Here is a 56155-nt window from a genome sequence, read left to right as displayed (position 1 = left end):
CGTGGACTATTTATTGTTACGGCGCTGTGATGTCTTGATACACAACGGAGCAAGCTTGGCTCGCACGGTACTACTCAGTGAGCCTGATATGGGTCATATCAATACTCACCGGCCAAATTGGAAAACGCGTATAGCCGGGATGTCTGTGACTCCCCGAGCATTGCGAAGGGCAATGCAAAAACTGCAAGAACGGCTAACACGTCGACGGAAAATACGCTTTCAACAGTGGCAAGCCTTTTTAAAAGAGAGTTAGTATTCACTCGCTTAATCAACCTAAATAGAGATCTCGCATAATATGAATCCCACTTTCGTTTACCTGGCACAAAATACGCAAAAAGACCCTCAATGGGGCAGAGACTCTCGTAGTATGTTGGAAATCAGCTTGGACAAACTGTACGAAAACTATAATCAAAAATTTCGCCAATCCATTATTATTTTTCACGAAGGTGATTTTAGTCATCAGGACCAGGTAGACATCGCCAAGGGACGACCTGAAATTTCATTTCAGGAAATCGAATTTAAGATCCCCGATTTCCTGGACAAGTCAAAAGTGCCTGACGTCTGGGTTTCATCAGCGGGAAAGGTCTATGGCGAATGGGGTTTGGGTCATCGCCACATGTGCCGTTTTTACACGCTCCAGGTTTTCGATATATTAAGCTCACAAGGATTCGATTGGGTATGCCGATTTGACGACGATTCCATTCTGCATTCTCCCATAGATTACGACCTATTCACCTACATGGAAGACAATGAGCTTGAGTACGGTTATCGCGTTGACTCACAAGAACCTCATAGATTAACAGAAGGGTTCAGTGAAGCGCTTCACTCATATATCAGCGAATTTAAGGTAACACCAACGTTTTTCGCAGACCATGTCTGGCCATCAAGTATGAAATATACTCTGCTGAATGGCTTTTACCAGTTGCTGTCCTATCGTTGGCCTCTAATGAAGAATAGCCTGCGCAAGGCAGGGACCTATGACAACTGGGGTTATTTCAACAATTTTTTCATTTCTAAAATTTCATTTTGGAAAAGTGAGCAAGTCCAGCATTTCTTGCATCACTTCGATCAAATGGGTGCTAATCATATCTATCGCTGGAACGATTTAATACTGCAGTCCGCTGCTGTACAAATATTTATGGATAAACAGAAAGTACACAAGTTTGAAGACTGGACATACGAACACGCTACGATTCTCAAAGGTAAATTAAAATATGGCGGTATATGGCGTGGTAATATGGATGAGAAAGCGACTGCTGTTAAAGCATTTGAACAGCGTTATGGCAAGGCGGTTTTTGACATTGATAAAACTTACTGAAACCACAGCATCGATTTTCATTCGTTCTAATTGAAGCTATTCCAGTCAGTATCATTGACTATTGGGAGCGCTTAAGTTGTGCGATTATTTTAATAATAAAAGTTCATTGCGCCACATAAATGCCAGGCACGGATAAAAGGTCCCACCGGGGTGCCCTGAATTTACAATATGATACAGAGCAATTACAGGTCAGGTATCCAGACTAAAAGGGGGGGCTCCCCCTATAAATTGCCATAACTCAACAAGATATCTCATCTGGTGCTTTGAACACTTCAATTTAACTCATTGTCATTGATACCCAAAATACAAACATTTCTGGTACTTGCTGCATTGGTTCTAACTTCCCCATGTAAACTTAGTAATTTAAAAGTATGATGGTTGCATATGTCGTCTTATAGTTACAAATGAACCATTAATAGCTATGCAATCGAAAGCTCCCAGATATCGACTGATAAAAAAAATACTAACAAAGCTAGGTTATTACGACGTTACAAAGCACGGAACCGCCAGCTCAAAAAACTCATTTCTTAGGAAGTTTTGGCATTTCTTGGGGGCCTACCCAAATCCATATACTTATCACTTTTATTTTGAATACGCTAACTCATTTATGGCTCCTAAGATGTACGAGTTTCAATACATGATGAAAAAAGTTGAACTGTGTAACGAGGATGTCGTCTTAGATATTGGCTGTGGAGAAGGCTCACTAACTTTCATGGTGGGACGCTATGTACAAAAAGTAGTAGGAGTAGATATCCTGCCAGATTTAATTGATGCCGCAGAATTAAAAAAGTCTGAACTGTCTCCAAAAATGAATGCAGAATTTCATTGCAACAGACTTGAAAACATAAATTTTAGAGAAGAAAGTTTTGACAAAATCGTAAGCTTTTCAGTAATAGAACATATCCCGAATTATCTGGAGATCTTTGCGCTTACTCATAAACTACTTAAAAAAGATGGAGAATTAATAGTATCGGTGGACAGTTTCAGCCATTTCGATAAGCGCTTGCGTGAAAAACATGAAAAAACCTTTGATGTGGCCAAGTACTTTGAAACTAAAGAATTGCACGATTTGTTGGTGCGTATAGGTTATCGCGAAGTCGTTATTGAACCCATTTTTATCAGTAAATTCTCTGAAAAATGGTTCAGAAGAGTTGTAGAGAATCCACGTGAAAATTTCGAGTTCCACAAACGACTGTATTCATTCTTTGTTTATTTCGTCATTAGTTTTCTGGAGAAAAAAGCCAAAAAACAAAAGCACGGCATATTTCTGGTAGCAAAATGCAAAAAGTAGTTTTCTGATCACATACAAAGTCAGGTGCCCGTGCGATTCTGACCGTTATGCTTGAAAAGCTAAGTGTAGTCAGAAGGAGTTGGCATATAACAATTATCAACCACAGGCATAACTGAGTTAAAAACCTCAATGGCATTCAAAAAGCGTTTAAATATAGAGTCACATTTTAATAAATGTGTCGAAAGGCTTTTTTAATTGAATCCTCATTGGTCCATTTGCAATTCAGCTGGGTACGTTAAGTCAATCACTTGTATCTCCGGATTAAAAAATACGGCCACTTCCCCAACATTCGACTGGCACTTAATCAGGAAGTCACATTTTGCCAACAACAGGCAATCAACCAAAACTTCTACTCCCGATCGATACCCTTTACCCGTGCGTTGAAAAACGCCTTGTTCATCTCTTGAACGATTGGCTGAGGTGAAGAGTACTCTATCTCCATATCGCTCTTTAAACTCCTCAAGAAACTGAGCTTGATCGGTGGCAACGAATATCAAACTATCTGGATATTCTGCCAAGTAGCGGTCTACCACAGGGAAATACTCCGAAGGTTGATTGATCACCAGAAAGATGGGGTCTGTATCATGAAATGTGCCGTCGTGCTTCACCAGCTTTTCCGTTCCCCGAAGGTGTACTCCTATGACCCTTTTCCCCTTCATGTGGCTAGAGTAAAATTGTTCCATTTCATCCAATATTTCAGGCCTGATTCTGACGTACTTTGCAGTTAACTCAGCCCCCATGCTGCGTTGTCGCTGCCACCAAAGCTGAGTTCTTTCATTAAATTCGGTTGGTATGTCATCACCTTCACCTAAATATAAGCTTTTCTGAAGTTCCGGATCTAAAAAGGTCACGCTCTTTGGATTATTGCTATGGAGCTCTTTTAACTCTTTGCTGCTTCGGTCTCCAATGGGCTCAAAATAGTTCTCCCAGAAGTTTATGTTTTTTTCCGTATCGAAGTAGTAATTGTGGCGATAGTCTACGTTGATAATCGGAATCAATCCGTGACATTCTGCAAATCTTAATTGTTGTAAAACCATGACATAAATAGCAAAAAAAGCAGATCCTGGATGGCAATCAAATCGAATCTCAAGATACTTTTGATGCTCATTTGTCGCTGAAAAGAAATCAGAGCCTATTCTTGAAGCAGCGTGTTTAGCCCGTTCTTTTATTTGAGTCCACGGAATTTCTTCGTTGCTTTTTTTTAAAAAATAGTAATCTTTTAATAACGGAAGCCAGCGTCTGAGAGAGTGCTTTGAGAAGCGCCCTTGTTCTATATAGCGAGATAGTTTTTTGTTCATAATTTAAAGCAGGACATCTTAATTACGAAGGTTGGATAGCAGAGCTACGAATTAGAGAGATGAGGTGATTTAAATTTATATCCACCAGCAATAAAACATGTAATCTAATTTCGCCACTTTATTCGAAACGACTAGATCATACAACTCCGGGCACAATACCTTGTATGCGCGCATGAATAACACCTTGCTTTTCTTTCGTTAATTAGAATAATGCCTCCCCGAAATGCTTTTAACTTTTTGTTTAGACTTGGCATCACATCATCAATGTAAAGAATAATAAAATGAATATTGGGATTATTGGACTTGGAAAACTCGGATTACCCTTAGCAATTGCTATAGAGAGCAAAGGGCACATTGTACGAGGCTATGACTCAGATCCAAACAAAATGAATGTAAAGCCTCGTAAAACAATAGAACGCGGTTTGGATAGCAAGTTAGATCTCAATGAGGACCTTAATAAATCGCAAATCAAATTTGTTCAACTAGATGATTTAGTTGAAAAATCAGAGATCATTTTTGTTGCTGTACAGACGCCTCACGAATCTATGTTTGAGGGAATTACACCGATTAAGGAAAGCCCGAGAGATTTTTCTTATGAATATCTAACAGAGGCTGTATCTCAAGTTTCAGCATCTATCAAAACACAAAAACTGATCGTTATCGTTTCAACAGTTCTGCCCGGAACTGTAGCCAGAATCGTTGAGCAGATAGAAAATCCGTTAATGCAAATTTGCTATAACCCTTCTTTTATCGCTATGGGTACTACCATTCGAGATTTCCTATTCCCTGAATTTGTTTTGATTGGCGGTGACGATGAAAGTGCGAAAAATAAGCTGGTGCAATTTTACCAAACAATTACTGACTCACCTGTTCGTAGTATGACTATTGAAAGCGCCGAATTAACCAAGGTGGCCTACAATACATTTATCGGCATGAAACTGGCGTTTACCAACACTCTGATGGAAATTTGCCACAAAGTCCCAAGTGCTGATGTTGATGAGGTAACTGAAACACTTAAGTTGGCGAACAATCGATTGATTAGCCCAGCTTATATGACTGCCGGTATGGGTGATGGAGGCGGCTGTCATCCACGAGATAATATTGCAATGTCTTGGTTATCCTCCGAGTTAGAACTAAGTTACGACCTTTTCAGCAGCATGACGCAAGCGCGGGAAAAACAAACCGCTTGGTTGGCTGATTTATTGTGTTCACATGATTTGCCCAAAGCGATTTTAGGTTATGCGTATAAACCTCAAACCAACATAACCACAGGTAGCGCGGCACTATTACTAAAATCGATTTTGGAAGATAGAGGTCACGAGGTGCAGCTTTATGATCACTATGTTGAAGAACGAAAAATAGATTTAACAAAATTAGAACCTCACGTTTTTCTTATTGGGTGCCGACACCCAGAATATGAGACGATAAGTTTTCCGAAAGGTTCTGTCGTTATTGATCCGTGGCGAATTATTGATGAAAACACGTCAGGTGTTAAAGTAGTTTCATTGGGTAGTAAAGACTAAAGCCTTTTTTGCGTCCCTGTATAAATCATTTTTAATCGTAAAACAGACATACAGGTCGAGTAGTTCAAAGTCACTCCTACCACAAAGATCAATTAGGGCATAAATAGAATATTAAAGTGAACACTGAATCCAATCCTGATAATAATTCCCTTTTAAACGCTGCTCTGTCTGAAAAGTACAAAGGGGTTTACGAGATTCAAATGCATTTGCAAGGGGCAGGATTTGGGGCAATGCTGCTGCAAACCCTAAACCAAATTCGCTACTGCGAACGCCATCAGCTATTGCCCATAGTCAATTATACAGCGCGCTGTAAAAGTCACTATTACGATGAGAATTACGGCACTAACATGTGGCATCAATTTTTTGAGCCCCTAATTCCTCCTTTTGACTCTGATTGTATTGCTGAAATAGGTAACGACCCAAATAGCTCATTTACATTAGAAGATTTATACAATCTAGAAGATACCGAAATGCTGCATATCTGCGAACATCACCCTGACAGCATTTATAGTTATACTTTCGCAGAATGGCGGGACAATCCGCCTAAGGATATTGAAAAATGGTATCGACAACAGCGAAAAAAAGGGCATGAGACCTATTCCCAATACATTAGAGTAAAAGCTCACGTAGAGAATAAAGTCGAACAATTTAAACTTCAGCACTTTAACGGACATCAAATCCTCGGCCTGCATATTCGAGGTACCGATTTAATGTACGCGCCCCCGGTTGCGCCGTCGGAGTATTTCTACCACGTAGATAAGTGGTTGAATGAGCAGTCAAATCCAATAATATTCGTAGCCACCGATCAAGCACAATTCTTAACTGTTTTTAAAGAGCGCTACGGTAGTCTGGTGGTCGCATACGACAGTGCCCGTTCAGATAATGATGTTGTACCGTTCAATTTGAAAGATGTCTCTCCATACAAAAAGGGCGAAGATGTTTTGATAGATCTATTGCTTTTGTCAAATAGCCATTTCTTAATCAAAGGCGCTTCCGCTGTCGGTGAATTGGCCTTATACATCAATCCAAAACTCCCCAGTTTGGACCTCGCCGTAAATAAACGTTTTGCTTTTGGGCAAGACTACGGAAAAGGCTGGAATGGCGGGCTAAACCACCAAACCAAACCCGCCTGGCAATTACTCAAGAACCGAAACTTATTGTCCGAAAATAGCAACAGGAACAGCCAAACACTTTTACAAAAGTTCCAATACGGGATGCGTCCCTACTACAGCCCTTTGGTGATGTTTATACAGCGTGCTATCAGGTACTTATTCAAAAAGCTAAAAGCCTGGTAAAGCAAGGAAAAATATTTAGTGCAATGCAGCCGTATGAGGGATAGTCGCGATAATAGTCGCCTCGGCATCTAATAATTCATCAAGGCGTTGCTCCACCACTCCTTTGGGGAAATACTCTAAAGCAAGTTCCACAAATAAGTCTTGATGATCCGCTTCAGACTCAGCGATGGCGTGGTAAAAGTTCTTCATCGGTCCTTTTGGCAACGCTTGCGACACCAAACCAAAGCGCTCACATCCCCGCGCTTCAATGATCCCGCCTATCAATAAGCGATCTAACATGTACTCACTCGTCCCCTTGCGAAAATGCTGGCGAAACTGATTTACATATTCATCTTTGGTATCGGAGCCTGGGTTTAAACCTCGCTCATACAAGATTTTGATAACCTGGCGAAAATGGGTCATTTCTTCAATGGACAAATTCACCATGGCTTTTACCAGTTTTTCTTTATCCGGATAATGAGACAGCATCGACATGGCCATTCCCGATGCTTTTTTTTCTGCCGCAGCATGATCAATAAGAAAGCTATCAAAATCGGCTAACACCGCTTCTGTCCAGGCAAAAGGCGTTTTGTATTTCAGTTCAAACATGTCAGCACGGACCCCAATTGAAAAAAGGGCGCAATTATACATGGTCAAAAAACAAAGCAAAAGTTACAGTAAGTAGCCTTGATAGTTAAAGTTTAAAAATCATGTCCCGTTGCGAAGAGCTCATTGCTAAATACGATTTAAAACCCCACCCAGAAGGTGGTTGGTACAAAGAAACTTATCGCTGTTCAACAACAGTCCCCTCACCTGTCAATGGACAAACTCGTAACAGCGTAACGCAAATCTACTTTTTATTGACCGAGGGTGATATCAGTCGCTTCCACAAAGTTGCCCACGATGAAATCTGGCACTTTTACGAAGGAGCACCATTGAGGTTGCTGGATTTACATAACAATCAATGTAATGAGATATTTTTAGGTCGAGATAATGGCCAGTATCACCATGTTATCCCCGGCGGTCACTATCAGGCAGCTGAATCCACGGGAGAGTTTACTCTGGTAGGCTGCACTGTCGCCCCGGGTTTTGACTTTAATGACTTTCAATTTTTACAAGACGACGAAGTGGTTTTACAAGCGTTTAGAGCACACTCGGAAAACTACCGCTGCTTTATTTAAGCTGCGCTAGTAATAGCGCAGCTCCGTTACCTTGCCGCGAAATACCCGATAGGAAAAGGCGGTATAGGCCAAAATGCAAGGCATAACAATCAGAGCGCCTATCAAAATAAAACGCAATGAATCAGGGGCACTGGCTGTTGCTTGAATCGTCATATTACCGGGCACAACATAGGGGTAAAAGCTAAAAGCCAGTCCAGCAAAGCAGGTTAAAAATAACAATACCACCAGCGCAAATGGTCTAATACAGTATTTATCCTCTAATACGCGACGGAAATTCAAAGCCCGCCCGAGCAATACCAAACTTAAAATGGCCAGGGTTGGAATAATTGCCAGCATAATCAGTCCAACGCCAGAAAACCACTTATGGAAAATAGCAGGGTTAGCTAAAGGATTCACCAGACATACTGTGAAAATGCCGGCCACGCAAATAAATAAAGTCTCTTTTGCCCATTCAAGCGACTCTTTTTGCAACTCATGTTCGGTACGCATAACTAACCAACAGGCACCTATCAGACGAAAGGCGGCAATAACACCCGCGGCACTTAATAGTGCAAAACCATAGGCAACCAGACTGTGTTCAAAGCCCATAACATAAAGGCCTAGCATAAAACCCTGTGTACCGGCAGCCAGGTAAGAGCCAAGTTTAAACAACTTATCCCATAACTCTTTTCGGCCTTGGCGCACCTTGGCTCGAAAATCGAAAGCCACACCACGTAATATCAGCCCAATTAACATCACAACTATGGGTAGATACAGCTCTCCCAATATCAGGCTGTGTGCTTGTGGAAAAGCGATGAGCAACAGTCCCACTGCCAATACTAACCAGGTTTCATTGGCATCCCAAAAAGGACCAATTGATGCAATCATGATATCGCGGTGGTGCTCATTTTTTGCCGGTAACAGCATACCCACCCCCAAATCGTAGCCATCTAGAATGGCATACATCACTATCGCCAGCGCCATTAGCCCGGCGAAAATGTCAGGTAATAAAGTATCCGCGATCATGATTTTGCTCCTGCCAATTGTTGTGTCCTTATTGTGAGGCGCTCCTCAGGCTGTATCTCCTCAATTTCCACGGAGCGACGCGACATTAAAAACAAAGTGCGTATATAGGCCACCAATAAAAATAAATAAACCATCAGATACAAACACAGTGACAAAAGTACATTGCCTGAGGGTATTTGAGTGGCCGCCTGTTGGGTGGTCAATACGCCAGATACCAGCCAAGGCTGTCGACCAATCTCGGTAACATACCAACCCGCCAGGGTGGCTATCCAGCCGGAAAACGTCATGGCTATGGCCAATTTTAAAAATATTGGAGAGGTCTCTTTTCTCTTCAAAATGAGATAACTCCCCACAACTGCCGTGAACAGCATCAATAATCCTATCCCTACCATAATTCTGAATCCATAAAATACGGGTTTCACTGGTGGATGCTCACCTTTAAATTCATCCAAACCCCGGATTTCCCCTTGCGGATCGTGAGTTAGAATCAAACTGGCTAAATTGGGAATAGCCACCTCAAAATGATTTTTACGCGCCTGTTCATCAGGAATAGCAAATAGCAAAAGGGGAGCACCTTTTTCTGTTTGCCAGACGCCTTCCATGGCCGCGACTTTTTGCGGTTGATGTTCAAAGGTGTTCAAGCCGTGCAAATCGCCTACAAAAATCTGTATCGGCGTTAAAAAGAGTGCGGCAACAATAGCCGTTTTGAAGGCAATTTTAGGCGCCAATTTGTTGTCTCCGCGAAAAATTCGATAGGCGGACAGACCAATAATAAGAAAGCTTGCCGTCAATGCAGACGCCAGTAATGTATGGAAAAAGCGATATGGGAAAGAAGGGTTAAAGACAATTGTCCACCAATCCGTAGCATGGGCTACGCCATCGCGCATTTCAAAGCCTACGGGGGTTTGCATCCAGCTGTTAAGCGCCAAGATCCAGAAAGCCGATAATGTGGTGCCTATAGCGACCATCAATGTGGACAGCGTATGTAACCATGGTGGCACTCGATGAATACCGAACAACATAATCCCAAGAAAAGTCGCTTCCAGAAAAAATGCTGTCATCACTTCATAACCCAGCAGTGGACCGGCTATATTGCCCACCGTTTCCATATAACCCGGCCAATTAGTACCAAACTGAAAGGACATGGTGATACCGCTAACAACACCTAATGCGAAAGTCAGTGCAAATACCTTCACCCAAAATCGATAGATGCGCATCCACACAGGATGGCCTGAAAGATCAAAGCGAACTTTGAAATACAGCAAGAACCAACAGAGCGCGATGGTGATTGTGGGGAACAGAATATGAAAACTGATATTTAATGCAAACTGGACACGAGAGAGTAAAACAACATCCAACATGACAGGCTCCACTTTTAAAAAACCTAACTACTTTTTTTCAAAACCTTTTCTTTGAAGTCCAAAACCTTGCCCACTCCCGACCCCAACTTCATCAGAGTATTGAGTTTCTCGGGATTCATACTTTGTAATTCCGCAGACCAGGTAGTCACGGTTTCCAGCAAGTCATGGATTTCGTGTAGCTTTTGCTGAGCGTATTCGTCCTGTTCGTTACCCGGCTTTTGCAGCAAGACACCCCGCAACATAGACAGGGTTGGATCCACTTCCCGCTTACGGCGCTCTTCGAAGACCTTCATGGCCATGTCCCAGATACTGCCTAATGCCTGGTAATACTCTTTGCGATCTCCGGGAATGTGTCGGGTGGATATCAGTTGCCACGACTGTAACTCTTTAATACCCATGGAGACATTGCCGCGAGATATATTGAGTTCTTCTGCAAGCTGATTTGCCGTAAGTGGGTCTTTACTTACAACCAGCAAAGCATACATTTGCCCAACGGTTCGATTAAACCCCCACTTACTCCCCATTTCACCAAAGTGCAAAACAAAAGACTCGACAACCGGCGTCATTTTAGAACCTTCTAAAGTTTCAATATTTTCTGAAAGTTTAAAACAATGCGTTTTTTTTGCAAGTACAATCTTTGAGCTTTGGCAAAGTCATAGTGCAAAGTAATGGGAACTTACTTTTGTTTGGTAAAGGGCAAAGACAGGACTATCTTTGTTTCAGGAAGCGGTTGATTTGGCTTACCTGTTCCACAGAGAAGCGCTGACGACTAAACATAAAATGGATAGGGTTTTGATACACAACCAGCTCTGTTGCAAATACCTGATCATACCCTTTGGCTTGAGAAATATAGTGGCCCGCCTCCTTGTCTTCCACCACAAAGTCGATGCGCCCCTTGTTGAGCATTAATAGCCGCTGCTCGGTTGAAGGCAGATAAACTATCTGCTCAGGATAGGCACGACTGAGCCTGATAAAATCCTCGCCAATGTAACTTCCGGCATTAACGGCAAAAGTACCGCCTTTCTCAAAAGCATCATCCACGCTTAACGCGTTAATCAGGCTATTTTTATGCGTAAACAACACCACAGTTTCATTTCGATAGGCCTCACTGAACCAGCCGTTTCTGGCGCGCTCATCACTGTAGCTCGCCGCCATCAACAAGTCTATTTGGCCCAGATTAAGTTGCTCCTGGGCACGCTTGGCTGAGGGCATATCAATAAAAAACAAACAATAATCCAGCGCGCCAAACACACTTCTGGACGCTTCAATATCAATACCCATTGGCTCCTGTTCGCTAAGGTAAGAATAGGGCGGCCAATTGAGATCCGCGCCCACATTCAATATCTCTTCACAAGCCATTGCTCCGGGTAAAAGGAAATAGAGCCAGCAATATCTCATTTCTGCAGCTGATGTTTAGGGATCTAACTTAATTTTAGAAGCTGCTTATATTTTCGCCAATCCAGACACATAGTCACAACAAGCTTTGATTTTACTTCGGAATGATTCACCATGAGCCACCTTGCAATGGGAACTAAAGGGAAGAATGACAATGAAAATGGGGCCAGGCTTTCTGATTGCAGCCGCTTTTATCGGTCCGGGTACGGTCACAACCGCCACGGTGGCGGGAGCGCAATTTGGCTATGCATTGTTGTGGGCGGTAATATTTTCAGTACTCGCCACCATCATTTTGCAGGAAATGGCGGCTCGACTCGGTGTAATCACCCATAAAGGTCTGGCGGAATTACTTAATCAGCAATTTGAGTCTCCGCTGCTTAAGTGGTTTGTAATTGGCTTGATTGTCGCAGCAATCGGGATTGGCAACGCAGCCTATGAAGCAGGAAACCTGACCGGTGCAGCAATGGGGTTGCACAACCTTTTAGGCGGCGAGTTACCCTTGTGGAGCCTCGCATTAGGTGCAATTGCAGCTCTGATTCTGGCCAATGGGAATACTAAAAGTCTGCAGACGGTGTTAACGATATTGGTAATGCTCATGAGCTTGGTGTTCATGGTAACCTTTATAATTGCCGATGTTGACTACGCTGAACTGTTTGGTGGTATGTTTGTTCCCCAACTGCCAGATGCGAGCATACTAACCACCATTGCACTCATTGGTACTACGGTTGTGCCCTACAACTTGTTCTTGCATGCCAGCCTCGCGGCGAAGCATAAGCCGGATAGCTCGCCACATGACAGGCTCAAGCACATTCAAAAAGACAGCGCCCTGGCCATTAGCATCGGAGGACTGGTCACCTTAGCGATTGTATCAACTTCAGCCGCCACCTGGTTTGGCTCTTCCATTGCACCACAAATGGACAGCATTGCTGAACAGCTCAGACCGCTATTGGGGGATTACGCCCCTGCATTTTTTGCCTTGGGCTTGTTTTGTGCAGGCCTTACCAGTGCCATCACTGCGCCTTTAGCCACCAGCTATGCCCTGTGTGGCGCCTTGGGCAAGCCCACCGACCCCGACAGCAAACTGTTTAAGTTTATCTGGTTAAGTATCATCCTGTTCGGCAGCGCGCTGTGTTTTCTGGCCATAAAACCGATTTCCATTATCATGTTAGCTCAAGCCGCAAACGGTTTGTTATTGCCATTGATTGCCGTTTGTTTGTTATGGTTTTGCAACCAAGCCAATCTTTTAGGACAATTCCGCAATAAAGTGTGGCACAACTTTTTAGGTACCGCAGTAGTGCTCACTGTTTCAGGGTTGGGCTTTTTTAAACTGATTTCTTTATTTTGAACTTTACACAATGGCATTGGTGGCACACTGCTCCGACCTTTAGCTATGTCACAAAAATAGGTATTATATGGCCTCGCCTCGCTGAGTGGATAAAAATGCATAATATAATTGGCTCAATATCGGTGCTGATTTATTTCGTGAACACCGTATTTTGGTTTATTCCCATCTTCGGATTGTCGTTCCTGAAGCTAATACCGATAAAACCATGGCAAACCTTTATTTCTTATATTCTTGATGGCTGTGCTTCCAATTGGATCAGTATCAACAATTTAAACCAGAATATTCTCAGCAATACCCAGTGGGATGTGAAAGGGATAGAGGATCTTGATCTAAAAGAATGGTATCTGGTGATCGCTAACCATCGCTCTTGGGTGGATATCTTGGTATTACAGCGAGTTTTCAATCGAAAAATCCCCTTCTTAAAATTTTTCCTGAAACAAGAGCTGATCTGGGTCCCTTTCCTGGGTCTTGCCTGGTGGGCACTGGATTTTCCGTTTATGCGTCGCTACAGCCGCAAATTTTTGGAAAAGCATCCAGAAATGCGCGGCAAAGACCTGGAAGCCACCCAAGAAGCCTGCCGTAAATTTAAGTTCAAACCCGTCAGTGTTATGAATTTCGTCGAAGGCACCCGTATCACAGAGCAAAAACACAAAAAACAACAGTCTGAGTTTGCCAACTTGCTCAAACCAAAAGCAGGTGGCATGGCGTTTGTGTTAGAAGCCATGAAAGAAAATCTAAATCTGTTACTGGATGTCACCATCTATTATCCGGATGGCACACCAAGCTACTGGGACTTCGTATGTGGCAGAGTAAAAAGAATTCAGGTTCGCGTTGAAACACTCTCTATTGTTGAACTTCGGGAACAAGGTATTATTGCCCAAGACTATTTTAACAACGCACAACAAAAACAACATTTTCAGCACTGGTTAAATCAACGTTGGCAACAAAAAGACCAGCAGCTAAATACTCTCAAGGATGCTCAGTAAAATTATGGGACTCATTATTTTTCCAATTCACTTTTGTCTGCAGGTGCTTAACCTGGCTTTCTGGGCGACCTTAGCTGTTACCTTCGGACTACTGAAATTTATGATCCGCAATCAAGGTTTAAGAGTTCCCATTGATGCTGTACTCAAAGTGATCATTGCGCAATTTGGGGTGATGAGTGTTGCCATGATCAAGTTTTTTAACCGAATTGACATTGATTATAAAGTCAATGGTGAATTAGATCCCGATGGCTGGTACCTGGTGGTAGCAAATCATCTCAGCTACCTGGATATCATTCTGCTAATTGCCTTCACTCATGAGCGCATACCCACGCCTAAGTTTTTCCTGAAGCAAGAACTTATCTGGTTACCCTTCGTTGGAGTGGCCGCATGGGCGCTGGAAATGCCCTTTATGAAGCGCTACAGCCAGGATTTTATCAAAAAGAACCCTCATCTGAAGGGGAAAGACATCGAAACGACTCGCAAGCATTGCGAGAAGTATCGCGATGCACCAACCACCATCATCAACTTTGTAGAAGGCACGCGCTTCACCCCGGCCAAACAAGCAGCCAAAGGCAATAAATTCCAGCACCTTTTACCCCCCAAAGCAGGTGGTATTGCCTTCACCTTTGCAGCGATGGGGGAGCTATTTACCAATATTCTGGATGTCACACTCATTTACCCCGGAAGCAAAGGGGTGATAATGATGGATATGCTAAGTGGCAATCTTAAACAGGTCATATTCGAAGTGGACATACTGCCAGTTAAACCAGAGTTAATCGGTGACTATTTCAATGATGATGAATTTAGAGACAGTTTTCAGCAAAACCTGAATCAACACTGGCAGAATAAAGATGCCAAAATCACGGCATTACTTGAGGAGCTCAAGGCTTGAACAAAACGCACCTGGGTGAGCTGCTGGCACAGTGGCTTGAAACTTATCAAGTCGCCTTGGCCCCTACCGATTTATTATTTTCCGCAGCCATGCTTGCCATCATGGTGGTTATGGCGTGGCTGAGTCTGAGACTCACCAAGCTTTTGTTCAATCCATCTCTTACCGGCCTGCTTTTTAACAATAAACCCCATTGGAATAATACACTTCATCAGTGCAAGTTTTTTAAGCGGCTGGCCCATGTCGCCCCAGCTATATGTTTACACCTCAGTGCCCCTTATTTTCTACACGAAGAATTCATGGGTTTAGTGCTGGTGACAAAACTCAGCTCCATTTACCTCATCGTCGTTATCGTCAGAGCCATCTTTTCTGTATTCAACAGCATCCAGGCTATTTACGATAATTCCAGATACGCCAACAGAATACCGATAAACGGCTTTATTCAAGTGGCTAAGCTCATCTTGTCTGTTGTCACCATTTTACTGATTGTGTCGCAACTACTAGATAAGTCTCCAACTCTTTTACTTTCTGGGTTAGGTGCCCTGACAGCGATTATTATCTTATTGTTCCGAGATACGATCCTTGGCTTTGTTTCGGGCATAAACATTGTAGCCAATCGCACTGTCGCCAATGGCGATTGGATTGAAATGCCCGCCTATAATGCCGATGGCACCGTTTTGGCGGTGGGCCTCACCACCGTAAAAGTGAGAAACTGGGATAAAACCATCTCCACCATACCCACCTATGCCCTGATGAATGAATCTTTAAAAAACTGGCGTGGTATGCAGGAGTCCGGTGGGCGCAGGATCAAACGTGCAATATACATAGATATCGACTCAGTGACCTTCTGCGATGATGAACTGCAAGAAAAACTGATGCAAATCCCATTGGTACGGGATGATTTATTGTTATTACAGGAACAACTCAACACCGATGCCAGCGAGCGAGCACCTGTAAAATCTTTAAATGTAGATAAAATGACAAATATCGGCATTTTCAGGAAATACGTAGAGTCATATTTAAAACACCACCCTCGAATCAGCCAGGATATGACTCTGATAGTCAGACAATTACCGCCCGGCCCTACCGGATTACCCTTAGAAATTTATTGCTTCAGCAATGATACCAACTGGGTCAATTATGAAGGCATCCAATCCGATATCTTCGATCACTGCATTGCTATTTTGCCAGAATTTAACCTGAAGCCTTTTCAGTTACAGTCTGCCGTGGTCTGACCTTAGTAAAAAATTTCTTCATTTTGTTTGCACAATTCATCATTATCTTAACCTCGAACGTCATGCAATAAATGACATAATGAATGTGGTTCTAACAATAAATGAAATGACATGCAGCAGATACTCGTAGTTGAAGACAATCCGGACATCGCATTACAAGTACAACGTTTTCTGGAAGCCAATGGTTATAGAACTCACCACATAGTTAAAGGTGATGATGTTGTGGATTACGTTCGGGAGAATAAACCCGACCTGGTGATCATGGACCTGGTTATTCCCGGAAAAGATGGCTTACAGTGTTGCAGTGAAATTCGCGAGTTTTCAAATATTCCGGTTATCATGCTAACAGGCAAATCCGAAGAAGTAGATCGGCTGATCGGCCTGGAAGCAGGGGCAGATGACTATATGTGCAAACCGTTCAGCGCTCCAGAGCTGGTAATGCGCGTACAAGCTATACTGCGACGGACCTCTGAGCATGTTTATTATTCCATTTTTAGCCTGGATGACGATAAGCACAAAGTTTCTTACAAAGGTAATGAAATACCGCTAACTTCTCTGGAGTTCAGCCTTTATCGCTTATTATTTAAAAACCCGGAGCGCATTTACTCCCGGCAGCAAATCATTGATATGGTGTATAGCAATGTTGGCGATATCACCGACCGTACCATTGACAGCCACATCAAAAATATCCGTAAAAAGCTGAAAGATTCGGGTGTCAAAGAAAACATCATTGAATCCGTTTACGGCGCAGGCTACCGATTCAGGTTGCCAGCCTGAACTGAGCAGAATTAGAGGAGCTGAAAGGCTCCTTTTTTGTTTTAAGCGCTAAATCACCTAATTCAGTAGGTGGTTATCATTAAAAAGGATTCCACCGGAGTAATCTAAAGTTTCAACTTTTGATGTTGTTTTACCGGGGCGCCGGAGCGCCTTAAGGAATGCTGCCTGCGGCACTCCTTAAGAATCCTCCGCAGCCCTTGACACGCAAAGCGTAATCGTCGTATTCAGCACAACAATAACCATCAATGACAGTATATCCCTATACTGGCATTGATTGAGGTATCATCCCTGATACCTCTCATTGTTGTGTCATCTGAATACTTCTCTTACTGCGTGTAAAGGGAACCCCAATTAGTACTTCGAACTGACAATAGTACATACCTTCAGAATCTCCATTTCAGAAGTAGATATTAAGCTCCATTTTTTTGATTGAATTATGTACATTACCAGCCGAACTTTCCGATTCATTCACTTTTGATTCAAGTTGCTTGAGTAATGTTAATCTACAAAAACAGCAATCGATGAGACGATTATGCAAAGGTTCACAACTTTCCTTTTACTTTTATCAATCAGCTTTTCAGGTTTTACCCAAGGGGATTACACAGAATTATCCGGAAGAGGGTTAATCAAAACCGTATATTCTCAGCAACATGCTGAATACCCAGAGCAATACCAAACCTGGATCAGCCTCAAAGGTACCAGTGAGCGTGCTACCTGCCCTGCACTAATTTTTGCCGAAACGGATAGACAAGGACCTGAATTAGTGAAATTGGCACTGCAACTCAACCGGCCGGTGGAAGTGCGCTTTGTAATTTCAAAAGCCAATCCAGAAGCCAGAGAACAAGATCCCATGCACTGCCAGATAACCCACCTGCTTCTCAAGCCGTAGCCATAGGTAATCTAATGACAGACGTTCACTCACCGCAACAACGCCATAAAAGTATGGCGGCGGTGAAGAATAAGGACACTAAGGCTGAAAGGTTGGTTGCCGAAGCCTTGCGATATTTGCAAATCAGCTACAAAAAGCAATCCAAAATAGGCAAAGCAAAGGTGGACTTCTTTCTGCCAGAATATAATACGGCAGTGCTGGTGCATGGCTGTTTTTGGCATGGCCATGACTGCCACCTGTTCAAGCTACCGGCAACCCGCACTGACTTCTGGTTAACCAAAATAAAATCGAATCAGGTACGAGATAAATTACATATTGATGCCATGAAGCAAGATAAAATCAGAACACTCATAATTTGGGAATGTGCTGTTCGTGGCAGGCAAAAGTTAGCGCAAGATGCATTGTGTGAGCGTATCGAAGAGTTTCTGCTATCACTGCAAATCGCCGCTCAAATTAACTCTCACGGCTTTGATGTGCATTAGATTAAAAATATAGCCAACGAATAACAATAAATTTTGAATTTCAAAAAGTGCCGCGAAAAACCGACTGAGCAACATTTATTGTTTTATCGAGAAGGGGGTAAATTCAGTTTCCTTATCGTAAACATCAACGCCTTCTGCAGACTTGAGTTTGGCAATAACTTTGTAGGTTACGGGGGTAAGTAACACCTCCCAGAGCACTTTCAGCACATAGTTACTCAACATCACTGTGAGTATCAGGTCCCATGACCAAATACCAGCGAAAGCGAGCGGATAAAATAACAAGGTATCTACCCCCTGACCTACAATGGTAGAACCAATAGTGCGTTGATAGAGTGCCTTACCATTGCTCCAGATCTTCATTTTGGCAAGGACATAGGCGTTTGCCATCTCACCGCACCAGATAGCCAGCATAGAAGCAAAGATAATGCGCGGCACCTGACCGAAATTTAAAGCGAACGCTTGTTGTGTATCAATGCCCCCCAGGGATTGATTCCAGCTGTCAGCGGGGGGCATAGCCGTAATAAAGGCGGCCATGCCGGCAGCAAAAGCAGCGGCAGCAAAACCCGCCCAAATGACTCTGCGCGCCCGAGAGTAGCCATAAACTTCAGTGAGTACGTCCCCCAGAACATACGACAAAGGAAAGAACAATACGCCGGCACCAAAGGTAACCCCCATAATAGTAGCCACCTTTGCAGCACCAATAATATTTGAGCAAACGATAACGACGCAGGTGGCTGCCATGATGAAATCGTAATAACGATAATGTTGTTGTGATAATTCGGCTGCTTTAGCTATTCTCTTTATTGTCATCCCGGTTTCCGTTGAGTGGGCAGCGATGCTTTTAGATGCAAAATATCAGTAAACTAAAGATATCGTCATAACCATCAGAGATACTTCAATAGCCAATGATTATGACGCTGTTTAACGCCGACATACCATTTGCAGAGATAAAACATCACCAAGGTAACAAAAGCCCAGGCCAGATAAAGGCGTAATAAACTGGGTTCATAAGCTTCGGGAAGTGCACTGCTGCCACCTAACTGCCAGCCTACTTGCCAACCCAATGTTGGAATAAAAAACAGCACCGCCAGGAAATGAATAAGTGGTAAGTGGAGTACATAGTAGAAAAAGGGGACGCGACCAAAGGTCAACAAGGCACTATTGATAGTATCTGGAAGCCGATGCATGACAGCCATCAGCATCAAAGCAGGACCTAAGGTCATCAGCAAATAGGACAGTGACGGCGGGTATTTTTGCGTGTTCAAAATGGACAGCATGGTAAATATGCCGCCGCGCTCCTGCTCAGACCAGGGAACAGGATCCCCATAAACGTTTAGCAATCGAATAACGATAAAAGCAAATAGAATTCCTAGCCCGAGTTTCAAGCTGCGTTGATTGAATTGTGCCGCATCAGCTGTAAGCCACGAAGAGATGCTATAACCAACCAGCATCACGCCAATCCAGGGGATTAACGGGTAAGCGATATAAACACCCGCACCTTGTTCATTGAAGGGGATCCAACCTGGTTGATGTAACACATGCCATAGCCAACTTAGCTCTCCAAACTGAGAAGCATTGATACCATCTGCCAAATTATGAGTACAGATCATCAATATACCGAAAGCCAAAGTGACATTGCGAGGTAACCAAGTAAACAGAGCCAGAAACAGCATGCTAACACCGATAGCCCATATTACTTGCACAAAATACCAGGCAGGAAAGCCAAACTTCCAGGAAGCATTAACCACCACCAGTTCAATAAACACCAACCAGATGCCGCGTGTTACTAAAAAGTGTCGAAGCTCGCTTTTTGAAGTGACTTTTTGCTCATATAGATAGGCACTTATTCCGGTAAGAAAGATAAAAACAGGCGCACAGAAATGGGTGATCCAGCGAGTGAGAAACAACTCTGGACTCGTTTGAGTTAAATCTTCGGGCTGCCAGGGAAAAGGACTAAAAAAATCTCGGACATGATCGATGGCCATGAGAACAATAACCAAACCGCGTAACTGATCTATGGCTGGGATGCGTTGTTGCATATTAAAACTCTGTTGTTTTCTATCTACCCTGCACGAGCAACCTCAATCTGTCCAGGTCAGAGATACACAAATAAATATTTGCTGACAAAATTGCTTTGTTAATCCAACTCGCCATTGCGCATCAATCTACGCTAGCAGGCCTATTTTTTCGTTACTGCATTACTGCGAGCTCGGGTTTGTACCAGTCCGGTTTTAGGTTCAAATGCTTTTTGATGACGCATGAGATTGACAATTTCAGACTTGTTGTCGCGAATTTGATTGGAAAATGCCATCCCGATCGCTTTTTTAGAGCCAGTTTTAGCAGCATCATAACCAGAAGACACCAAGCTTTCTGTTAAGGTACTGGCTCCATCCAGTGCCGCATCGATACCAAAGCCTCCAGCACCAAATGCCACACTTGCTGCAGTAGATACCGCCGTTTTATTGCGCTTGGTTGCAGTTAATTCTGATTTCTGCGCTGAAATATGGCTATCCAGCATATTCATACCTGTAGCTTTATCGTCTACATTTTTAGCGTATGCTTTACTGGCGCGATCATAGGCCACGGTTGCCCCAATCCCCGAAGCGATGCTTACGCCTTTAGCTGTTGCTTTAATGGCAACACCAGCAGCTGGATTTGCAAACGCGACACCCGTTCCAACATAGTTGGCCACTCGAGCACCGGTTTTAACGTGACCTAGGTTAGTACCAATTTTTTCTCTCTTAACCGCATCTTTATTGTTATTTTTCATGCGATCTTTATAGGTTTTTAAGCTGTTAGCTTCAGCGGTGAGATTACGACGGTCGTTTTTACTGATGTTATTGAGTGGATTCAGACCAGTTTTAAAATTATTCAGGGTCTGCATACGCTTACCTTTCGACATTTGATCGTAGATATAAGCGCGCTCTTCGTGCAAGCGGGTTGTACTGGCCGCGTGCATTTTACCCGGCCCCTGCCCGATATGAGTTTCTAGCTGTTTTCGTGCTGCACTGGCCATATTCTGCATAACGGGTGCATCAGCATTGGCCTGTGACCGTCCCGTGCCCTGATGCAAGTTAGTCGTTGCATTTTGCCGAGTTAATGCCGGACGAGGTTTGTTACTATTACTCATGGCCACTTCCTTAAATAAAAGGTTTGCACGGTAGGCAGTTTCTATTCGATTACTTTGATTATCACCCTAAATCTTCATAAATCAATATCTCGTCTAAATTATGCTTCAAATAGCAAAAAACCAGGGTTTTTAAGCCCTGGTTTTTACAGTTTCATTTAGATTTTTAACAATTATTGCCAGCTGATGCTGCCTTTCTCCACCTTCTGCGCCAGCGGCAAGTAGGTTTTTTCCACCACGTGACGTTTCACTTTGAGAGTGGGCGTTAGCTCACCGGAATCTGTCATCCAGGCTTGTTGTGCGACAATGATGGCAGAGACCTTAGCATGCGCTTCCAATTTAGCATTCACTGCATCGAGTGTTTCTAACAAACTTTTTTCGATGTCACTTTTGTCCAACGTCAAAGCATGTTCACTCAAGTTAATCACCAGTACCGGTTGTACCAATTGAGTTCCCATCAAACACATTTGCTCAATGTATTCGTTATCACCAAACTCAGACTCGATTGGAATGGGCGCTACATATTTGCCCTTTTCGGTTTTAAATATGTCCTTCTTACGCCCCACAATCGACAGATAACCGTCCCTCATCTCACCTAAATCACCCGTGTGTATATATCCTTCTTCATTGAGGGTTTCCTTGGTTTTCTCTTCCTCTTTGTAATAACCCAGCATGTCTGATTCGGTCTTGAGTAAAATCTCACTGTCTTCAGCGATCACTACTTCTGTACCAGGCAAGGGTTTTGAAACAGTGCCAATGCGCACATCCATACCAGGCCCCAAAACGCTGCCGCAGGCGAATGACTCCGTCATTCCCCAGCCTTCACCAATGTTGATATCTAACTTGCTATACCATTGCAGGATTTTTTCAGATAGTGGAGCTGAGCCACTAATAAACAGTCGCGCTTGGTCAAGCCCCATTTGTTTCTTGATTTTGCTCCTGACAAGGTTGTTCAACAAAGGGATCTTCAGAAGAGTTTGCAGTTTGCGGTTGGGCATTTTGGTTAAAATTTTCTTCTGGAACTGGGTCCATAAACGCGGAACCGAACCAAAGATGGTGGGTTTAGCATTATTAAGATCTTGTGCAAAAGTGTCTAAACTATCGACAAAATAAACCTTTAAGCCATAACTCAACAAGGTGGATTCCACATATGCTCGCTCTGTACAATGAGACAGGGGCAAGTAAGACATGATCCTGTCTTCAGGAGAAACCTGCATACGCTTGCCGACATTTTTACCGGCATTCACGAAACTTTGATAGGTGTGCATTGCGCCTTTGGGGTTCCCTGTACTACCGGAAGTATAAAGAATCGTCATCAAATCATCAGCCTGGACGGGCGTTACATGTTCAACCTCTTCATACTTGTCTTGAATATCCTGCCAATTGAACTCAGCTGGCATCCCTGGATAGGGAAACGCAAGCTTAGGCACTGATTCAGGAATTCCCTCAGCTTGGGCTTGCCAGTTATCCAGCTTACCTACCAAAATCATTTTACTTTCAGAGTGCTCAAGCACATAGCTGATAGTTTCTTTATTGGCAGTTGGATAAATCGGTACGCTCACCAAACCAGCAAACATCAGTGCAATATCAGAAATTATCCAGTGAGCACAGTTTTTCGATAGGATGGCAACCTTATCTCCGGGCTTTAGCCCTTGCTCGCGAAAAAAGGTCACAAGCTTCCTGGCTTGAGAATTAATTTGCTGCCAGTTGAAGGTTACCATTTCTCCTTGAATGGGCTGAAATAGCACATTCCTCGAACCGTCTTGTACCAGCCAATAAGTGAGTTTTTCCGCAGGTAGTGAGAGATTGACAGTGTTCATTCGGGGTTAACTCCTTGCACGTCCGCACCGATTATAAAGTCGTGTTTTTACCCATAGTAGGCAGAATTATGTAGGAAATAAAAGCTTTTTACCGCACTGCTATCAGATAATGCTGATTAGCATTACAGGTTCTTGCTGATAAGCAAGAAAATAACGATAGCGAGATAGTTTAAGAGGCAAGACTATTTCGGGGGCAGATTCTTATTCGAAATAGAACGTTAAAAACAAAAAACCCGCCACAAGGCGGGTTTTTCAATTTGCTATAAAACTTAAAAATTAAGCTTTACCAACAACTTCAACCAACATCCAGTTCTTAGACTTGGATAATGGACGGCACTCTTTAAGAGTGACTACGTCGCCCATTTGGCATGTGTTGTTTTCGTCGTGAGCGTGCAACTTAGTTGTGCGCTTGATGAATTTCCCATAGATAGGGTGCTTCACGCGGCGCTCAACAGCAACAGTGATAGTTTTATCAGCTTTGTTGCTAACCACACGACCTTGTACTGTACGAATCTTTTGTTCAGTCATTAGGCACCTGCCTTCTCAGTCAAAATGGTTTTAACACGCGCAATGTTGCGACGAACTGTTTTCAATTGATGCGTTTGCGCCAATTGACCAGTGCTGTTTTGCATGCGCAGGTTGAATTGCTCCTGAAGAAGTTCGATCAGGTGCGCATTCAATTCTTCTACGCTCTTTTCTCTTAGTTCAGATGCATTCATTACATTACCGTCCGAGTTACAAAAGTGGTCTTAAACGGCAATTTCGCAGCTGCAAGTTCGAAAGCTTCACGCGCCAATTCTTCTGGCACACCTTCCATCTCATACAGCACACGACCTGGCTGAATCTGACATACCCAGTATTCAACGTTACCCTTACCTTTACCTTGACGAACCTCAAGAGGCTTCTCAGTAATTGGCTTGTCAGGGAACACACGGATCCAGATTTTACCTTGACGTTTAACGTGACGAGTCATCGCACGACGAGCTGCTTCGATTTGACGAGCAGTCATACGGCCACGACCAACCGATTTTAAACCGAAAGTACCGAAACTTACTTTATTACCAGATGCCAGACCACGGTTGCGGCCCTTGTGCATCTTACGGAATTTCATACGTTTTGGTTGTAACATGATTACGCTCCTCTCTTAGCAGGACGCGACTTCTTCTTAGGTTGTTGCTGCTCTGGTTGCTCAGCCTTAGTAGGCAAACCACCCAAAACTTCACCTTTGAAGATCCATACTTTGATACCGATGATACCGTAAGTAGTCAACGCTTCTGAAGTTGCATAATCGATGTCGGCACGGAAAGTGTGTAGTGGTACACGACCTTCACGATACCATTCAGAACGAGCAATCTCTGCACCGCCTAAACGACCGCTAACTTCAACCTTGATACCTTTGGCACCTAAACGCATAGCGTTTTGCACGGCACGCTTCATGGCGCGACGGAACATAACACGACGCTCTAACTGGCTAGCGATGCTATCAGCTACCAATTGACCGTCTAGTTCAGGCTTACGTACTTCAGCGATGTTAATCTGAGCAGGAACGCCTGCCAGGTTAGACACGTGCTTGCGAAGTACTTCAACATCTTCACCTTTCTTACCGATAACAACACCTGGGCGAGCAGTGTGAATAGTCACACGGATGCTTTTCGCAGGACGGTCGATTTCGATTTTAGACAAAGATGCATTTTTCAATTTCTTAGTCAGATACTGACGAACCTGATGATCAGAATACAGGTTATCAGCATAATCTTTAGTACCGGCGTACCAGGTAGAAACCCATGGTTTGCTGATACCCAGGCGTATGCCCGTAGGATGTACCTTCTGTCCCATTGTTTACTCCTGATTGTCCGCTACTACAACAGTGATGTGACTGCTGCGCTTGAAGATGCGATCCGCACGACCTTTCGCGCGAGTCTTGATGCGCTTCATAGTAGGACCTTCGTCTACGAAAATCTTAGCTACTACCAACTCATCAATGTCAGCACCTTCGTTGTGTTCAGCATTGGCGATCGCAGAGTTAAGAACTTTCTTAACCAGATCGGCTGCTTTTTTAGGGCTGTACGTCAAAACTTCTAGAGCTTTTTCTACGTGCAAGCCGCGAACTTGATCTGCTACCAAACGCGCTTTTTGAGGCGAGATACGAGCAAAACTGTGTTTAGCTAAAGCTTCCATTGTCTACTCCTTATCGTTTCGCTTTCTTATCGGCCACGTGGCCTTTATAAGTACGTGTTGGCGCAAATTCGCCCAATTTATGGCCTACCATTTCGTCCGATACGAATACTGGAACGTGCTGGCGACCGTTATGGACCGCAATGGTCAACCCAATCATATCTGGGATGATCATAGAACGACGAGACCAAGTTTTAATTGGCTTCTTGTCGCCTTTTTCCACTGCAGCCTCAACCTTCTTCAACAAGTGTAGGTCGATAAATGGACCTTTCTTGAGAGAACGTGGCATGGTGAATCCTCGCTATTACTTGTTACGACGACGTACGATGAACTTATCAGTACGCTTATTCTTACGTGTTTTTGCACCTTTAGTCGGTTTACCCCAAGGAGAAACCGGATGACGACCACCAGAGGTACGGCCTTCACCACCACCATGTGGGTGATCAACTGGGTTCATTGCAACACCACGTACGGTAGGACGAACGCCTCTCCAACGGGTTGCACCAGCTTTACCTAAAGAACGCAACATGTGCTCAGCGTTTCCAACTTCACCGATTGTCGCACGACAATCAGAAGGAACTTTACGAACCTCACCGGAACGTAAACGCAAGGTTACGTATGCACCTTCACGCGCCAAAATCTGTACATATGCACCAGCAGAACGCGCAATTTGCGCACCTTTACCTGGCTTCATCTCAACAGCGTGTACTACTGTACCTACTGGGATGTTGCGCATTGGCAAAGTGTTACCTGCTTTGATAGGTGCATCAGAACCAGACAAGATCTGATCGCCAGACTTCATGCCTTTAGGGGCAAGAACGTAACGACGCTCACCGTCTGCATAACATACTAAAGCGATGTTAGAAGAACGGTTAGGATCGTATTCAAGACGCTCTACCTTTGCAGGGATGCCGTCTTTGTTACGTTTGAAGTCAACAATACGATAGTGCTGCTTGTGACCGCCACCGATGTGACGAACAGTAATACGACCACCGTTGTTACGACCACCAGACTTACTTTTCTTGTCTAGCAAAGGTGCATGTGGTGCACCTTTGTGCAAGTCAGGGTTAACGACCTGAACAACGTGACGACGACCAGCAGAAGTCGGCTTAGCTTTCATTAATGCCATGTCAATTAACTCCTATTACTCACCGCCACCGACGAAGTCGATGTCATGACCTTCTTTCAAAGTAACGTAGGCTTTTTTCCAGTCCTTACGCTTACCAGTGCGCAGACCGTGACGCTTGGTTTTACCCTTCACGTTTACAGTGCGTACGCCAGCAACTTCAACTTCAAACAAAGACTCAACAGCAGCTTTGATTTCAGCTTTAGCAGCATCGGTGGTTACTTTGAAAACCAATGTATTATTCAGTTCTGCAGAAACAGTGCTCTTTTCAGAAACGTGAGGAGCAAGAATGACTTTTAAAAGACGTTCCTGGTTCATGCTAAAGCCTCCTCTAATTGCTTCACTGCATCTTTAGTCATCAAAACTTTTTCGAATGCAATCAAGCTAACTGGATCGATACCCTGTACGTCACGAACATCTACTTTGTAAAGGTTACGTGCAGACAGGAACAGATTCTCATCAACTTCAGAAGTCACGATTAATACGTCTTTCAGTTCCAACTGCTTAAGCTTAGAAACCAAGTCTTTAGTTTTTGCAGATTCAACACCGAAGTTTTCAACTACAACTAAACGCTCTTGACGAACTAATTCAGACAGGATGCTTTTGATAGCACCACGGTACATCTTACGATTTACCTTCTGGCTGTGATCCTGAGGTTTTGCCGCGAATGCGCGACCACCGCCAACCCAAATTGGGCTACGGATTGTACCAGCACGTGCACGGCCAGTACCTTTTTGACGCCATGGCTTCTTACCGCCACCACGTACTTCAGAACGCGTTTTCTGCGCCTTACTACCCTGACGTGCACCAGCTGCGTATGCTACACATACTTGGTGAACTAGAGCTTCGTTAAACTCACGGCCAAAAGTAGCTTCTGAAACTTCAAGTGCGCCTTGCGCATCTTTAATTGCTAATTCCATCATCTATCTCCCAGACCTTACGCTTTAACCGCTGGCTTAACGATAACATCACCACCGGTAGAACCAGGGATAGCACCTTTAACCAGAAGCAGGTTGTTTTCAGCGTCTACTTTAACGACTTCCAGAGACTGTACAGTAACTTGTTTGTTACCCAGCTGACCGGCCATTTTCTTACCTTTGAAAACTTTACCTGGTGATTGGTTTTGACCAATAGAACCAGGGGCACGGTGAGAAAGAGAGTTACCGTGAGTCATACGCTGAGAACTGAAGTTCCAACGTTTGATTGCACCAGCAAAACCTTTACCTTTAGAAGTACCAGTTACGTCAACCATGTTTGTGTCAGCGAAGATCTCAACAGTGATCTCTTTACCTACTTCCAAATCAGCGCCTTCTTCAGCACCTAAACGGAATTCCCACAAACCACGGCCCGCTTCAACGCCAGCTTTAGCAAAGTGACCTGCTTCAGCTTTATTTACACGGTTAGCCTTTTTTGTACCAGCAGTTACCTGCAAAGCGCGATAGCCATCTTTTTCGGCAGTACGAAGCTGTGTAATACGGTTAGGGGTAGCTTCGATAACAGTCACAGGTACAGAACCGCCTTCTTCAGTGAAGATACGAGTCATACCGACTTTACGACCGATTAATCCAATCGACATTATTTACACCCTCTCTCTTTAGCCCAGGCTGATTTGAACATCAACGCCGGCAGCCAAGTCCAATCTCATCAGAGCGTCGACTGTTTTGTCTGTAGGTTCGATGATATCGACCAAACGCTTGTGAGTGCGAATTTCATACTGATCACGCGCATCTTTGTTTACGTGAGGTGAAATAAGAATGGTGTAACGCTCTTTGCGAGTAGGAAGTGGGATAGGACCACTTACTTGCGCACCAGTACGTTTGGCGGTGTCTACAATTTCCGCTGTAGACTGATCAATTAATTTATGATCAAACGCTTTTAAGCGAATACGAATTCTTTGATTAGCCATCGACCAAAGCTCCAAACGATAAAGAACAAAAAAATACACTCCTACCGCCCTGAATATTGGGGGAGGGGTGCCTATATAACGATGACCTCCAATCGAGGTCTTGTTAGTTCCTGAAAGCCTTATAAATAATGCATTCAGGGACTGGTTCTATGAACTCAGTGGGCGCGCATTATACGCATGTTTAATATTTGTGCAAGAGTTATTTCGCTTTTACCAAACTAATTTGCTCACTAACTGACAACGAATAATACCAAGCTTAATTGTATCACCATTGACGCATTTCCATATTGTAAGGCTGGCGATCTGTTGTAACCTGTACCTAAGTACAGTTTTTACGGCCATAAACTGGCGATAAACTGAGCAACCGGAATAGATAATGACAAGGAAACGTCATGAAACCAGTAAGCTCAGCTATAGTTAACAGTATCATTAACCGTGAAATACAACCGATAACAGAAGAAGCCCTCTACAGAATGATAAACGACCAGGTTCGACAGGACGACTTACTCAAAAAAATCGACAGCTATTTAGAGCAACACGAAACTTTGATGGATGCTTATCAAAAGCTGGAGCCCATTATCCTCAAGTTATTTGGTGCCGAGCGCATGAGTATCTTTCAACGTCGTCGCCAGCATCAAGATTTGGTAGCCCGCTTCAAAACAGGTAATGAAATTCGCGAAATAAAGGTGGCTATCAGCCCGCAATCCATCGCAGGTTATGTGGCATTAAGTCAACTTCCTCTGATTATCAACGATCCATACAATGCGGAAGAACTGAGAGACATTCATCCTCGTCTGAAATTCGCTGACAAATTTGATAAATCCAGCTCCTTTAAAACCAAAAGCATTCTTTGTGTTCCCATAATGAACGCCGGTGTCATTTTAGGAGTGATGCAGGTCATCAATAAACAACGCGGTGATTTTAACGACGCAGACCTGCGCCTGGGCAAAGGCCTGGCAGACATGCTGGGCAACAAGTTCCGCTTCGAGTTGGGCGGCACCAAACAGCCGTTTCAATACCTGGTGCATCGTAGTTTGATTCAGGAATCGGTGCTGGACCAGCTAATTGAAAGTTGTAAAGACCAAAAACATCTGATTCAACGACTCACTTCTGAACATCGCATTCCGGAAAATGAAATTGGCCAGGCATTGTCAATTCATTACCAGGTCCCCTGGCTTGATTACCTGCCCGACAAATTCCACCTGTTTCAAAACGAAAGTCGACTCAACGTTTCTTATCTCAAGCGCAATCTGGTAGCAGTCATAGCTGACGCTCGAGAAAACCCCATAGTTGTAATGGCCGAGCCCAACAATGCCGCTCTGCTGATGGAAGTAGAATCCGCGTTAGGTATTGAGCAATACGAAATCTCAGTGGGTTTGCCCAACACAGTATTGCAATACTTAGGAGAAGCCACGGGCGGAGACAGCAAAGGTCCGGGCGAAATGGATGAAATCCTGGATGAGATCAGCACCAGCTCAGATGACCATGAAGAAATGGTGGATGAGCTGTCTGACGATGCGCCGGCGGTGGTGCGTTTAGTGAGCCGTATTCTGCATGATGCCAAACGTATCAATGCTTCAGATATTCATATCGATGCCGAGAAAGGTGGCCCGACTCGCGTACGGATGCGAGTGGATGGTGTCTGTCGCGACATTACTCAACTCCCGGCCTCTCACCATAGCGCTGTGATTGCTCGTATTAAAATCATGGCAAACCTGAATATCGCAGAAAAGCGGGTGCCACAAGACGGTAAGTTGGCTTTTCGAATGCAAGGCAAACCAGTAGAAGTTCGGGTCGCAACAATACCAACGGTGGCAGGCGAAGGTGTAGTTATGCGTATTCTGGCGGCAGGCGGAGCCATGCCAATGGACAAAATGAACTTGAGTCCGCGCAACACCGAAATGCTAAAAACCATGATTGTAAAACCTCATGGTATTTTGTTAGTGGTGGGACCTACAGGATCAGGTAAAACCACCACGTTGCACGCCATTCTGGGCCACTTAAACACGCCCGAGAAAAAGATCTGGACGGCGGAGGACCCGGTGGAAATTACTCAGCCTGGTCTACAACAGGTGCAAGTCAGCCCTAAAATAGGCTTTACCTTTGCTAATGCCTTAAGAGCTTTCTTGCGGGCTGACCCTGATATTATTCTTATCGGTGAGATGCGGGATAAAGAAACCGCACATGCAGGTATCGAGGCTTCATTAACAGGTCACTTGGTGCTTTCAACCCTGCACACCAACTCAGCGCCGGAAACCATTACGCGCCTTTTGGACCTGGGTTTAGATCCCGTCAATTTCTCCGATGCCTGTGTAGGTATATTGGCACAGCGTCTAATTCGAACCTTGTGTAAAAACTGTAAAGAGGAATACCCCGCCACCGATGCAGAAGTGGGCTTTGTAAAACGCCAATATGGCGAGGATAAGTTAGAGGAAATTGGTTACAAGGAGCCATTAATGTTGCACAGAGGCAAAGGTTGCGATGAATGCGGCGGTACCGGATACAAAGGCAGAACAGGCGTACATGAGCTACTAACCATGACGCCAGAACTTAGAGCACTTGTGTATAAAGAAGCTGCTGTGACCGCAATGGCTAAGCAAGCGACCACCGATGGCATGCGCACCTTAGTGCAAGACGGCCTTTACAAAGTGCTCAAAGGCGATACAGATATTGCCCAGGTACAAATAATTTCCGGAGTAGAATAATCCATGATCATGTTAAAAAAAGCCCTGCTGGCGTTGGGCTTGTTGTTGCTTGTCCTTGTGGGCGTTGTAACCTTCAGAACCTTTACTTTTTTTACTGAGCAACAAGTTCAGGTTGAACCGATAACCAGCGCATTCAGCCCGGATAAGAATGCCGTAACGCAAAGACTTTCCCGAGCCATTCAATATCAAACCATCTCCAGCGAAGAATCCTCAGATAGCAATGGTGAATTCGAGCGATTTATCGATTTCTTAAAGGCTAGCTACCCCAACCTGTGGCAGCAGTTTCCACCGGAGTTTACCTCTGAGTACAGTCTTCTGTTTCGCATCAAAGGTACACAGTCAAACGCCAAACCTGTGATGTTCCTCGCCCATACCGATGTGGTTCCCGTCGATGCCGAAACACTGCACAAGTGGCAACAAGCGCCTTTTGGTGGTGATATTGCGGACAACAAAGTCTGGGGGCGTGGTGCTATCGATGATAAAGGCAGCGTAATGGCACTGTTGGAAGTAGCTGAGTACCTTGTTACAAATGGCCAATTACCTGAACGCGATATCTATCTGGCCTTTGGACACGATGAAGAGATAGGCGGCAAATCTGGCGCGGCAAAAATCGCAGAGAAACTCAAAGCAGAAGGTCTGGAATTCGAGTTTATTCTGGATGAAGGCGGCGTAATCACCCAAGGCATAATGCCAGGTATCCAGCAGCCCTTGGCCTTGGTTGGTATTGCGGAAAAAGGCTTTGCCAACTTTAAATTAACGGTGGAAGGGAAAGGTGGTCATTCTTCACAACCTCCCGCAAATACCGCCGCCGGTATTGTGGCACAAGCAGTAGTCAAAGTAGAAAACGCCCCCTTTCCCGCCGACCTCAGTTTTATGAACAAAACCTTTTCAAAAATTGGCAGTTATGCCGATGTTTCCATGCGTTTACCATTCAGTAACTTATGGTTACTACAGCCCGTTATCGAAAGTGCCATGAATGCTTCTCCGGCTACATCAGCCAGTATCCGAACAACCGCAGCGGTTACCATGTTAAAAGGCAGTTCAAAATCCAATATTCTGCCCACGGAAGCCTCGGCGGTAGTGAACTTCAGATTATTCCCAGGCACAAGTGTCAAAGATGTGGAAGCACATCTGACTCGCGTAATCGACGATGACAGAGTAAAGATAGAGCCATTTATGGCCACTGAAGCCTCTTCAGTATCCGCTGCAGATAGCGCCAGCTTTGAGTTATTAGAACGCACCATTAGAGGTATTGACGGAAATATTCTGGTGGCACCTTATCTTGTGATCGCAGGCACAGATGCCAAACACTACGAAGGCCTTTCGAACAACATTTACCGTTTTATGATGGTGCAATTTACGCCAGAGTCACTGCAGCGCATGCACGGTATCAATGAGCATATCGATATTGATGAGTACCACCAGATCATGACCTTTTATCATGCCCTGATGACTCAACCGTTTTAGGGTCAGGTGGCAATACCTGACCCCGTCATGCTATTGAGTACTTTGAACTGTTGTCGTGATTAACTTAGAGTGTTCGTCGCCGGTGCCATAGACTCCGTCTGGACCGGGAGTGTAATCAGAATGCACCATATCCAGCAAGCCATCGCCGTTCAAATCTATTGGATAGGCCTTTTCGCCCCAGTAGAGTTGAGACTGAAACAAACCGGGATCTTGCACCTCGAAAGTTCTGTCTGCTTTTCTGATGTAGAGGTAAGGCGAGTTTTCATCAATATAGGCTGAGCCGGCCATTATCAAATCTTCCAGACCGTCATTGTTCATATCCGCAAAAATCATCGGTAAAGGCATATTGAGATTACGGCCATAAAATGAGTATATTTCTGTTGTTAAAGATTGATCAGCGAAATAGCTGTCGGTCTCATCAGAAAATTCACCATTGCAGTCACTGATAAGCGCCTGCAAATATCTGCCAGTATTACCAGCAGAAGGATCCGCATCAGTATTGCCTCGCTCATGAGCTAACACCAGATCTTTCGCCCCGTCGCCATTTAAGTCGCCAACAATTAATGATTTCACGTAGGTATAATCATCATTCCAATCTACACCGGGCAAATTGTGCACATTGTTCGCTCTGAAATAGCCAGTTCCATCATTGTAGGCGATCTTATTAAAATTAAATTCCTGATTATTGTTAATACGCTTTAATCTTCCCATCACCAAATCCGGGAAACCGTCACCATTCATGTCTTCTAATTTGTGATAGATGTAACGCCAGTAGTATTGATAGGTTTCACCGCCATGCAGAATATCGGTGGGTATGCGGTTGTCATAATCCACTGTAAAGTTACCACTGCCGTCGTTAAGCAAGAAATGCCCTACAATATTGTCGTAGCCACCACCACTTTCAACAAAAATATCAATATCGCCATCACCGTCGATGTCTCCCCAAGTAACGCCTTTACTATGGATATGATCGTTTCCTGTTGAGTCCAAGTAACTCTCCGCCAGCTGCGTAGTGACATTATATGTTCCTTCCTCGTTGCTCATCAGTACAACGGGCAGCTCACCATAGTAACCTCCTGATGGGGCTTGTCCTCTATCAAGGTTACCACCATCCATGATGACAAAGTCCACCTGACCATCACCATTGAAATCTGCTGTGGCGGCTTTTGGCGCGTACATGCTCACTTCAGTATCCAGAAACTCAGAAGTCACATCCGTCAAACTGCCATCGCCATTGCTCTGTAGGAAGATTAACGCAGATGGTTCAAGCGAATTATTGTCTTCACCGCCCACCAGCAAATCAGTTAATTGATCACCATTAAAATCACCTGCGTAAAGGAATTGGTCCGCGATGCCTTGCGCAGAAAAATCCGTTGTGGATTCCGTTGTATAACTAAATTCATTAATGTTGACTTCAAGTGACAGCGGCTCAGGAGCAACGCACTGTAAGTTAAATACCACCTCAGATGCCCAATTCTTCACTCTGACATTTACGGTATCGGAAGCGGTGTTACCATCAATGTCAGTTACCTCAACTTGAAGTATCGCATCAATGTCGGCATCCACTTCCGGGGCAGTAATGGTAATGCCGTACTGATCGGTCGCAGATAGCACTAGCTCTACACCAGACAATTGTGTCCAGCTCACCTGATTGATTTGGTTATCTGGGTCATCCGCTGTGGCCACAAGCTCTGCTGTTTCTTCTTCAAATAGCTCAATATCAGAAGGCGCGGTTACATTCACTTCCCAATCTTCAGACTGATCCCCCGAGTCTAATATCATTACTGATTTGAAAGACGTATAAGAAATACCGTTACCATCGGTCAAGCTAAGATAAACAAATAGAAAACTATCTTGTTCTACCTGCTGCGCAGTGACCCGAGTATTTACACTCTCTGCAGACTCAAACTCAACATAATCTGATAAGTAGGTCCACCAAAGTGCACTGGTAAATTGATTTTGTGGGTCAGTGATATCTGGTGCTAATTGGGCACTCTCCCCTTCTACAATCTCTAAAGTGTCCCCCATATCAACTGAAAAACTGCCGGAGTCAGCTATTAAATTAACGGTCACCTGTTCCTGAGTCACCCCGCCGTCAGCATCGGTAACCGTAATCGAAAACAGCAGAGATTCATTTTGAGTGACACTTGGCATAGCCAAGGTAAAGCTGGCTTCTTCTGGTGCAAAAAGATTTACGGCTGTACCTGACAGTTGTTCCCACAAGTAACTCAATTCAGTGCCATCTGGATCGGTTGCTTCTACTTCGAACAAGATAATTGAGCCCGAATAAACGTTATGTTCCTTTGTAACCTGAATAACCGGGTTTAGGTTTTCAATTTCAGCAACACTTACCATTTCCATGCGGGTACTGATTGGCGCTGCCAGCGGGACATCAGTGCTTTGTTTACCGAAATGATGGCGTTCTATTTCACCATCAGAGCTACGCAATATGTACTGATATTGATTAGAAGCTCTTCTTACCGCAATGTCAGCCTTTCCGTCACCGTCGTAATCGGCCACAATGGGAATATCCTCTTGCTGTTTACCAAAATGATAGCGACCGATACTTGCATCGCTACTATTCAGTACGTACCAATACTGAGTGGAAGGTCGGCGCACTGCCACATCGGCTTTGCCGTCCCCATCATAATCAGCTGGTAAAGGGATATCTTCAGCTTGCTTACCAAAATTGATTCGCTGTATTTCACCGTCTGAACTATTCAGAATATACCACATCTGATTTGATGCTCTTCTGACCGCAATATCAGCTTTCCCATCGCCATCGTAATCAGCTGGTACGGGAATATCTTCGGACTGCTTGCCGAAATTGATACGCTGAATTTCTCCGTTTGAACTATTCAGGATATACCACATCTGATTTGAAGGTCTTCTGACCGCAATATCAGTAATACCATCTCCGTCATAGTCTGCTGGAACTGGAATGTCCTCGGCCTTTTTGCCGAAGTTTACGCGCTGTATTTCTCCATTTGAGCTATTGAGGATGTACCACATTTGATTTGAAGGTCTTCTTACGGCCACATCAGCGGTACCATCACCATCAAAATCACCACTTACCGGAATGTCATTTTCATGCTGGCCGAACTTAATACGCTGAATAGTTTGATCGCTACTATTCTGAATATATTGCATAAAGTTAGCCTGGCGTCTAACGACAATATCGGCTTTTCCGTCGCCGTCAAAGTCCAGTTCAGTGGCAAAACTAGTTGCAGTACATAGTGTGGCGATAACAAAAATAAGATGGTGAAACAGTTTCCGGTTCATTAGCTCATATCCCAAAAGCTTTCAATAGAGTTCAGTTAAAATGAACGCGGAGTATAGATTTTAATCGACTTATTGCAAGTCACTTTATTTAACAGGCAGTGCTATAGCGTGGACACTAATCGTAGCGACTGTAGTACTCATCTCGACCGCCGCCAAACTTAAACTGGTGAGTACCATCACAGAAGGGTTTGTTGCCAGTACCTGAGCAACCGCAAAAGTGTTCAGTTTTAGTTTCTGTCGCCGTATATTTTAACGGTTGATACCGAGTACCTTGGTGAGAGCCATCGCAAAACGGTACGGATTGGGTTTTACCGCATGAACACCAGAGGTAAGTTTTGCCTTTTTCAACTTGCACCGCAACCGGTCTGTCGTTGGACACCGGCGTAGCAATATTGGGCTTTTTTTCTGACATGAGTTATTTCCAATAAATATTGCGCTTAACTGGTAAATACAGTAACGAAATGGCTTAATAGCTGCATCGCTGTTTTAGAATAAAAATAACATGGACACAAGCTTAATACCCGCAGACCAGCATTTTGCTGTCATGGCCGCCCTCTTCGCTATCGCCTTTTTTGGATTCTGGGCAGAAAAACAGAACTGGGGCAAACTGGTAACTGGCACTGTTTGGGCTATCCTCGCCGCTATTATCGCATCAAATCTGAACATCATCCCCAAAAGTGCTGATGCCTACAGTTTTGTATTTCGCTATTTGGTGCCGGCATTAATTCCACTATTTCTGATCAATGCCAATGTTAAGCGCATCATAATGGAAAGTGGTCGCGTGGGAATTGGCTTTATTCTGGCCTGCATTGGTTCTGCCGCTGGCGCTATTGTTGGTATTAGCCTGCTTGACCTGGGTGCGCGAGAAGCTGACCTTGCCGGAATTTTTACCGCCACTTACACGGGTGGCTCAGTAAACTACGCCGCGGTGATCCAATCTACAGGATTCGATGACGCTAATATTATCTCTGCCGCCACAGCTGTGGATAACCTGATGAGTGCCTTGTTTTTAGCCGTTCTGGCTATTATGCCAGCTTCCAAATGGTTAATGTCTAAATACGCGGTACGCAATCACGAATTGGAAGAAACCCAACCCTATGCGCAAAGCAGCCAACAGGTTACAGGTTTTAGCCTCGCCGCCGCGCTCACATTTGCGCTGTCTGTCGTAGCACTCTCAGATGCCACAGTTATGTTATTGGAAAGCTGGTTCCCGGACTATGAAATCAGTCGTTTGCGCTATGTGTTCATCACCTTGTTTTCTATCCTGCCTGCTACTATTGCCCCGCAAGCAATGCACAAACTACAAGGTGGTGAAACCATCGGTATTGTATTGGCGTTCGTGTTTTTTGCTGCCATTGCTGCAGGTGCAGATGTCGCTAAGCTAGTCAGTGTGGCTCCCATTCTGCTGGGGTTTGTAGTGATACTGCTATTGTTCCACGCCGTTGTCGTATTCGGCCTGGGTGCCCTGATCTCGCAACTGAGCAAGAAGTTAAGTGGTAAGGAAGATCATCTATTCAGACTGTCTTTACCTGAACTTATCATCGCTTCCAACGCCTCAATATTAGGTGCCACCACCGCGCCCGCATTGGCAATGGCCAGAGGTTGGCCAGCTTTGGCTACACCGGGAATTCTGGCTGGCGTTGCGGGTTACATCGTCGGCACGCCCTTAGGGCTGTTAGTGGCTTCTTTGGCTGGATGAGGCGAAATATTGTACTGCGCCATTTAGTCTGCTAGTTTCTTGAAATAGATACACACATTTCAGAGACCGGATGGTGCAATATGTTTGGCAAAATTAAGAGCTTTTTTGGCCGTAAAAACGCCACTCCTCCTGCTGCACCGCCGCAAATGGCCACTTCAAGGCTACAGCAACCAGAAGTTGCCACCCGCAGCAGGAGCGCAGCTGTTATGTCACCACCTTCTGCAGAATCGGTTATGGCGGCGAAAAGGCAATCTACTGCGGCCGAGGCGTCCAGACCTTCTCCTGCCTCCGTCACACCTTCGCGTCCTGCAGTATCCCCACCGGCATCAGAAAGCAGATTGCCGCCACCGCCAGCCATGGTGCGTGGTGGTGAAGACTTCCGCCGCGTAGAAAAATCCATGAAACGCGGCGAGCGGGTTAAAGCTCAGGATTTTATGTCCGTAGCAACAGCCGGTGGAAGCCGCGATCTCAGAGCTGCCAAAACTAAAGAAGTCATACTAAAAACCAAGCATGGTGAAACTGACGGCATGACCATGCGCCATCGCTCCGGCAGTGTCACTGAGTTACATCTGGCAGCAGATTCCAGTAAGGTCACTGCGGCGAAGCACTTCAGTAAAACCACTGGCAAGGTCACTGAAGTGCGAGAGGCCCACATGCGCGGTGCAGCACAAAAACAATTGACTAAAGTGGCTGCCAGAAAGGACCATCGGGGCGAATAAGCACGCTACGCAGTCAATGGCAATGCGACAATAAAACAGGTGCCTTTACCTGGTACACTCTTTACTTCAATACTGCCACCGTGATCTTTGATAATCCCATAGGAAATGGATAGCCCGAGCCCTGTTCCTTCGCCCTCAGCTTTGGTGGTAAAGAAGGGGTCAAATAACTTTTTCAGGTTTTCAGGGGCAATACCCGGGCCATTATCGGCTACATATACTTTCAGAAAACCATCGTCTAATCGGGTGTAAATTTTGATTACCCCATCTGTTTTAATCGCCTGACCCGCGTTGACTAATAGATTAGTAAAAACCTGCGCCAATCTTCCCGAATGACAAATGATCTCAGCTCCCTCACAGAAATTAGTGTAAATCTTACAGTGATATTTGAGCTGATTATTCACCATCGCCAGAGTATTGCGAATACAGTCGTTAACGTCAGTTAACTTTTTCTCATCCGCATCTGCGTGAGAAAACGACTTCAACCCCATGACAATCTCTTGAACTCGTTGCAAACCTTGCTCAGACTCATTCAACAAGGAATCAATATCGCCACAGATAAACTCAACATCGTTTTCAGCCATGATTTTTTCAAATGCGGGCCCCAAAGAAGCGGAAGTTTTGAGGGCCTCAGCACTGGAATCAATAGCGTTTTTTAAGGAGCGGATATAATCCTCCATGGTTTTTACATTGCTTAGCACATAACCCACAGGATTGTTGATCTCATGCGCAACTCCAGCTGCCAACTGCCCTACCGAGGCCATTTTTTCAGCCTGTAAAAGCTGTCTTTGCGCAGCGTGTAATTCACTGTTGGTTTTGTTTAATATCTGATTTTTGCGTTCCAACTGCACAGTACGCTCTTTTACTTTAGCTTCTAATTGATGGTTAAAGCTTTGCAGCATGTCTTCGAATTGATCTTTCTGGCTAAATTCCAGCTCCAGATTATCAATGAGTTTATTGAATGCGATACTCAAACCACCTAACTCATCATTCGCCTGAACAGGTATTCTGGTATTTTCGTTAAAGCGCCCTTCGGTTACTGCAAGTGACACGCTCTCTGTGCCACGAATAATAATATTCAGCCGTGCTTGTATGTAGTAAGCAGCCAATACGGCTAACATGGCCATCATCAAAATCAAAATAGCGCCGGGCAATAAGAAGGCTTCCAGGAGAATAAGCTCTGTTTGTACTGCCAGATGCCCTTCAATCACGACAATATCAGCAAGACTGGAAACAATATTTCGCTCAAGACTCAAAAACAAACCTGAAAATGCAACAAACTGAAGCACAAGCACAATGCAAAACGCCTTTACTTTTAAAGAGACTGAAGCTGTGTGTTTGGTCCAGATTTTTAGCAGGGGCATTAACATAGGATCTTAAAGTGAGTGAAACATAAAAGATGAGCAAAAAATAACCTCAAGTGACATTTGTGTCAATTGAGACTTTAGTAGTACTCATCCCAGGTTCACCTTCCGCCTGAATTTGCTCAACCGAACTTTATTACCCATACTTAAATCGACTGCAATCACTCACGAAGGCGCGCATTGTTAGACATTCGATGGTGGATAATCCTTTGCTCGTTGTTACTATATGTGCCTTTACATGGGGTATGTCAGCAGGTGGGCGCTGTGGATAGCAGCAAACCCGTTTACGTCATTGGTTCAGAGAATATTGGCTATTACCCTCATTATGACTTTGTGAATCCTGAGCGGCCCGGGTATCTCTCATCATTATTAAAACTGTTTGCCAAACAATACAACCTGGAGCTGGTTTTTGTGGCCCTACCCAACAAACGCCTGCATCTTGCCCTGGAACAAGGGGTTGTAGACCTCGCCTATCCAGATAATCCCAATTGGGGTAAAAAGCCTGTTAACCGCCAGTTGAGCAAATACTATAGCAAGCCCATCACTCAGGTTTTAGGTGGCACTATTGTGCATACGCGGCAAAAAGATAAAGGCTTAAGGGAATTTAAGTCTCTGGTGGTGCCATTTGGTTTTACGCCTATCAAATGGCAACAAAGAATAGACCAGAACGAAGTGCGTTTGGTGCAAGTGGCGGATGCATTGAAAGCACTGGAGCTGGTTCAAAGACAACGAGTTTCGGGGGCGGATATCGAATTTCACGTAGCCATGCATCTTATTGATACTCATCCGCAATTAACAAATCTAACCCTGGATCCGGACTTGCCCTACGATATTGTAGGATTTAGCATTTCTACCTATAAACACCCCGCTTTTCTGAAGCAACTGGATGCCTTTATCGCCAATCACCCCATCGAGGTGTCTGCGCTAAAACAGCAGTATGGATTACGTGCGCCAGAAACCATATTGAGTTCAATTTCCCAAAATCCTTAGAATGACAACAGTGTGCCTTTCGACATGCTTTAAAACTTAAATTTATTGATAACTATTCTCATTTGCATTTTTATTTACTATTATGTGCGTCCGCAACTAACAGGGAATAAAAAACACATGAACAGCAAGACCAAACTAGGCTCAACAGCCTTGATCAGCACACTCGCTCTCGGCATGGCAACAGCACATGCCGATGAGGCAAATTCAGAAACCGAACAATCTAAAGAGCAACGCTCCATAGAACTCATCAAAATTCACGGTGTCAGGGATTCGCTCTACAGCGTTAAAAAGTCCGGCGATTTACGCCGCTTGGTGGATTTAGTGGATACACCTGCAACAATCACGGTACTCACCAAGGACCAAATTGAAGAATCAGGACGTTCTGATTTAAAAGAAGTCTTATCAACACAAGCGGGGGTGACTTTAGGTACAGGTGAAAACGGCAATGCCTTCGGCGACCGTTACATTATCCGCGGTCATGAGGCGCGTTCTGATGTGTTTGTTGACGGTCTGCGAGATCCAGGCATGAACACCCGCGAGAGCTTTTCGGTTGAACAAATTGAAATAACCAAAGGGCCAAGTTCGACTTTTGCTGGCAGAGGCTCTTCAGGTGGTGCAGTCAACAGTATTACTAAAAAAGCTTCATTGGGCTATGACTTTGGGCGCGTAGATGTTGGCGTAGGTACAGATAATTATCTACGAGCATCAGTTGATGTTAATACGCCGCTGAGCGAAAACGTCGCAACTCGTATCAATGTCATGACAGCGACCGAGGATGCGCCTAAACGAGATGGCGCAGAGAGAAATCGCGATGGTATTTTACTTTCTGGTTTATACGACGACAGTGACAAGACCCGAGTTTGGGCTGACATTTACTATCTCAAAGCAGAAGATATTCCCGATTTTGGCTCCACTGTGGTCAATGATGAAATTTTAGAAGACATTCCTGTGTATGCGCAACAAGGTGATTTCATGGAGTCGGAAGCCTGGTCCTCAACGTTGCGAATTGAATATCAGCTCAATGATACCTGGAAGCTTTACAATATTACCCGCTACGGTGAAACCGAAAATGGTTATGTCGCTACCAGCGCAGGTGGAACCACGGGTTATAGCACAGAAGAAGACGCCAATGCAGGCACCAATGGTTTCGGTACCTTTACGTTTGGAAGTCACTCCAATTACCAAGACATTGAGCATTTCGCGACTCAATTCAATCTGTTTGCAGACACGATGCTGGGTAGTACGGAACACAAATTTCTGATCAGTGCCGAGTATGCTGACTATTCCGTATTAAACGGTCGTTACACAAATACGGGGTCAGTCGCTGAAACAAACTGCTGGTCTGCTGGACGCGGCGGTGTCAGAGAAAACTTCTGCGTATTAGACAGCAGTGGTAATACCGTTGCCAATTTCAACAATATCATTGATCGCAGCACTGCAATCCAGGGTGATTTTAGTTCAGATTACAGTTATCAGGTTAGCGCGATATCTTTAATGGATACAATGCAATTAACTGAAAAACTAATGGTATTTGCCGGCATTCGTCTCGATTCTTATGATTACAGTAACCTCGCCAACGGCCGCAATGGAGAAGCACTTTATGAGTTTTCAGACACGCTAACCAACGGCCACTTAGGCGCGGTGTATGAAGTGGTAGACGACATCAACGTTTACGCCTCCTACGGTACTGCAACCAACATCAATGGTGGTGAATCTGATGTGGGAGCCAACTGCGGCTACGGTGGAATATGCACTGACTCAGATGGCAGCGCCGAAGCGGAACCAGAAGCCGTCACCAACCTTGAAGTCGGCACAAAAATGTCGTTGAACGATGAACAATTATTCCTGCAACTTGCTGCATTTCGCCTGACCAAAGATGACATTATGGAAGGTGCCGGCCGCGGCTACGATGTAACGGGCGCACTCAATACCGGGAAACATGAAGTAACGGGTGTAGAGTTTGCCCTAAACGGCCAACTAACGGACGCTTTAAGCATTCAAGTGAGCACCGCTATTATGGATTCAGAAATTCTGCAATCGGCATCAAACCCTGATAGTGTCGGTCTGCCATTGGCTCTGTTCGCCAATAAAAGCTTTTATGGGCAGGCGCGCTATCAGTTGACGGAAGATTTTGCCTTTGGTGGGGACTTTACCTACAAGGACAAAATGACTGGTGGCCAACCCGATACGGGCTCTACAGGTCCCGAAGTGCCAGCGTACCGCGTGATTAATCTATTTGCCTCATACAACTTTTCTGAGGTACTGAGTACGCGCCTGAACGTTGGTAACGTGTTGGACAAGGAGTACTATACCTCCACTTACAGGGCACCTAAGTTTATGTACATTGGCGACCGTCAGTCGCTACGTGCCACAATGACCTATCAGTTTTAATAATACGTAAAAGAGGATCCGGTTCATGGTCTTGATTGAACAACTACTAAATAAAAATGAAGTAGAGGTTTTCCGAAAACACCTCAATCAAGTGCCATGGCTGGATGGTAAAGGCACCGCAATGGGAATGGCTGCTGAGGTAAAACTCAACGGCCAGGCCGACCCTAAAAATGCAACCGTTAAAGAGCTCTGTAACTCCTTGCTGGCACGCTACGGCGAAACAGCAAGGCTAGTGTCATCGGTCTTACCCCACAAAATATTCCCCCCTTGCTTCAACCGTTTTGCCGAAGGGGAAACTTATGGCTTCCATGTGGATGCAGCCATCATGCGACTACCTGAATCTAATGAGGTACTGCGTTCAGATATGTCCATGACCTTGTTCTTGTCAGAGCCTGATGAATACGAAGGGGGGGAACTGGTGATTCGCACTGAGTTTGGCGAAAACCGGGTTAAACCTCAGGCAGGGGATGCCGTCGTTTACCCTTCGAGCAGTTTACATCAGGTTACCCCAGTTACATCGGGAGTGCGCTTAGCCGCTATTACCTGGATGCAAAGCCTGGTAAAGGATACCCACATCCGTGAAATGCTGTTTGAGCTGGACCAGAACATTCAACAATTGTCGGCTAATGATAAGGTTTCGCGACAGCAATTAGATAGTCTGCATCATGTATACCACAACATGATCCGAAAATTTTCAGATGTCTAATACCATTCCAATAAACATTTCAGGAACAGGCCTTAGGCCATTATTTCGAGACATTTGATTTCTCTTGATACCAGGGTTTCTTGATAACTTCCTGACAATGCTATGCTATTGCTATAACCAAACCCCAGGTAAGGAATAGCGTTTCCCGTGACCATCGGCACACAACACATTCTGGTTGTTGAAGACAACCACACCACAGCAAAAACCCTGAGTATTTTCCTCAATGGTGCAGGCTACGAGGTGGACTGTGTTGCCAATGGTTCAGAAGCACTTATTGAATTTCAAAGCAAAAAATATGCGCTCATCCTGCTGGATATCATGATGCCAGGCATTGATGGTTTAACGGTTTGTCAGAAAATCAGACAAACCAGTGACATTCCCATTGTGATGTTGACGGCCAAATCCAGTGAAGATGACATTGTGAATGGTCTGGAAAATGGAGCCAACGACTATGTCTGCAAACCTTTTGGCTCAAAAGAGTTGTTAGCGCGCATTAAAAATTGTCTGCGACATGCTTCGACTCGAGAGCGCGCGCCCCAAAATATCCAACTAGGTAACATTGTGCTACTGCAAGATAAACGCAAAGTTTGGCTGGACGAGGAAGAAGTCAAACTGACTAAAAGTGAGTATGCAATTTTGCATACAATGATTAAACAGATTGGCAGAGTGTTCACACGGGAACAGTTAATTACCCAAGCTCTGGGTGAGCAATATGAAGGGTTTGAACGCACTATCGATACTCACATGTGGAGTTTGCGCAAAAAGCTTAAAGAGCCTAAAGGCCAACCTCGATACCTACACTCCGAAATGGGCATTGGCTATCGGCTTGAAGACATTGCCCCACAAAGCTGCAATAGTTTAGTCAGCAATACAGAAACAAATAACCAATAGACGGCAACTGAGAATCTCATGCAAACGCTGCAATTTACCCGAAGTTTAACGTTCAGAGTAGTGTCTCTGATGCTGCTCACCGCAACAATTGGTATTGCCATCGTCGCTGTTATCATTCATCAAGCGACGCGCAGTAACTTTGATGTCCAGCGCACCAATTGGCAAGCACTAGCAGAGCAAAACCCCAGCGCCATTCAAGCTCAGTTATTAGCACACTATAAAGAAAATGGCATGCGGGGAGCCTGTCAGGTGGTGGATAAACTGGATGCCAGCTTGCTCACTATGGATGTGGTGCTCACCGACAACAATCAAACAGTACATTGTGCCAGCAAATCGCGCTTTACCTATGCTCAAGTGGTGTTTCATGGCTCTGGTGTTGTGCGGTTGTTCTCTGATAGTGACGAAGTTATGGCTTATGATCTGGCTGTCGCAGAGTCATTACCCCTGAAAAACGCAGCAGGAGATATCGAAGGCTGGGCAATGACAGTTGAGGCTAAACCGTTGATGTTAGCAGGCAGCGAATTTGCTTGGCGAATCTGGCAGCAGTCCGGGATTTGGGTAGGCGTAACGCTGATACTGATTGCCGTATTTGCTGTGTGGACAATTAACAGGATGATGCGCCCCATCGCTGGAATTACCGAGGCTTCTGAGCGTCTTCGTCTTGGCGACATCCCAAGTCCGCTAACCAGTAGTGGCAGCACCACTGAACTTAAAGCGCTAACCGATACCTTTAACCGTGCTACACAAGCCCTTACCGAAACAGAAAAACTCAGACAGCAACTGGTATCTGACATCGCCCATGAATTACGCACCCCGGTCACTAATATCAAAGGCCAATTAGAAGCCTTGCAATTGCGACTGATCACCGACAATGACGAGTTTCATCATACGGTGGCTAACGAAGTTATGTTGTTACAGCAACTTATCAGTGATTTTCAAGATCTGGCACAAACTGATTCAGGTCAAATTTGTCTCAACTTGCACAACATCCCACTACTCGAACTGATGGAAGACTGTCTGTTAAGCCAAAAACGTCAAGGAATAACCATTAACCTCAATATTTCCGACACACTCAGCGTGCGCACCGATGAACTGCGTTTCCGCCAAATCATGTTAAATCTGTTGGAAAACGCCCGACGGGCCAAGCCAGAACAATTACATGTGGAAGTATCTGCGATAGAACAAGACAACAACGTGGCAATCACTTTCTGTGACAATGGACCGGGCATTGATGAGTCGGACGTACCCCATATTTTTGACCGTTTTTACCGGGCTGAAAAATCACGGAATCGCAACTCAGGGGGGTCTGGTTTAGGGTTGGCGATAGTTAAAGGGTTGCTTTTGCGTATGCAAGGCAATATTCGCTATCAATCTGGTAAGCCTTGCGGCGCTTGTTTCATTATCACTTTGCCCTGCGGCGCTGCCATCAGAGAAGATTCAGACACATAAATTTACATTCACAGCGATGTTATCAGAGGAATCTTGATAAAAAATTGACAGTAATCCATAACACTAACTCCTGTTTAAAGTGCATAAACCCACAGGAGACAGTGTCATGCCAAACCTCATCACATACGCTCGCCAAGCGGCTAAATTTACAAGCGCAGTAGGGTTGCTTTTTGCCAGTGTGCAAAGCTCGGCGATTGAGTTTGAAAACTATCAATTAGAGGGCAATCCGGAAAATGCCACAGTAATGGAATATCGCGGCCGATCAGCCTTGCAAGTCACAGGTGGTCGTTATTGGTTTAGCGACATGACTCTGTCTGACGGCGTGATTGAGTTTGATGCCGCGATGGATGAATCTCACACCTTCTTTGGCCTGATTATGCGGGCAGAAAGCGACAATCATTTCGAAAACATCTATTTGCGCGCCCATCTCAATAAAAAGCCTGACGCCATGCAATACATGCCTGTGGTGAATGGTATCTCTTCGTGGCAGATCTTTTCTGATGACAACGCCATTAGCGCAGCTAAATACGACTTTAACGACTGGAACAAAGTGAAAATCGTCGTAAAAGGTGATAAAGCCGACATTTATGTCAATTCCAATGAACCCACCCTGCACGTACCAGATTTAAAGACCGATATTAAAACTGGCCGTTTGGGACTTTGGATGTTCAGTATCGAGAAAACGCCTGTGTACTTTAGTAACTTGCAGGTAAGAGCGCTAACTCCTGATGACAAGATTGTAGGTACAGCCAAAGAAACACCTGCCCTGGCAAATGGGTTAATACGCAGCTTTAAAGTGAGTGAGCCAGTACCTGAAGATACCGTTGGTCATAATCATTGGCTGGATTTAGATATCGATAAACTTAACTGGCAATCTCTCGAAGTCGAAAGCAACGGGATAGCCAACCTGGCAAAACTGGGTGGTATCGCAGATAAAGCCAATACCGTGCTCATTCACGAAAGCATTGAGTCAGACAAAGCAGAAATGAAAAAGCTGCGCTTTGGCTATTCCGACCGTGTGCAGATATTTTTAAATGGTAAACTGGTATTTGCCGGAAATGCCGGTTGGAAACAGCGTGACTACCGCTTTTTAGGCACCATCGGCCTACATGATGCCGTCGGCCTTTCATTACAGGAAGGTAAAAATGATCTGGTAATAGCGGTATCAGAAACCTTTGGTGGCTGGGGTTGGACTGCCGCTTGGGAGTAACCCACCCTTATCGCTTTTAAAACTCTCAACATCAAAAGGTCAGCGGGCTTGAATTCACTTTCCGGCTCTCTGACCATACAATTGCGCCTTCCCGTCAAATCATATATTCAATAACATCTTGCTCTTTTTTATCCCTCAGACAATTGTTTCTGACCCGGTTAACTACCATTGAAGAATACAACTCGCGCATTAAGTTGCTGGCGGTTTTTACAAATAAACCCGGAACTAGGGCATGCACCAGGCACGCTAAAGCAGCGATAAGCAGCTTAAAGGAAAAACCCATAGCAACCAGAAAATGTTCACGATAAGATTCATTTACACTATCAGGATGTTCAATGAAAAGTTTTTTCAGCATAATATCTACCTTCGCCTTTCTCTAATACTTGTATCGGTATGTAACTCTGAAAAATGAGTTGGAATGTATTACAGGAAAATAATTTAGCAATGTCTTCTCAACTGTTATTTTTCTTTAGCCTGCTGGGTGCGTTTAACGGTTTACTGTTAGCAATCTGGTTATTCACGCGTAAACCAGCGACATTGGCTAACCGCTTTTTAGCGATGCTGATTTTTATGATCAGCGTGCGCATAGGTAAATCGGTATTTTTGTTTTTTTCAGCAGAGCTTGATTACGTCTATCGCCAAATTGGGTTGTCCGCCTGCTTTTTAATTGGTCCGGCCCTGTATTTTTATTTTCAAGCCCACCAAAACTCTGGTAAAGCCACGCAGCACGCCTGGCAATGGCACCTCGCCTCACTTTCAGGCATTGCGCTATTGGCAGCGATTTATTTCCCATTTCAGGAGAACACTCCGGAAATCAACGGTTTAATGTACCGCATTATCAACTACATTTGGCTGGGTTACTTATTACTGAGCTTACCTATGGCCATACCCGCCATTAAAGCGCGCTTTAGACAGAGTCTTAAAACGCCGCTGGACGCAGAAACCAATATTCAAGCAACGGCATGGCTTGGAACATTTGCCGTATGGCTGGCCTATTTTACCTCCAGTTATACCAGTTATATCGTCGGTGCCCTCTCCTTTTCATTTTTACTTTATTTGACCGTTTTACTGCTACTTTATGAACGAAGTAAAAAACAAGCGGCTCGTTATCAAAACAAGAAAATTGATGAGCAACAGGCGCAAGCCTTGATTGAAAAACTAAAACATCAAATGGTATCAGAAAAGCGTTTCACAGATGCTAATTTGACACTGCCACAACTCGCTAAACTAACGGGCGTAAATGTACCGCAGTTGTCGCAGCTGCTGAACGACAACCTCAATAGCTCATTCAATCAGTTTGTTAACCAGTATCGCATTGAAGAAGCAAAGCGTTTATTAGGCAAAACACCACAACTGAGTCTGGAGCTGGTAGCAGAGCGCTCGGGGTTTAATTCCCAATCCACCTTTTACAATGCCTTTAAGCGACAGGAGAACACCACACCAGCTCGCTATCGACAGCAATTTAACTGAAGCCGATTCCACCTGAGAGATAAGGGGCTTCAATTGCAAGTACAAACCTCTTACTGAAAGACATTCAGCTACTGTGTTACTTCAGTTTTCTTATGAATTTATAATTCAGTAATACGGTTTTATAACCCAAAGAGATATACACTCCCGTATTCAATAACATCGCTGCAACTTCACGATAAGACTTGCAAAGGTGTTTTATGACCATCAAATCATTATTCTCGATGCTGCGACTTAGCATTTTGGTGCTGTGCAGCTGGCAAATTCAGTTTGCTTCGGCAAATACGGAAGACAAAGAACAATCCGCCATCATTGAAACCCTGAACCTGTATTTTCAGGGCACATCCTATAATCAGCCAGACGTGATCAAACAAGCGTTTAGTGACACAGCGGTTTTAAACCTGGAAAAAAAAGACGATCCCAATTGGATAGTACCTGCTGCTGAGTATATTAGTTGGTTTGAAGGGCAGATAGAGGGGCAGTACAATGGTCGTATCGGTGAAATATTGGCCATTGACATCGTAGGCAATATCGCCACAGCCAAAGCAGAAATCTTGTATCCAAAACGCAACCTGCGTCTCATTGATATGTTTTTGCTGAAAAAATTAGAAGGCCGTTGGCAAATCATCAATAAAGCTGCCACCCGTACTGAAGAAAAACGCAACGGCAAACGCATTTTGTTTATTGTTTCCAGTGCCCAATTTCACGGGGACTCTGACCTTGCTACGGGCGTGAGCTTTTCCGAGTTAGTAAATGCTTACCACACATTTGAACAAGGCGGTTACAATGTTGACTTTGTGAGTACTCAAGGCGGTTCAATCCCCCTTTCTTACATCAACACCTCCAACCCACTGCACAGAAAATATATCTACGATCAAGATTTTATGTTTGCCCTGGCCAATACCAAAGCCCCACAAGACATTAATCCAGAAAACTATGCTGCCGTACACTATGTAGGCGGAGGTAACGCCATGTACGAGGTGGCAGAGAATCAAACCCTGCAAGATATCTCGATGGCCATTTACCAAAGACAACAGGGCATTGTTTCTTCGGTGTGTCATGGCACTGCGGGTATCGTCAATTTAAAACTGGATGATGGCAGCTACCTGGTTAAAGGCAAACGCGTTAGCGGTTACCCGGATGAATATGAAAAAGTCAGCGCAGCCTATTATCAGGAGTTTCCATTCTCTATAGAACAAACCATTGAACAGCGCGGCGGAGAGTTTTTATACGGAGGACGGCACGAAGCCCATGTTGAAGTAGATGGACGCATCGTAACTGGCACCAACTATCAATCCAGCAAAGTCGTCGCAGAAAAGATAATGGCGATTTTGGATAAGGCGATGAACTAGTTTATTAAGGCTGTTTTTAAGGGGTCAGGGTGTTTGAAATTGTGTGCAAAAAATTCTTTCAAATACTCAGGCTCCTTTTTTACGACGCTTTATTAACTCCAACAGAAAATATTTTCACCTCACTTAACCCCTTTTGCTACAGTAGCCCGTTCTTACCGATAACAATAAAAACAACATCTGAGTGAGAGCGAAAGCTGAATGAGAGCGATTTTTACAATTCCCCTGCTACTGTTGCTATTGAATGGCTGTGCGCTTTTAAGTAAGCAAAAGTCCATTCACATCCCATTTCGACTGCTCAACAACCATATTCTTCTGCCGGTAACGGTTAACGGCAAATCCATGGAATTTGTATTAGATACCAGAGCGCAACACACTCGCTTGCTCACAAGCGAACACAGTCAAGCCACAGAAGCAGAGATGGATTCCGTTGCAATTGGCAACCTATCAATCCCTTTGCATAAAAGCGATAGTAAGCACCCACATAAGAACCATCTCAGTTATATTGCTGGCATCGTAGGGCAGGATTTGTTTATACACAAAATCCTGGAAATTAACTACGATACACAGCGCATCACCCTGCACCCTCCTCGCCTGTTTGATAAGGGCATCAACTCAGCAAATGAACATTGGTCAACTATGCCTTTAAAAACAGTGCAGCAGCAATTAGTTATCGAAATGCCCCTGACACTGGGTAAACAATCGCAATACCTTGAGTTCGCTTTAGATACCGGCTTTAATCAAGACTTCCTGTTGAGCAAGTCCCAATTGGGAGAGAAACTGACACCGCTGTATTCCTACATCACGCCCGACTTTGATGTGGATGGGTATCAGGAATTTGAGGTTTATCCTCTGGACAGAACTTACCTCGGCGACCATGCCATTATCTGGCCGCTGATCAACACGCCGCTCAGTGAAGTGCCAGACAAGCAGATTTCAAACGATCACCCCATCGGCAAAGTTGGCAACGCCGTACTCTCTCGGTTTAACCTCATTATTGATGCTAAGAGAGGTACTTTGTACTACCAGGAAAACAACCGCCATCATGTTAAAAACCTGCCAGATCGCAGCGGCTTAACCATCACCCCGGACGCACAAGGTGCCAGAGTCACCAGCGTAACAGCCAAAGCTACCGAGCTATTACAAATCAACGATGTTATTCAATCCTACGAAACCGTAGATATTAATCAAAATACCTTTGACGGCTTCCGCCTGATGCTGTCGTCAGAAGCAGAACGACTGTGGATTTGCTGGCTAAGAGACAATGAAAGACAGTGCGGAAATTTAGAGATGGGGTATCGGATGTGACAACTATTACCAATTTAACTGGTGATCTGTTTGCGCTATCAGACCATTTATATTACCTTTTCTCAACAAGAGCGGTAACTTTATATACCTGCAATGTTTTTTGATTTGGATTCATCGTAGATGATTTGTTATACTGAATTTGTATCACTGTTCAAAGGTATAAATAATGGTTGGCCCAAAAGTTTATTAGTCAGATCTCTACCATCATTGGCCATTTAGCCTCCCCGACATTCGAACTATTTCCCTTCGAAAACTTAACGACAAGACAGCACAGCCTTGTAACTATTTTTCCCATTGTAGCAGTCACAAGTTTAGAAGCCTCAATCTACCTGAATTCATACCCCATTTTGAATATGTTTTTCTTTTCACTTACAAGGAAGTGTGGCAAGGTAGATTTAGTTCACCTTATTAGCATGTGAGTTATTAAAATTAGAGACTTTAAAAAAAGGAATTTTTTTCCTTATCATTAAGTGAACACGATTAATCTTGATATACATACTCTAGGAAAAATGTAGGAACAAAGAGTTTTGAGTAACCCGTCAAACATTAGAAACAATCATAACTTTGAATTAAATCTAGATTGTTCAGAATTAAATAAGGACTTAGACAAGGAAGTACGCTTTAGAAGAAACAGTTTATCTACTGATAGACTGGACATGTCATTTGGCGAAATATTATCTATGTACGAGCGAGATGAAATTGTTATTCGCCCTGCTTTTCAGAGATTATTCAGGTGGTCAGACTTTCAAATGAGTCGCTTTGTAGAGTCAATCTTATTGGGCATTCCTATTCCACCTATTTTTGTTGCTGAAAACGAGCAGGGGAAATGGGAGTTAGTTGACGGACTTCAACGTGTATCCTCACTTTTATCATTTTTCGGGATATTAAAGATAAAACATGACCTTCGTAACAAAAACTTTTGGTCTTTTGATGAAACAGATTTAGTAAAAAATCTTAAAGGGTTTAGTTCTAGTACACTACCAAACAAGTATTTGTTAAATATAAAAAGAGCTACGTGTCGAATTGAAATAATACGGTGGAACAGTGATTATGACATGAGATATGAGTTATTCAACAGACTAAATACTGGTGGTTCCTCTCTAACAGACCAAGAAATACGAAATTGCATTTACAGGGGCGTAAGTGAAGACTTTAATGAAAAACTAGAAATCTATTCATTAGATCCGGTACTAGAATTTTTAGTTTCACCTTCACAAAAGCAAAAAGATACTCTTTACCTTCAAGAACTAGTATTAAGATTCATGTCAATTTTCGATTCGCCTCATACATTTGTGAACGGTTCAATCGGGGAGCACATGACAAATTATATGAGAGAGGCCGTCGGTTCTGCATTTAAATCCGATGTAGCAGATATGTTATCATCAACGCTCAGATTGATTAAACCACTAGGCCCCGAAGTATTTAAACTGGAAGGAAACAATTTCTCTACAAGTATGTTTGACGCAGTAACTGTTGGAATCTCGAAAAATTTCAATTTTATTGAAAAACTTGAATTGAGTGAGCTAGAGAAAAAGATAATTGGTCTCAAAACTAACAAAAATTTCAGAGCTTTGACTGGTTCATCGGCGTCGGGTAAAACAAGGGTCCTACAAAGAGTTAACTTAGCAGTTGATTATTTTTCACAATGCCAGGACATTTAAAAATGCCCCTATAACTACCGGTAGCTAATGATGATAGCTGAAATCCTTTTAAAAACAGCACTGGCAAGAACATTTAACAAGATTACCGATGTTTTAATAAGTAAAGGAATTGCATTAGAAACAAAAGAAGTTGACATGCACGCCTCCCTTTCCGATCACCTAACATATGTTGCCAAATGGTCTGAAGAAATTAACTTCCTAGACTTAGGAAAAAAGAAGAAAACTAGATCTGTTTATGTAAACCTTGATTTAAGTGTAATGCCTTCCCGCCAAAAGATTGAAAAATATGAAAATTTGAAAAAAAAGTCACTCAAAAATGTATTCAACAATCTGACTAATCACATCATTATTCTGGGCCAACCCGGAGCTGGTAAAACTACGTCACTCAAATTAGTTGCGTCAAAGCTTTTAAATGAGGAAAAGTATGCTCAAAATCTTCAATTCCCCATTGTACTGAGGTTAAGAGGGTTCAACTCTATCAGTAACTTCGACATTTTTAGTGAACTTGCCACGATTTTAAATATACAAACTTCATCCAATAACGAATTGAATGTTAGAAGTGAAAATAAAGAAAACACAAAAAACTACTCGACTAGGGTTAGCGTATTCACAGCATTGGAAGAATTAATGCCACTGGTCATTTTTGATGGGTTTGATGAGCTGTCGAATGTGAAGAAAGAAGCTTTTCTGGATCAGTTTGAAACACTTACAAAGTCATTAATTAAAACTAAAGTAGTCTTAACTTCACGTACAGCTGACTTCCCCTATGCACTTGATAAAGTTGACGTACTAGAAATTAGCCCATTAAGTGATCGCCAAATAGAGCAATTCGCAAAAAAATGGCTTACAAAGAACGCTGAAAACTTTCTTAGTGCAATTAAATCTACGCCGTTTTATGACACAGCGGTCAGACCATTAACAATAGCGCATCTTTGCGCTATATACGAAAGGGTAGGCAAAATTCCTGATAAACCCAAAACCGTTTATAAGAAAATCGTTCAATTACTTGTTGAAGAATGGGACGAACAAAGGAGAGTTTCAAGAAAATCTAAATTCTTGAGTTTTGAGCAGGACAGAAAACAGGACTTTCTGTCTAGGTTAGCTTATGAATTAGCAAAAGCATCAAACACTAGTTATTTTGACAGGGAGTTGATAATTAATGCATATGAAGAGATTTGCACAGACTTCGATTTAGATATTAGTGATTCAAAAGTCGTTCTAAACGAAATTGAATCTCACAATGGATTGTTTTTGCAAGTGGATTCAACCTCATACGAATTTTGTCATAAATCGATTCAAGAGTATCTAACCGCCGATTATCTTGTCAAACTCCCCTATATAGAAAGTGATCCTCATTTTCTTTTGACAATTCCTAATGAACTAGCGATTTCTATCAGTATTTCCTCAAATTCAAGTTTATATTTTTGCAGTTTAGTTGATACATTTTTTGAAAAGTTCTTAAAAACCGACACCCCAAATAGACGCGTTCAAAATATCCGAAGATCACTGCAAGGAGCGGAAAAGCTTAGAATTCAAAAAATTGAATTTATGATGACATTTATTGATAGGCTTTTATTGGAAAAGCCTACGTTCAATAGTAATAACGATGTCTGCAGAGCATTCATTTATCTATATACGGTTTATTACGAAAACTGTGTCAATGCTGACTCTTATGGGCAACTGAGCCTTTTTGCAATTGATGAACTATTGTACAACTTTGTAAAATTTTCGAGGGTAATTATAGAAAAAAATAGAAATCCGGCTTTCTTAAATTCCTTCACTATTGAGGATAAGTTATACGACAGAGAAGTTTTTAAGTTGCAAAAAAGTATTGTAGTTAATGAATCAGATCATTTACCGAATTATTTATTTGTCCCCGAGCAAATCATGAAGATAGCGAAGCCAGACCTAGTCAAAGAGTACGAAAACAGAAAGAATTCAAAGTCTTTGTCCAGCTAAAGCAGAACCTACAGATACAAAAAAGGCAGCTTGCGCGACCTTATTTAATGTGTGGTGTTAACCTTAGATATTAGTCCAAGATTTTAGATATGACCGCCATGGAAGGCGGAAATGCCGAAAACACAGGAGCAATTTTCGGCCAACACCAGCACCTACGACCGCCATTAATGGCGGAAGCGTCGAAAACGCAGGAGCAGTTTTCGACCTGTACGACCACGTTACTCCGGGCTGTCCCTGCTCAAATTACAGGGACGTAATGAATGTCGATTTTGTCGGGAACAAAAATCGACGCCGCCCCGAATAACGAGCTCCTCATCTGGAAAACAGTGGCTACCTTTAACTAATTTTGTCGAACTGGTCTTTTTTTGCTCCCTGCAAAAAAGACATTCACGCCATCCATGGCGCTCAACCCACAGATACAAAAAAGGCCGCTTGCGCGACCTTCTTTAACGTGTGGTGTTAACCTTAGAGCTATTTTTGCAGTACGGTGAACTCGTCCTTGAAGTAATCAAAAGCATCTGTCTGGCACACTCACAGGTTTAAACCATCCATGGTAAGGGCTTCCAGCTCGGCGTCCACTTGCCTCGCGTTCGACGCTGAAATTGCTCCAGGTATTACTCCGGACTCCTGTCCTTCGCCCTTCGGGCCATCCTTCGGATGTTTAAAAATGTTCCAGACATTTTTATCACAATTTCCGGGCGCGTCTCACCCACCTGTGGTCGTACAGCTGGCGCCAGACAAAAAAAAACCGCTAAAAGCGGCTTTTTTGTATGCTTCGTTCAAAAATTATTAGTCAAGAATTTTTGAAACTACGCCGGCGCCTACGACCGCCATGAATGGCGGAAGTGTCGAAAACGCAGGTGCAGTTTTCGACCTGTACGACCACGTTACTCCGGGCTGTCCCTGCCCTCCGCCCCTTCGGGGCCGCGCTAAAGCGCGTTCAAATTTGTTCCTGACAAATTTGTCACTCCATGAAGGCTCCAGAACTGTTTTGGCGGGCGCACAATCAAAAAAGGCGCTCACAGAGCGCCTTCTTACTTTAAGTGCAATCTTCGAAATTAATCAAGGATCTTGGAAACTACGCCCGCACCAACAGTTCTTCCACCTTCACGGATTGCGAAGCGCAGACCTTCGTCCA

Annotated in this window: 54 protein-coding genes; 28 read left to right on the top strand and 26 right to left on the bottom strand. The window is 43.9% G+C overall.

Annotated elements, in window-relative coordinates:
- The 3 genes from ACXAGP_RS21630 to ACXAGP_RS21620 all read left to right on the top strand — a co-directional run.
- The coding region (locus ACXAGP_RS21630; RefSeq protein WP_475263858.1) for a hypothetical protein at positions 1–253 on the top strand (253 nt) is incomplete at its 5' end.
- A 42-nt stretch (positions 254–295) separates the two neighbouring features.
- Positions 296–1318: a glycosyltransferase family 15 protein gene (locus ACXAGP_RS21625; protein WP_475263857.1), complete on the top strand. Its 1023-nt coding sequence runs from the start codon at positions 296–298 to the stop codon at positions 1316–1318.
- 421 nt (positions 1319–1739) lie between these two features.
- The gene (locus tag ACXAGP_RS21620) at positions 1740–2609 is read left to right on the top strand and encodes a class I SAM-dependent methyltransferase (RefSeq protein ID WP_475263855.1); all 870 of its coding nucleotides are present in this window, start codon (positions 1740–1742) and stop codon (positions 2607–2609) included.
- A 203-nt stretch (positions 2610–2812) separates the two neighbouring features.
- Here the strand turns inward: ACXAGP_RS21620 and ACXAGP_RS21615 are convergent, their stop codons facing one another.
- A complete protein-coding gene (locus tag ACXAGP_RS21615; RefSeq protein WP_475263854.1) occupies positions 2813–3907 on the bottom strand; it encodes a nodulation protein NodZ in 1095 nt (364 codons plus the stop codon).
- A 281-nt stretch (positions 3908–4188) separates the two neighbouring features.
- Between ACXAGP_RS21615 and ACXAGP_RS21610 the strand changes: the two genes are divergently transcribed.
- Complete coding sequence (locus ACXAGP_RS21610) at positions 4189–5430, top strand: nucleotide sugar dehydrogenase (protein WP_475263852.1); 1242 nt, start codon at positions 4189–4191, stop codon at positions 5428–5430.
- 116 nt (positions 5431–5546) lie between these two features.
- Positions 5547–6725, top strand: a complete 1179-nt coding sequence (locus ACXAGP_RS21605; RefSeq protein WP_475263851.1) for an O-fucosyltransferase family protein — start codon at positions 5547–5549, stop codon at positions 6723–6725.
- A 15-nt stretch (positions 6726–6740) separates the two neighbouring features.
- Here the strand turns inward: ACXAGP_RS21605 and ACXAGP_RS21600 are convergent, their stop codons facing one another.
- Entirely contained in the window at positions 6741–7313 is a 573-nt protein-coding gene (locus ACXAGP_RS21600; protein WP_475263850.1) for a MiaE family protein, read from the bottom strand.
- 101 nt (positions 7314–7414) lie between these two features.
- Here ACXAGP_RS21600 and ACXAGP_RS21595 point away from each other — a divergent pair, with 101 nt between their 5' ends.
- Positions 7415–7885: a cupin domain-containing protein gene (locus ACXAGP_RS21595; protein ID WP_475263849.1), complete on the top strand. Its 471-nt coding sequence runs from the start codon at positions 7415–7417 to the stop codon at positions 7883–7885.
- 6 nt (positions 7886–7891) lie between these two features.
- Here the strand turns inward: ACXAGP_RS21595 and cydB are convergent, their stop codons facing one another.
- The 4 genes from cydB to ACXAGP_RS21575 all read right to left on the bottom strand — a co-directional run bounded on the left by cydB (position 7892) and on the right by ACXAGP_RS21575 (position 11649).
- On the bottom strand, positions 7892–8890 hold the full coding sequence (gene cydB, locus ACXAGP_RS21590) for a cytochrome d ubiquinol oxidase subunit II (RefSeq protein WP_475263847.1): 999 nt from the start codon (positions 8888–8890) through the stop codon (positions 7892–7894).
- Positions 8887–10251, bottom strand: coding sequence for a cytochrome ubiquinol oxidase subunit I (locus tag ACXAGP_RS21585; protein WP_475263846.1), 1365 nt, complete (start codon positions 10249–10251; stop codon positions 8887–8889). The genes cydB and ACXAGP_RS21585 overlap by 4 nt, the downstream gene beginning before the upstream one ends.
- 23 nt (positions 10252–10274) lie before the next feature.
- Positions 10275–10817 (bottom strand): GbsR/MarR family transcriptional regulator, encoded by a 543-nt coding sequence (locus ACXAGP_RS21580; RefSeq protein WP_475263845.1) that lies wholly within the window; start codon positions 10815–10817, stop codon positions 10275–10277.
- Positions 10818–10959: 142 nt separating this feature from the next.
- Positions 10960–11649, bottom strand: coding sequence for a substrate-binding periplasmic protein (locus ACXAGP_RS21575; RefSeq protein WP_475263844.1), 690 nt, complete (start codon positions 11647–11649; stop codon positions 10960–10962).
- A 151-nt stretch (positions 11650–11800) separates the two neighbouring features.
- Here ACXAGP_RS21575 and ACXAGP_RS21570 point away from each other — a divergent pair, with 151 nt between their 5' ends.
- From ACXAGP_RS21570 to ACXAGP_RS21540, 7 genes are all read left to right on the top strand, one after another.
- On the top strand, positions 11801–12991 hold the full coding sequence (locus tag ACXAGP_RS21570; RefSeq protein ID WP_475263843.1) for an Nramp family divalent metal transporter: 1191 nt from the start codon (positions 11801–11803) through the stop codon (positions 12989–12991).
- A gap of 95 nt (positions 12992–13086) precedes the next feature.
- Positions 13087–13977 carry an acyltransferase gene (locus ACXAGP_RS21565; protein ID WP_475263842.1) on the top strand — a complete coding sequence of 297 codons (891 nt, stop codon included), beginning with the start codon at positions 13087–13089 and terminating at the stop codon, positions 13975–13977.
- Positions 13978–13981: 4 nt separating this feature from the next.
- Positions 13982–14869: an acyltransferase gene (locus ACXAGP_RS21560; RefSeq protein ID WP_475263841.1), complete on the top strand. Its 888-nt coding sequence runs from the start codon at positions 13982–13984 to the stop codon at positions 14867–14869.
- Positions 14866–16101 (top strand): mechanosensitive ion channel family protein, encoded by a 1236-nt coding sequence (locus ACXAGP_RS21555; protein WP_475263839.1) that lies wholly within the window; start codon positions 14866–14868, stop codon positions 16099–16101. Before ACXAGP_RS21560 ends, ACXAGP_RS21555 begins: the two co-directional genes overlap by 4 nt.
- Positions 16102–16212: 111 nt before the next feature.
- Positions 16213–16878, top strand: coding sequence for a response regulator (locus ACXAGP_RS21550; protein ID WP_475263838.1), 666 nt, complete (start codon positions 16213–16215; stop codon positions 16876–16878).
- Between the two features lie 532 nt (positions 16879–17410).
- Positions 17411–17767 carry a hypothetical protein gene (locus ACXAGP_RS21545; protein ID WP_475263836.1) on the top strand — a complete coding sequence of 119 codons (357 nt, stop codon included), beginning with the start codon at positions 17411–17413 and terminating at the stop codon, positions 17765–17767.
- A 14-nt stretch (positions 17768–17781) separates the two neighbouring features.
- Positions 17782–18249, top strand: a complete 468-nt coding sequence (locus tag ACXAGP_RS21540) for a very short patch repair endonuclease (protein ID WP_475263834.1) — start codon at positions 17782–17784, stop codon at positions 18247–18249.
- 75 nt (positions 18250–18324) lie between these two features.
- Here ACXAGP_RS21540 and ACXAGP_RS21535 read toward each other — a convergent pair whose 3' ends face one another.
- The 15 genes from ACXAGP_RS21535 to rpsJ form a co-directional block, all read right to left on the bottom strand.
- On the bottom strand, positions 18325–19059 hold the full coding sequence (locus tag ACXAGP_RS21535; RefSeq protein ID WP_475263833.1) for a queuosine precursor transporter: 735 nt from the start codon (positions 19057–19059) through the stop codon (positions 18325–18327).
- 74 nt (positions 19060–19133) lie between these two features.
- The gene (locus tag ACXAGP_RS21530) at positions 19134–20288 is read right to left on the bottom strand and encodes an acetyltransferase domain-containing protein (RefSeq protein WP_475263832.1); all 1155 of its coding nucleotides are present in this window, start codon (positions 20286–20288) and stop codon (positions 19134–19136) included.
- A gap of 140 nt (positions 20289–20428) precedes the next feature.
- Positions 20429–21379, bottom strand: coding sequence for a hypothetical protein (locus tag ACXAGP_RS21525; RefSeq protein ID WP_475263831.1), 951 nt, complete (start codon positions 21377–21379; stop codon positions 20429–20431).
- 170 nt (positions 21380–21549) lie between these two features.
- Positions 21550–23196 (bottom strand): AMP-binding protein, encoded by a 1647-nt coding sequence (locus ACXAGP_RS21520; RefSeq protein ID WP_475263830.1) that lies wholly within the window; start codon positions 23194–23196, stop codon positions 21550–21552.
- 276 nt (positions 23197–23472) lie between these two features.
- Positions 23473–23724 (bottom strand): 30S ribosomal protein S17, encoded by a 252-nt coding sequence (rpsQ, locus tag ACXAGP_RS21515; protein WP_338294090.1) that lies wholly within the window; start codon positions 23722–23724, stop codon positions 23473–23475.
- Positions 23724–23915 (bottom strand): 50S ribosomal protein L29, encoded by a 192-nt coding sequence (rpmC, locus tag ACXAGP_RS21510; protein WP_229531222.1) that lies wholly within the window; start codon positions 23913–23915, stop codon positions 23724–23726. The genes rpsQ and rpmC overlap by 1 nt, the downstream gene beginning before the upstream one ends.
- Positions 23915–24325 (bottom strand): 50S ribosomal protein L16, encoded by a 411-nt coding sequence (gene rplP, locus ACXAGP_RS21505; protein ID WP_338294091.1) that lies wholly within the window; start codon positions 24323–24325, stop codon positions 23915–23917. The genes rpmC and rplP overlap by 1 nt, the downstream gene beginning before the upstream one ends.
- A gap of 2 nt (positions 24326–24327) precedes the next feature.
- Positions 24328–25032 (bottom strand): 30S ribosomal protein S3, encoded by a 705-nt coding sequence (gene rpsC, locus ACXAGP_RS21500; RefSeq protein ID WP_338294092.1) that lies wholly within the window; start codon positions 25030–25032, stop codon positions 24328–24330.
- A 3-nt stretch (positions 25033–25035) separates the two neighbouring features.
- On the bottom strand, positions 25036–25374 hold the full coding sequence (rplV, locus tag ACXAGP_RS21495) for a 50S ribosomal protein L22 (RefSeq protein WP_229531225.1): 339 nt from the start codon (positions 25372–25374) through the stop codon (positions 25036–25038).
- 10 nt (positions 25375–25384) lie between these two features.
- Entirely contained in the window at positions 25385–25660 is a 276-nt protein-coding gene (rpsS, locus tag ACXAGP_RS21490) for a 30S ribosomal protein S19 (RefSeq protein WP_268409630.1), read from the bottom strand.
- Between the two features lie 15 nt (positions 25661–25675).
- Complete coding sequence (rplB, locus tag ACXAGP_RS21485) at positions 25676–26500, bottom strand: 50S ribosomal protein L2 (protein ID WP_338294093.1); 825 nt, start codon at positions 26498–26500, stop codon at positions 25676–25678.
- Positions 26501–26515: 15 nt separating this feature from the next.
- Positions 26516–26815, bottom strand: coding sequence for a 50S ribosomal protein L23 (gene rplW, locus ACXAGP_RS21480; RefSeq protein WP_229531228.1), 300 nt, complete (start codon positions 26813–26815; stop codon positions 26516–26518).
- Positions 26812–27417: a 50S ribosomal protein L4 gene (gene rplD, locus ACXAGP_RS21475; RefSeq protein WP_338294882.1), complete on the bottom strand. Its 606-nt coding sequence runs from the start codon at positions 27415–27417 to the stop codon at positions 26812–26814. The genes rplW and rplD overlap by 4 nt, the downstream gene beginning before the upstream one ends.
- Positions 27418–27434: 17 nt before the next feature.
- Positions 27435–28073 (bottom strand): 50S ribosomal protein L3, encoded by a 639-nt coding sequence (gene rplC / locus ACXAGP_RS21470; protein ID WP_338294094.1) that lies wholly within the window; start codon positions 28071–28073, stop codon positions 27435–27437.
- 18 nt (positions 28074–28091) lie between these two features.
- A complete protein-coding gene (gene rpsJ / locus ACXAGP_RS21465) occupies positions 28092–28403 on the bottom strand; it encodes a 30S ribosomal protein S10 (protein ID WP_229531230.1) in 312 nt (103 codons plus the stop codon).
- A 548-nt stretch (positions 28404–28951) separates the two neighbouring features.
- Between rpsJ and ACXAGP_RS21460 the strand changes: the two genes are divergently transcribed.
- Entirely contained in the window at positions 28952–31108 is a 2157-nt protein-coding gene (locus ACXAGP_RS21460) for a GspE/PulE family protein (RefSeq protein WP_475263859.1), read from the top strand.
- Positions 31109–31111: 3 nt separating this feature from the next.
- Positions 31112–32575, top strand: coding sequence for a M20/M25/M40 family metallo-hydrolase (locus tag ACXAGP_RS21455; protein WP_475263827.1), 1464 nt, complete (start codon positions 31112–31114; stop codon positions 32573–32575).
- A gap of 30 nt (positions 32576–32605) precedes the next feature.
- Here the strand turns inward: ACXAGP_RS21455 and ACXAGP_RS21450 are convergent, their stop codons facing one another.
- Both ACXAGP_RS21450 and ACXAGP_RS21445 read right to left on the bottom strand, forming a co-directional pair.
- On the bottom strand, positions 32606–35857 hold the full coding sequence (locus ACXAGP_RS21450; protein WP_475263825.1) for an FG-GAP repeat domain-containing protein: 3252 nt from the start codon (positions 35855–35857) through the stop codon (positions 32606–32608).
- Between the two features lie 115 nt (positions 35858–35972).
- Positions 35973–36269: a CDGSH iron-sulfur domain-containing protein gene (locus ACXAGP_RS21445; protein ID WP_475263824.1), complete on the bottom strand. Its 297-nt coding sequence runs from the start codon at positions 36267–36269 to the stop codon at positions 35973–35975.
- A gap of 90 nt (positions 36270–36359) precedes the next feature.
- On the opposite strand from ACXAGP_RS21445, the gene ACXAGP_RS21440 reads away from it, so the two are divergent.
- Together ACXAGP_RS21440 and ACXAGP_RS21435 are read left to right on the top strand one after the other, a co-directional pair.
- On the top strand, positions 36360–37556 hold the full coding sequence (locus ACXAGP_RS21440) for a DUF819 family protein (RefSeq protein WP_475263823.1): 1197 nt from the start codon (positions 36360–36362) through the stop codon (positions 37554–37556).
- A gap of 80 nt (positions 37557–37636) precedes the next feature.
- Positions 37637–38275 carry a hypothetical protein gene (locus tag ACXAGP_RS21435; RefSeq protein ID WP_475263821.1) on the top strand — a complete coding sequence of 213 codons (639 nt, stop codon included), beginning with the start codon at positions 37637–37639 and terminating at the stop codon, positions 38273–38275.
- A gap of 5 nt (positions 38276–38280) precedes the next feature.
- Here ACXAGP_RS21435 and ACXAGP_RS21430 read toward each other — a convergent pair whose 3' ends face one another.
- On the bottom strand, positions 38281–39528 hold the full coding sequence (locus ACXAGP_RS21430; protein ID WP_475263820.1) for a sensor histidine kinase: 1248 nt from the start codon (positions 39526–39528) through the stop codon (positions 38281–38283).
- A gap of 372 nt (positions 39529–39900) precedes the next feature.
- Between ACXAGP_RS21430 and ACXAGP_RS21425 the strand changes: the two genes are divergently transcribed.
- The 6 genes from ACXAGP_RS21425 (at position 39901) to ACXAGP_RS21400 (ending at position 47273) form a co-directional block, all read left to right on the top strand.
- Positions 39901–40626 (top strand): type 2 periplasmic-binding domain-containing protein, encoded by a 726-nt coding sequence (locus ACXAGP_RS21425; protein ID WP_475263818.1) that lies wholly within the window; start codon positions 39901–39903, stop codon positions 40624–40626.
- Between the two features lie 117 nt (positions 40627–40743).
- A complete protein-coding gene (locus ACXAGP_RS21420; protein WP_475263817.1) occupies positions 40744–43017 on the top strand; it encodes a TonB-dependent receptor in 2274 nt (757 codons plus the stop codon).
- Between the two features lie 25 nt (positions 43018–43042).
- Positions 43043–43723, top strand: coding sequence for a Fe2+-dependent dioxygenase (locus tag ACXAGP_RS21415; protein ID WP_475263815.1), 681 nt, complete (start codon positions 43043–43045; stop codon positions 43721–43723).
- 147 nt (positions 43724–43870) lie between these two features.
- Complete coding sequence (locus ACXAGP_RS21410; protein WP_475263814.1) at positions 43871–44614, top strand: response regulator transcription factor; 744 nt, start codon at positions 43871–43873, stop codon at positions 44612–44614.
- Positions 44615–44632: 18 nt separating this feature from the next.
- Complete coding sequence (locus ACXAGP_RS21405; RefSeq protein WP_475263813.1) at positions 44633–46063, top strand: sensor histidine kinase; 1431 nt, start codon at positions 44633–44635, stop codon at positions 46061–46063.
- Positions 46064–46169: 106 nt separating this feature from the next.
- Complete coding sequence (locus tag ACXAGP_RS21400; RefSeq protein WP_475263811.1) at positions 46170–47273, top strand: LamG domain-containing protein; 1104 nt, start codon at positions 46170–46172, stop codon at positions 47271–47273.
- A 94-nt stretch (positions 47274–47367) separates the two neighbouring features.
- On the opposite strand, the gene ACXAGP_RS21395 is transcribed toward ACXAGP_RS21400, so the two are convergent.
- A complete protein-coding gene (locus ACXAGP_RS21395) occupies positions 47368–47628 on the bottom strand; it encodes a DUF6356 family protein (RefSeq protein ID WP_475263810.1) in 261 nt (86 codons plus the stop codon).
- Positions 47629–47717: 89 nt separating this feature from the next.
- On the opposite strand from ACXAGP_RS21395, the gene ACXAGP_RS21390 reads away from it, so the two are divergent.
- The 5 genes from ACXAGP_RS21390 to ACXAGP_RS21370 all read left to right on the top strand — a co-directional run bounded on the left by ACXAGP_RS21390 (position 47718) and on the right by ACXAGP_RS21370 (position 55017).
- Positions 47718–48743, top strand: coding sequence for a helix-turn-helix domain-containing protein (locus tag ACXAGP_RS21390; RefSeq protein ID WP_475263808.1), 1026 nt, complete (start codon positions 47718–47720; stop codon positions 48741–48743).
- A gap of 197 nt (positions 48744–48940) precedes the next feature.
- Positions 48941–50092: a nuclear transport factor 2 family protein gene (locus ACXAGP_RS21385; RefSeq protein ID WP_475263807.1), complete on the top strand. Its 1152-nt coding sequence runs from the start codon at positions 48941–48943 to the stop codon at positions 50090–50092.
- Positions 50093–50290: 198 nt separating this feature from the next.
- Entirely contained in the window at positions 50291–51397 is a 1107-nt protein-coding gene (locus ACXAGP_RS21380) for a hypothetical protein (protein ID WP_475263806.1), read from the top strand.
- Between the two features lie 527 nt (positions 51398–51924).
- Complete coding sequence (locus ACXAGP_RS21375) at positions 51925–53058, top strand: GmrSD restriction endonuclease domain-containing protein (RefSeq protein ID WP_475263804.1); 1134 nt, start codon at positions 51925–51927, stop codon at positions 53056–53058.
- A gap of 27 nt (positions 53059–53085) precedes the next feature.
- Complete coding sequence (locus tag ACXAGP_RS21370) at positions 53086–55017, top strand: NACHT domain-containing protein (protein WP_475263803.1); 1932 nt, start codon at positions 53086–53088, stop codon at positions 55015–55017.
- Positions 55018–56075: 1058 nt separating this feature from the next.
- Here the strand turns inward: ACXAGP_RS21370 and ACXAGP_RS21365 are convergent.
- Positions 56076–56155, bottom strand: an 80-nt coding sequence (locus tag ACXAGP_RS21365) for an EF-Tu C-terminal domain-related protein (protein ID WP_474517820.1), incomplete at its 5' end; no start/stop codon positions are given.

The organism is Planctobacterium sp. AWM4_229 (genome assembly GCF_056160305.1).
This window is presented reverse-complemented; position numbering and strand designations above follow the sequence as displayed.

Coding starts and splice junctions, on each gene's coding strand:
- cydB (WP_475263847.1), bottom strand. CDS start 8,890: ATGATCGCGGATACTTTATTACCTGACATTTTCGCCGGGCTAATGGCG.
- ACXAGP_RS21390 (WP_475263808.1), top strand. CDS start 47,718: ATGTCTTCTCAACTGTTATTTTTCTTTAGCCTGCTGGGTGCGTTTAAC.
- rplB (WP_338294093.1), bottom strand. CDS start 26,500: ATGGCATTAATGAAAGCTAAGCCGACTTCTGCTGGTCGTCGTCACGTT.
- ACXAGP_RS21620 (WP_475263855.1), top strand. CDS start 1,740: ATGCAATCGAAAGCTCCCAGATATCGACTGATAAAAAAAATACTAACA.
- ACXAGP_RS21460 (WP_475263859.1), top strand. CDS start 28,952: ATGGATGCTTATCAAAAGCTGGAGCCCATTATCCTCAAGTTATTTGGT.
- ACXAGP_RS21540 (WP_475263834.1), top strand. CDS start 17,782: ATGACAGACGTTCACTCACCGCAACAACGCCATAAAAGTATGGCGGCG.
- ACXAGP_RS21570 (WP_475263843.1), top strand. CDS start 11,801: ATGAAAATGGGGCCAGGCTTTCTGATTGCAGCCGCTTTTATCGGTCCG.
- ACXAGP_RS21435 (WP_475263821.1), top strand. CDS start 37,637: ATGTTTGGCAAAATTAAGAGCTTTTTTGGCCGTAAAAACGCCACTCCT.
- ACXAGP_RS21580 (WP_475263845.1), bottom strand. CDS start 10,817: ATGACGCCGGTTGTCGAGTCTTTTGTTTTGCACTTTGGTGAAATGGGG.
- rpsQ (WP_338294090.1), bottom strand. CDS start 23,724: ATGACTGAACAAAAGATTCGTACAGTACAAGGTCGTGTGGTTAGCAAC.
- ACXAGP_RS21525 (WP_475263831.1), bottom strand. CDS start 21,379: ATGAGTAATAGTAACAAACCTCGTCCGGCATTAACTCGGCAAAATGCA.
- ACXAGP_RS21530 (WP_475263832.1), bottom strand. CDS start 20,288: ATGCAACAACGCATCCCAGCCATAGATCAGTTACGCGGTTTGGTTATT.
- ACXAGP_RS21450 (WP_475263825.1), bottom strand. CDS start 35,857: ATGAACCGGAAACTGTTTCACCATCTTATTTTTGTTATCGCCACACTA.
- rplP (WP_338294091.1), bottom strand. CDS start 24,325: ATGTTACAACCAAAACGTATGAAATTCCGTAAGATGCACAAGGGCCGC.
- rplV (WP_229531225.1), bottom strand. CDS start 25,374: ATGGAAGCTTTAGCTAAACACAGTTTTGCTCGTATCTCGCCTCAAAAA.
- ACXAGP_RS21560 (WP_475263841.1), top strand. CDS start 13,982: ATGGGACTCATTATTTTTCCAATTCACTTTTGTCTGCAGGTGCTTAAC.
- ACXAGP_RS21535 (WP_475263833.1), bottom strand. CDS start 19,059: ATGACAATAAAGAGAATAGCTAAAGCAGCCGAATTATCACAACAACAT.
- ACXAGP_RS21545 (WP_475263836.1), top strand. CDS start 17,411: ATGCAAAGGTTCACAACTTTCCTTTTACTTTTATCAATCAGCTTTTCA.
- ACXAGP_RS21405 (WP_475263813.1), top strand. CDS start 44,633: ATGCAAACGCTGCAATTTACCCGAAGTTTAACGTTCAGAGTAGTGTCT.
- ACXAGP_RS21395 (WP_475263810.1), bottom strand. CDS start 47,628: ATGCTGAAAAAACTTTTCATTGAACATCCTGATAGTGTAAATGAATCT.
- rplW (WP_229531228.1), bottom strand. CDS start 26,815: ATGAACCAGGAACGTCTTTTAAAAGTCATTCTTGCTCCTCACGTTTCT.
- ACXAGP_RS21440 (WP_475263823.1), top strand. CDS start 36,360: ATGGACACAAGCTTAATACCCGCAGACCAGCATTTTGCTGTCATGGCC.
- rpsJ (WP_229531230.1), bottom strand. CDS start 28,403: ATGGCTAATCAAAGAATTCGTATTCGCTTAAAAGCGTTTGATCATAAA.
- ACXAGP_RS21575 (WP_475263844.1), bottom strand. CDS start 11,649: ATGAGATATTGCTGGCTCTATTTCCTTTTACCCGGAGCAATGGCTTGT.
- ACXAGP_RS21370 (WP_475263803.1), top strand. CDS start 53,086: ATGATGATAGCTGAAATCCTTTTAAAAACAGCACTGGCAAGAACATTT.
- ACXAGP_RS21455 (WP_475263827.1), top strand. CDS start 31,112: ATGATCATGTTAAAAAAAGCCCTGCTGGCGTTGGGCTTGTTGTTGCTT.
- rpsS (WP_268409630.1), bottom strand. CDS start 25,660: ATGCCACGTTCTCTCAAGAAAGGTCCATTTATCGACCTACACTTGTTG.
- ACXAGP_RS21380 (WP_475263806.1), top strand. CDS start 50,291: ATGAGAGCGATTTTTACAATTCCCCTGCTACTGTTGCTATTGAATGGC.
- ACXAGP_RS21615 (WP_475263854.1), bottom strand. CDS start 3,907: ATGAACAAAAAACTATCTCGCTATATAGAACAAGGGCGCTTCTCAAAG.
- rplD (WP_338294882.1), bottom strand. CDS start 27,417: ATGGAATTAGCAATTAAAGATGCGCAAGGCGCACTTGAAGTTTCAGAA.
- ACXAGP_RS21550 (WP_475263838.1), top strand. CDS start 16,213: ATGCAGCAGATACTCGTAGTTGAAGACAATCCGGACATCGCATTACAA.
- rpsC (WP_338294092.1), bottom strand. CDS start 25,032: ATGGGACAGAAGGTACATCCTACGGGCATACGCCTGGGTATCAGCAAA.
- ACXAGP_RS21445 (WP_475263824.1), bottom strand. CDS start 36,269: ATGTCAGAAAAAAAGCCCAATATTGCTACGCCGGTGTCCAACGACAGA.
- rpmC (WP_229531222.1), bottom strand. CDS start 23,915: ATGAATGCATCTGAACTAAGAGAAAAGAGCGTAGAAGAATTGAATGCG.
- ACXAGP_RS21415 (WP_475263815.1), top strand. CDS start 43,043: ATGGTCTTGATTGAACAACTACTAAATAAAAATGAAGTAGAGGTTTTC.
- ACXAGP_RS21585 (WP_475263846.1), bottom strand. CDS start 10,251: ATGTTGGATGTTGTTTTACTCTCTCGTGTCCAGTTTGCATTAAATATC.
- ACXAGP_RS21420 (WP_475263817.1), top strand. CDS start 40,744: ATGAACAGCAAGACCAAACTAGGCTCAACAGCCTTGATCAGCACACTC.
- ACXAGP_RS21625 (WP_475263857.1), top strand. CDS start 296: ATGAATCCCACTTTCGTTTACCTGGCACAAAATACGCAAAAAGACCCT.
- ACXAGP_RS21600 (WP_475263850.1), bottom strand. CDS start 7,313: ATGTTTGAACTGAAATACAAAACGCCTTTTGCCTGGACAGAAGCGGTG.
- ACXAGP_RS21565 (WP_475263842.1), top strand. CDS start 13,087: ATGCATAATATAATTGGCTCAATATCGGTGCTGATTTATTTCGTGAAC.
- ACXAGP_RS21595 (WP_475263849.1), top strand. CDS start 7,415: ATGTCCCGTTGCGAAGAGCTCATTGCTAAATACGATTTAAAACCCCAC.
- ACXAGP_RS21400 (WP_475263811.1), top strand. CDS start 46,170: ATGCCAAACCTCATCACATACGCTCGCCAAGCGGCTAAATTTACAAGC.
- ACXAGP_RS21610 (WP_475263852.1), top strand. CDS start 4,189: ATGAATATTGGGATTATTGGACTTGGAAAACTCGGATTACCCTTAGCA.
- ACXAGP_RS21385 (WP_475263807.1), top strand. CDS start 48,941: ATGACCATCAAATCATTATTCTCGATGCTGCGACTTAGCATTTTGGTG.
- ACXAGP_RS21520 (WP_475263830.1), bottom strand. CDS start 23,196: ATGAACACTGTCAATCTCTCACTACCTGCGGAAAAACTCACTTATTGG.
- rplC (WP_338294094.1), bottom strand. CDS start 28,073: ATGTCGATTGGATTAATCGGTCGTAAAGTCGGTATGACTCGTATCTTC.